Origin of the sequence: Zeaxanthinibacter sp. PT1, assembly GCF_028464225.1 — a bacterium.
GTDB lineage: Bacteria > Bacteroidota > Bacteroidia > Flavobacteriales > Flavobacteriaceae > Zeaxanthinibacter.
Genome location: NZ_JAQPCN010000007.1, coordinates 57,672 through 115,342, shown reverse-complemented (window position 1 = coordinate 115,342; position 57,671 = coordinate 57,672). Strand labels below are relative to the sequence as shown.

The 57,671-nt window shown below is 39.2% G+C and carries 42 protein-coding genes and 1 pseudogene (1 of these 43 only partly in view); 25 read left to right on the top strand and 18 right to left on the bottom strand.

Going from position 1 to position 57,671, the window contains the following annotated elements; translation table 11 throughout:
- The 6 genes and pseudogenes from PP178_RS14605 to PP178_RS14585 form a co-directional block, all read right to left on the bottom strand.
- A protein-coding gene (locus tag PP178_RS14605; RefSeq protein WP_272595098.1) for a PKD domain-containing protein crosses the window boundary here: on the bottom strand, positions 1-2,009 show its 5' portion. The gene continues 5,557 nt to the left of window position 1, outside the view; 2,009 of the gene's 7,566 nt are visible here — the first part of the coding sequence; it begins with the start codon at positions 2,007-2,009; the stop codon falls past the left edge of the window.
- Positions 2,010-2,353: 344 nt separating this feature from the next.
- A complete protein-coding gene (locus PP178_RS14600; RefSeq protein ID WP_272595097.1) occupies positions 2,354-4,732 on the bottom strand; it encodes a GumC family protein in 2,379 nt (792 codons plus the stop codon).
- 25 nt (positions 4,733-4,757) lie between these two features.
- Positions 4,758-5,087 (bottom strand): annotated as a pseudogene (locus tag PP178_RS14765) (polysaccharide biosynthesis/export family protein); the annotation flags it as partial.
- Between the two features lie 12 nt (positions 5,088-5,099).
- Positions 5,100-5,537: a polysaccharide biosynthesis/export family protein gene (locus PP178_RS14760; RefSeq protein ID WP_336298550.1), complete on the bottom strand. Its 438-nt coding sequence runs from the start codon at positions 5,535-5,537 to the stop codon at positions 5,100-5,102.
- A gap of 35 nt (positions 5,538-5,572) precedes the next feature.
- On the bottom strand, positions 5,573-7,507 hold the full coding sequence (locus PP178_RS14590) for a polysaccharide biosynthesis protein (protein WP_272595096.1): 1,935 nt from the start codon (positions 7,505-7,507) through the stop codon (positions 5,573-5,575).
- A complete protein-coding gene (locus tag PP178_RS14585; protein ID WP_272595103.1) occupies positions 7,504-8,589 on the bottom strand; it encodes a DegT/DnrJ/EryC1/StrS family aminotransferase in 1,086 nt (361 codons plus the stop codon). Before PP178_RS14585 ends, PP178_RS14590 begins: the two co-directional genes overlap by 4 nt.
- Before the next feature lie 532 nt (positions 8,590-9,121).
- On the opposite strand from PP178_RS14585, the gene PP178_RS14580 reads away from it, so the two are divergent.
- From PP178_RS14580 to PP178_RS14555, 6 genes are all read left to right on the top strand, one after another.
- A complete protein-coding gene (locus PP178_RS14580; protein WP_272595095.1) occupies positions 9,122-10,147 on the top strand; it encodes an NAD-dependent epimerase in 1,026 nt (341 codons plus the stop codon).
- 85 nt (positions 10,148-10,232) lie between these two features.
- The gene (locus PP178_RS14575) at positions 10,233-11,672 is read left to right on the top strand and encodes an MBOAT family O-acyltransferase (protein WP_272595094.1); all 1,440 of its coding nucleotides are present in this window, start codon (positions 10,233-10,235) and stop codon (positions 11,670-11,672) included.
- Position 11,673: 1 nt separating this feature from the next.
- Positions 11,674-12,570, top strand: coding sequence for a hypothetical protein (locus PP178_RS14570; protein WP_272595093.1), 897 nt, complete (start codon positions 11,674-11,676; stop codon positions 12,568-12,570).
- Positions 12,571-12,714: 144 nt separating this feature from the next.
- Positions 12,715-13,620, top strand: a complete 906-nt coding sequence (locus tag PP178_RS14565) for an alpha/beta hydrolase family protein (protein ID WP_272595092.1) — start codon at positions 12,715-12,717, stop codon at positions 13,618-13,620.
- A 154-nt stretch (positions 13,621-13,774) separates the two neighbouring features.
- Complete coding sequence (locus PP178_RS14560; RefSeq protein WP_272595091.1) at positions 13,775-14,773, top strand: SDR family oxidoreductase; 999 nt, start codon at positions 13,775-13,777, stop codon at positions 14,771-14,773.
- Between the two features lie 27 nt (positions 14,774-14,800).
- The gene (locus PP178_RS14555) at positions 14,801-16,090 is read left to right on the top strand and encodes a nucleotide sugar dehydrogenase (protein ID WP_272595090.1); all 1,290 of its coding nucleotides are present in this window, start codon (positions 14,801-14,803) and stop codon (positions 16,088-16,090) included.
- A gap of 73 nt (positions 16,091-16,163) precedes the next feature.
- On the opposite strand, the gene PP178_RS14550 is transcribed toward PP178_RS14555, so the two are convergent.
- On the bottom strand, positions 16,164-17,774 hold the full coding sequence (locus PP178_RS14550; RefSeq protein WP_272595089.1) for a hypothetical protein: 1,611 nt from the start codon (positions 17,772-17,774) through the stop codon (positions 16,164-16,166).
- A 552-nt stretch (positions 17,775-18,326) separates the two neighbouring features.
- On the opposite strand from PP178_RS14550, the gene PP178_RS14545 reads away from it, so the two are divergent.
- From PP178_RS14545 to PP178_RS14500, 10 genes are all read left to right on the top strand, one after another.
- Positions 18,327-19,853 (top strand): lipopolysaccharide biosynthesis protein, encoded by a 1,527-nt coding sequence (locus tag PP178_RS14545; RefSeq protein ID WP_272595088.1) that lies wholly within the window; start codon positions 18,327-18,329, stop codon positions 19,851-19,853.
- Complete coding sequence (locus PP178_RS14540) at positions 19,846-20,970, top strand: glycosyltransferase family 4 protein (RefSeq protein WP_272595087.1); 1,125 nt, start codon at positions 19,846-19,848, stop codon at positions 20,968-20,970. The genes PP178_RS14545 and PP178_RS14540 overlap by 8 nt, the downstream gene beginning before the upstream one ends.
- Before the next feature lie 416 nt (positions 20,971-21,386).
- Entirely contained in the window at positions 21,387-22,271 is an 885-nt protein-coding gene (locus PP178_RS14535; protein WP_272595086.1) for an O-antigen ligase family protein, read from the top strand.
- Between the two features lie 66 nt (positions 22,272-22,337).
- Positions 22,338-23,258 (top strand): ATP-grasp fold amidoligase family protein, encoded by a 921-nt coding sequence (locus PP178_RS14530; protein ID WP_272595085.1) that lies wholly within the window; start codon positions 22,338-22,340, stop codon positions 23,256-23,258.
- A gap of 125 nt (positions 23,259-23,383) precedes the next feature.
- Entirely contained in the window at positions 23,384-24,475 is a 1,092-nt protein-coding gene (locus PP178_RS14525; RefSeq protein WP_272595084.1) for a glycosyltransferase, read from the top strand.
- Positions 24,475-25,605: a glycosyltransferase gene (locus PP178_RS14520; protein ID WP_272595083.1), complete on the top strand. Its 1,131-nt coding sequence runs from the start codon at positions 24,475-24,477 to the stop codon at positions 25,603-25,605. Before PP178_RS14525 ends, PP178_RS14520 begins: the two co-directional genes overlap by 1 nt.
- A gap of 4 nt (positions 25,606-25,609) precedes the next feature.
- Positions 25,610-27,511, top strand: coding sequence for an asparagine synthase (glutamine-hydrolyzing) (asnB, locus tag PP178_RS14515; protein ID WP_272595082.1), 1,902 nt, complete (start codon positions 25,610-25,612; stop codon positions 27,509-27,511).
- A 21-nt stretch (positions 27,512-27,532) separates the two neighbouring features.
- Positions 27,533-28,672 carry a glycosyltransferase family 4 protein gene (locus tag PP178_RS14510; RefSeq protein WP_272595080.1) on the top strand — a complete coding sequence of 380 codons (1,140 nt, stop codon included), beginning with the start codon at positions 27,533-27,535 and terminating at the stop codon, positions 28,670-28,672.
- A gap of 3 nt (positions 28,673-28,675) precedes the next feature.
- On the top strand, positions 28,676-29,299 hold the full coding sequence (locus PP178_RS14505) for a sugar transferase (RefSeq protein WP_272595102.1): 624 nt from the start codon (positions 28,676-28,678) through the stop codon (positions 29,297-29,299).
- A complete protein-coding gene (locus PP178_RS14500) occupies positions 29,296-30,333 on the top strand; it encodes a glycosyltransferase (RefSeq protein ID WP_272595079.1) in 1,038 nt (345 codons plus the stop codon). Before PP178_RS14505 ends, PP178_RS14500 begins: the two co-directional genes overlap by 4 nt.
- Positions 30,334-30,411: 78 nt before the next feature.
- Here PP178_RS14500 and PP178_RS14495 read toward each other — a convergent pair whose 3' ends face one another.
- Positions 30,412-32,433, bottom strand: a complete 2,022-nt coding sequence (locus PP178_RS14495; protein WP_272595078.1) for an HAD family hydrolase — start codon at positions 32,431-32,433, stop codon at positions 30,412-30,414.
- Positions 32,434-32,686: 253 nt separating this feature from the next.
- Here PP178_RS14495 and PP178_RS14490 point away from each other — a divergent pair, with 253 nt between their 5' ends.
- Genes PP178_RS14490 through PP178_RS14470 form a run of 5 tightly spaced genes read left to right on the top strand, consistent with a single transcriptional unit; the run spans position 32,687 to position 37,755 of the window.
- The gene (locus tag PP178_RS14490; protein WP_272595077.1) at positions 32,687-33,655 is read left to right on the top strand and encodes an ATP-grasp domain-containing protein; all 969 of its coding nucleotides are present in this window, start codon (positions 32,687-32,689) and stop codon (positions 33,653-33,655) included.
- Complete coding sequence (locus tag PP178_RS14485; protein WP_272595076.1) at positions 33,639-34,295, top strand: HAD family hydrolase; 657 nt, start codon at positions 33,639-33,641, stop codon at positions 34,293-34,295. Before PP178_RS14490 ends, PP178_RS14485 begins: the two co-directional genes overlap by 17 nt.
- Positions 34,296-34,342: 47 nt before the next feature.
- Positions 34,343-35,407 carry a peptidoglycan bridge formation glycyltransferase FemA/FemB family protein gene (locus PP178_RS14480; RefSeq protein WP_272595075.1) on the top strand — a complete coding sequence of 355 codons (1,065 nt, stop codon included), beginning with the start codon at positions 34,343-34,345 and terminating at the stop codon, positions 35,405-35,407.
- A gap of 21 nt (positions 35,408-35,428) precedes the next feature.
- Positions 35,429-36,670, top strand: coding sequence for a GNAT family N-acetyltransferase (locus tag PP178_RS14475; protein WP_272595074.1), 1,242 nt, complete (start codon positions 35,429-35,431; stop codon positions 36,668-36,670).
- A gap of 53 nt (positions 36,671-36,723) precedes the next feature.
- Positions 36,724-37,755, top strand: a complete 1,032-nt coding sequence (locus PP178_RS14470) for a GNAT family N-acetyltransferase (RefSeq protein WP_272595073.1) — start codon at positions 36,724-36,726, stop codon at positions 37,753-37,755.
- 100 nt (positions 37,756-37,855) lie between these two features.
- Here PP178_RS14470 and PP178_RS14465 read toward each other — a convergent pair whose 3' ends face one another.
- Positions 37,856-39,604 carry a carbamoyltransferase family protein gene (locus tag PP178_RS14465; protein WP_272595072.1) on the bottom strand — a complete coding sequence of 583 codons (1,749 nt, stop codon included), beginning with the start codon at positions 39,602-39,604 and terminating at the stop codon, positions 37,856-37,858.
- Between the two features lie 89 nt (positions 39,605-39,693).
- Positions 39,694-40,857 carry an OmpA family protein gene (locus tag PP178_RS14460; RefSeq protein ID WP_272595071.1) on the bottom strand — a complete coding sequence of 388 codons (1,164 nt, stop codon included), beginning with the start codon at positions 40,855-40,857 and terminating at the stop codon, positions 39,694-39,696.
- Between the two features lie 182 nt (positions 40,858-41,039).
- Between PP178_RS14460 and cysQ the strand changes: the two genes are divergently transcribed.
- The 3 genes from cysQ to PP178_RS14445 all read left to right on the top strand — a co-directional run bounded on the left by cysQ (position 41,040) and on the right by PP178_RS14445 (position 44,244).
- A complete protein-coding gene (gene cysQ, locus PP178_RS14455) occupies positions 41,040-41,840 on the top strand; it encodes a 3'(2'),5'-bisphosphate nucleotidase CysQ (RefSeq protein WP_272595070.1) in 801 nt (266 codons plus the stop codon).
- A 222-nt stretch (positions 41,841-42,062) separates the two neighbouring features.
- Complete coding sequence (gene cysD / locus PP178_RS14450; RefSeq protein ID WP_272595069.1) at positions 42,063-42,968, top strand: sulfate adenylyltransferase subunit CysD; 906 nt, start codon at positions 42,063-42,065, stop codon at positions 42,966-42,968.
- Positions 42,969-42,987: 19 nt separating this feature from the next.
- Positions 42,988-44,244, top strand: coding sequence for a sulfate adenylyltransferase subunit 1 (locus tag PP178_RS14445; protein WP_272595068.1), 1,257 nt, complete (start codon positions 42,988-42,990; stop codon positions 44,242-44,244).
- A gap of 54 nt (positions 44,245-44,298) precedes the next feature.
- On the opposite strand, the gene PP178_RS14440 is transcribed toward PP178_RS14445, so the two are convergent.
- From PP178_RS14440 to PP178_RS14405, 8 genes are all read right to left on the bottom strand, one after another.
- Complete coding sequence (locus tag PP178_RS14440) at positions 44,299-44,646, bottom strand: hypothetical protein (protein ID WP_272595067.1); 348 nt, start codon at positions 44,644-44,646, stop codon at positions 44,299-44,301.
- 110 nt (positions 44,647-44,756) lie between these two features.
- Positions 44,757-45,899 carry an N-acetyl-alpha-D-glucosaminyl L-malate synthase BshA gene (gene bshA / locus PP178_RS14435; protein ID WP_272595066.1) on the bottom strand — a complete coding sequence of 381 codons (1,143 nt, stop codon included), beginning with the start codon at positions 45,897-45,899 and terminating at the stop codon, positions 44,757-44,759.
- A 68-nt stretch (positions 45,900-45,967) separates the two neighbouring features.
- Complete coding sequence (locus PP178_RS14430) at positions 45,968-48,880, bottom strand: glycoside hydrolase family 3 N-terminal domain-containing protein (RefSeq protein ID WP_272595065.1); 2,913 nt, start codon at positions 48,878-48,880, stop codon at positions 45,968-45,970.
- A gap of 99 nt (positions 48,881-48,979) precedes the next feature.
- Positions 48,980-49,465, bottom strand: coding sequence for an ABC transporter ATPase (locus tag PP178_RS14425; RefSeq protein WP_272595064.1), 486 nt, complete (start codon positions 49,463-49,465; stop codon positions 48,980-48,982).
- A gap of 83 nt (positions 49,466-49,548) precedes the next feature.
- A complete protein-coding gene (locus PP178_RS14420; RefSeq protein WP_272595063.1) occupies positions 49,549-50,340 on the bottom strand; it encodes a (Fe-S)-binding protein in 792 nt (263 codons plus the stop codon).
- Between the two features lie 9 nt (positions 50,341-50,349).
- Positions 50,350-51,678, bottom strand: a complete 1,329-nt coding sequence (locus PP178_RS14415) for a (Fe-S)-binding protein (RefSeq protein WP_272595062.1) — start codon at positions 51,676-51,678, stop codon at positions 50,350-50,352.
- 10 nt (positions 51,679-51,688) lie between these two features.
- Complete coding sequence (locus tag PP178_RS14410) at positions 51,689-52,666, bottom strand: MlaD family protein (protein ID WP_272595061.1); 978 nt, start codon at positions 52,664-52,666, stop codon at positions 51,689-51,691.
- 56 nt (positions 52,667-52,722) lie between these two features.
- Positions 52,723-53,928: an N-acetylmuramoyl-L-alanine amidase family protein gene (locus PP178_RS14405; RefSeq protein ID WP_272595060.1), complete on the bottom strand. Its 1,206-nt coding sequence runs from the start codon at positions 53,926-53,928 to the stop codon at positions 52,723-52,725.
- A gap of 125 nt (positions 53,929-54,053) precedes the next feature.
- Here PP178_RS14405 and PP178_RS14400 point away from each other — a divergent pair, with 125 nt between their 5' ends.
- On the top strand, positions 54,054-56,846 hold the full coding sequence (locus PP178_RS14400; RefSeq protein WP_272595059.1) for a putative LPS assembly protein LptD: 2,793 nt from the start codon (positions 54,054-54,056) through the stop codon (positions 56,844-56,846).
- Positions 56,847-57,671: the final 825 nt, after the last annotated feature.

The following is a 57,671-nucleotide window of genomic DNA, read 5'->3' as shown; positions in this document are numbered from 1 at the left end:
ACGGTAATATTGTCATCATCATCAAAGTGCTCAGCTTCCTTCCGTTTTGGATGTAATTGTATCTGCTCAAAAGCTTGAAGTCCACCTTGATCTGTATAATTAGCTCCTAATACATAGAAGACATCCATTTCTCCATAGGTGTTATGATTGGTAGGGTCCAAGTTCAAGTTTTGTGGACAGCCGTCGAGCCCCATATCATCATGAAAATGGTTAAGGTGTCCAAGCGAGGGAACAACGTTAACATCTGCACAATCTATACTACCATCTGCTGTTGTACCATCCTCCACATCTTCCACCAGTAAATCTAATTGTATATCATCATTCCAATTCATTAATCCACCATCGATTGGCGTAGAGAAAGTGAAAGAAGCCGCATTATTCCCGGCGTATATGGTCAGGTTTTTGGTGCTCACCCCACCGTTCCCATCATCAACCATAAGCTGTACGTTATAGGTACCGGCCACGGTGTATTGAAAAGTTGGATTTTCCTCGGTTGAATCAATGGTTCCATCGGTTTCAAAGTCCCAGGCATAGGTTAATGGATCCCCATCCGGATCAAAGGTTCCTGCACTTGAGAAGTTTACAGTCAACGGAAGAGATCCATTGTCAGGATCTGCACTTGCTTCAACCACAGGTGATGAATTAGTGACAATACCGATATAATCCATACGGACTAACTTTCCTGTTCCCGTATTGTTCGGACAACAACCTGCTCCGTATTCAAGTATATATAGATGACCGTCAGGTCCAACTTTCATGTCAATAAATCCAAAGCCTCCTCCCGGAAACGCTTGTAATAATGCTTCGGGCTCACCTAGAATATTTCCATCAGCATCCATTTGAACCGCCCAAACCCTGCTGGAATTAAAGTCAAAATAGAAAAAGATTTCATCGTATTCTATGGGTAGACGTTGCTGATCAGATAGTGACGGGTTATAATAATACCTCGGGCCTGCCATGTAGCTTTTATGGAAGAAATCTATCCAAGAAGGTCTGGCCGGCGGCAGACTTGTCGCACCGGTATTCCAGGTGGAAATATTTTGAGGATTTGCAGGATCGTTATAATAGGGCGTTGGAGCATAATCTATCAGGTAAGGCTCATTTTCCCCAGAAAAATAGGGCCATCCGTAATTCCCTGCCGTTTTTGTAAGGTTCATTTCATCCTTACCTTCTGGTCCTTCCGGACCATCAAAATTAGCATCGGGACCTACCTCACCCCAAAACAACCAATCTGTATTCTCCTTATCGACAAACATGCGATAAGGGTTTCTTGCCCCCATCACATATATTTCTGGTAACCCGCCGGTCCCATTCGGGAAAAGATTCCCGCCGGGTATGGTATATGAACCATCCGGTTGTGGGGTAATCCGTAAGATCTTCCCTCTTAAATCGTTGGTATTAGAGGAAGCTTTCTCTGCGCTATTAACCGAGTTGACTTCATCCAATGCAGCATAATCACTGTGATTAGAATTATCTCCTGTGGCTATATAAAGATTCCCGTTTGAATCAAAATCCAAATCTCCTCCTGAATGACAACAACCGTTACGTTGGGTGGGCCACTGCATCATAATCACCTCAGAGCCAAGGTCCAGAGTGTTACCATTCATGGTAAATCTAGAAACTCGATTTACAGAAACATTCAGTGGTGAATAGTGCAGGTAAATATAATTGTTGGATAAGAAACCCGGATCAAAAGCCACACCTAGTAACCCATCTTCAAAATCTTTAAAGACCTCAATGGTCCCTGCTGATACGGTTACCTGGGTATTAGGATCATAAATTAATAATTCACCATAGCGATCTACGATAAAAATTCTACCGTCTGGACTGAATTCAAAATTCACCGCATTGGTCATCTCTGTAATTAGCTCCACCTTCTGAAAATCCTGAGGTAACTGAGCTAAAACAGCTGATGTGCTTATGAGGGACAACACGAGTAGTAAAATCTTGCTTTTCAGCAAGATATAGTTCTGTAATAATGATTTTGAAGGAGTAGTTTTATATTCCACTTTCTATTCTTTAGAAGTTGATGATTATTTTTCAAATAGCAATCAGGGCAGTTTTACTGCTAATAACAAAGATAACTCTTAGTAGATGGGCATAGGAAAGCTTATTTCATAATTCGATTAACGCATAAACTTTCCCGATCAATAACGATAAGGAATAATATAATTTGAAAAACTGAATATTTGATCGAAAATATTCGCTTAATATCAGGGGAAGAATTGCGCATTTAATCTTTAATTGTGTAAAATTCGCGCAAGAAGGACATCGGCAATGACCCGAATGAATTAAAAACTGATGCATAAAAAATGCCGGTTTAAACCGGCATTTTATTATTAAAGAGTATCCACTAAAATTTCCACCACTTTTTATGGGTTTTGCCGTAGCCATAACCATAGCTACCGCCATAACCCAATTCACCAGCTTTTACATCGTTAACCACAAAGGCTAATCCATGAATTTTCCCTTCTTTCTGAAGTTTCATAGGATAGTCTACCGCCTTTTTCTCGGTCACACCCGCCCTTGTCACATAGATCAGGTGATCGGCGAATTCTGAAATCAATAGTGTATCACTCACAACCATTAATGGTGCTGTATCGACAATCACGTAGTCGTAATTCTCCGAAACAGTTTCAAATAATTCTTTCAGACGTTTATTCAGCAGCAACTCTGCCGGGTTGGGAGGTATCCTTCCAGAGTAAACCACATCTATAGTATTCTGGTGTACCAGCATTGGGTTAGTGATATCACTTACACTCAAAGTTTCATCGTAGAGATATTCTGTTAATCCAGCATCCTTATTCCGACTGGGCTTCTTAAGTTTATCAACATTGTCCCCCATGAAGAAGGTGTAAATTTTCGGATTTCTGATATCCGCGCCTATCAATAAAACTTTTTTTCCCGTACTGGCAAAGATCATAGAAAGGTTAGAAGACAAGAAAGTTTTCCCTTCCCCGGGTACACTTGATGTAACGTAGATGACATTATTCTTCCCCTTAGATTTATTAGATTTTATAATAAAATCAAGGTTTGTTCTTAATATCCTCAGGGATTCCGCTAAAATAGATCGGTCATCCTTTACAACAAGCATATTTTCTTTCTTTGAAAGCTTAGGAATCTCCCCTAAAACCGGAACATTCTTCACCACTTTCTCCAAACTGTTCATATTATGCACTTTATTATCTAGGATATCCCGTGCATAGATGACGGTAAATGGCAATAGGAATCCAAAAATTAAGGAAGTCAGATAAACTAACTGTTTTTTCGGTGAAACCGGGGTTTCACTTGGACTATAAGCACTATCTATCACCTTCGATTTCGGATTGGTCGATGCAACCGCAATCTGCGCCTCTTCTCTTTTCTGCAACAAGTACAAGTACAGGGATTCTGTGGTCTGTTGCTGCCTTGTAATATCTCTCAATGCCCTCTCGTTCCTTGGAGCAGAATAAATCTTAGAATTAATGATAGCCTGCTGCCCAGTCAAAGTATTTACCTGAAGTCCCAGGTTGTTAACCGTATTGCTTAAACTAGATTCCATACTACGTTTTAGGCCTTCTAGCTGCTGGTCCAGGTTTTGAATAATCGGGGACTTTTCCGTAGAACTTTTCAATAATCTTTTCCGTTCCTGTACGAGTTGATTATACCGTTCAGTAGTACTCGCAATGGTGGGATCATTAAGGCCAATATTTCCGGGGAGCACTTCATAGCCATCCTGGTTTTCTATGATGTCCTGCATGGAGGCAGCTATATTCAACTGCGTTTCGTAATTTGCCAATTCCTGCCGGTTAGCAGCACCCACATTGAGATTAATATTGGCTTCGGAGGCTATGTCGGTCAAACCACGACTGGTCTTAAGGTCCTCAGCGGACTGATCTACTGAAGATAAACTTCCGGATATATCTGCAATCCTTTCATTAATAAAGTTAGAAGTCCGATCAGCAATAATCTTTTTATCCTCAATAGCATTTTCATTATAAATTCTTATTAGAGCATTCAGAATATCAATGGCTTTTTCCCTGTTTGGATCTTCCAGGTAAAGACTTACAATGTTAGAAACAGCGTCAGGGCTAAAAACCTTTACCTTCTTTTGATATTTAACTGCTACTACTGTGATAGGATTTACCACTACCTGGATTTTTTTCCCTCTATATCGAGAGAGATCTACGGAATTAGGGGTAACTACAATATCGCCAATTGGAGTAGGAATGTTTTTACCAAAAGCGTAAACTTTCTCCGGCATGTCCTCGTCCTCGGTAAATCCAAAAGTGGTATTTGAAGACAGGGAAACAAAAAAACTGTAGTTGGATTTATTGATTATTGAATCCGCAGCGATAAAGTTCAGCTTTATCGGCGGATTAGAATACATTTCTGAACTGATGATGTTACCAATGGACATAATTTTGGTATTCAATCCTAACTCCTTTACCACTTCGATATAATTGGATCGGGAGTTGATCAGCTGGATCTCATCTTCAATTTCGTTTGATTTATTCGAAAAACCTTCCAGTTCGGCAAAAAGCTCTACTCCTGGGCCAGTACTCCCTTCAGGAATAATCTGAATTTTTGCCTCGGCAGCGTACTCTGGTGTGGTGTATCTAATGTATAGATATCCAAAAATCAAAAACACAACAATTGATAGAAGGAACCACTTCCACTTTTTGGTATATTTTGAAATAACTTCGTTTAGGTCAAAGTTTTGACCGGTCTGTTCATAGTCATTCAATGCCATTGGGATAATTTGTTGTAATCGTGAATTAATTGGTTCTTGTGAGGATAAGAATAGTTGACGTAATCAGTAATGATGCAATAGAAATACCAATTGAAGCCCTGTTATCTAACTGGGAAGCAGAAACCGCACTTCGGTTCGGCTCTACATACACGACATCATTCTGTGTTAAATAATAAACAGGAGAATTCAGAGCATCTTTTTCTGTCAAGTCGATTCTGGAATAAACTTTAGTTCCATCAAAATCCCGAATTACTAATACATTTTTCCGTTGCCCCTTGATGGTAAGATCCCCAGCAAGTCCGACCGCTTCTAATATAGTAATCTGTTCTCCCGTGACCAGATATGTCCCGGGACGATTAACTTCTCCTCAAACAGTGACGGAAAAGTTTTTTAATCTTATGTTAATGATTGGATCCTTAAGGTATTCTGACAATCGATCTCGAAGCAACAAGCGGACTTCTTCCGGAGAAAGTCCGGCTATTTTGATCTTTCCAATAACCGGAAAATCAATTTCTCCAGATTCATCTACTAAATAATCGACTTGTTCAGGTCGCATTCCCCCTTCTACAGCACCACGAAATAAATTAAAGGGTGCGCTTGCTTCAGAATTAAGGGTGGAGACATGAATACTCACCAGATCATCTACCTTAAACTTGGGAGTAAATTGTTTCTTATCCACAAGTGATTCAAAATCACCTGCATCCTGGAAATACACTACTTCTTTCTTCGAAGCACATGATATAAAAAATAACCCCACAAAAAGCAATAAAATTGCAGGTTTAATAAATCTATAGTAGGACCGCATAGTATTAAAATTTGTTCACAATATTAATCAAAATTTTAGGAATGATATATTTTCTTTTCTCCTTCAATTTTGGAACTTTGTATAGATGGTTTATCCGATTTACTGTGATCCGAATTATTGGAAACGTATTCGGGTACAATCTGTTTCATCAGCTTCACCGTATCACCGTTGAAGAACATGTTGGAGACGCAAAGCTCATCGATCTTTGACCTTACCTCTGCATAATTTAACTCCCTTACTTTACTAATCATTATCTTTTTGTGATATGTGGGAAGCGTATTCTCACCATTGGCTAAAAGTTCCTCGTATAATTTCTCTCCCGGTCGCAGGCCGGTAATTTCTATATCTATATCTTCCGGATAACGAAGACCAGATAACTTGATCATATTCTTAGCCAGGTCAAATATCTTTACAGATTCACCCATATCAAAGATGAATATTTCTCCCCCTTTACCCATCGCAGCTGCTTCAAGAACCAGCTGAGACGCTTCCGGTATCGTCATAAAATACCTGGTTATATCTTTATGGGTTACTGTCAGCGGCCCACCTTTTTCGATCTGTTTTTTAAACAGGGGGATCACAGAACCATTAGACCCTAACACATTCCCAAACCGTGTAGTAATGAATTTGGTCTTGTTTTCCTGATGCATACAACTGATATACATTTCTGCAATGCGTTTAGTTGCGCCCATCACATTCGTAGGATTAACAGCTTTATCCGTCGATACAAAAATGAATTTATCGACATTATGATTTATGGAAAGATCCACCAGCATTTTAGTTCCCGCCACATTTATCTTGATAGCCTCATAAGCGTTATACTCCATGAGGGGTACGTGTTTATAGGCCGCAGCATGAAATACCATATCAGGTTTATATTCCTGGAAATATGTATTCATCCTGTTCTTATCACGAATATCCGCCACTATTGGGATAAAATTGTGGAACCCATTCTGCTTAAGCTCTTGTTGCAGATCGTAAAGAGCAGATTCTGCCTGGTCTATAACTATCAGTGACTTATAGTGGTAAATAGCTATCTGCCTGACGATCTCACTTCCTATTGAACCTGCACCCCCGGTTACCATGATAACCTGGTCTTTTAATTCTTCTGAAACCTTGGATTGTTTAATATTGATAGGAACCCGGTTAAGCAAGTCTTCAATCTGTACCTGTTTTATCTGGGAAACTTTCAATTCCCCGTTAATCCAGTCTTCTACGGGAGGTACTATTTTAACCTGTACCTGGTAATCCATCAGGCTCTCTACTATCTTTCGTAAACGACTATGATGTATATTATTAATAGATACAATAATCTCAGCAATCTCAGAGCGCTGTATAAACAGGCCCGTTATTTCTTCCTTACTGTAAACGCGAACACCGTTGATTCTCTTCCCTACCTTGTTATTGTCATCATCGATATAACCGATCACTCGCGCATTACTGGCAGTATGATTCGTGAGCGCATTATAGGTAAGTATTCCCGCTTCACCTGCACCATAGATCATCACATTCTTAGTGATCTTGAATTTCTTAACCATGTTGTAATATGCGGTCTTGAACACGTACCGCGATGCAGTCATCGTAATGAATGCAATTAAGCTATGGATAATGATAATCGACAGTGGAATGGTGAAATCTTCCATAACACCTAATTGGCGATTGACGATTACCATGAAAATGGCCAGGATACTAGACAGGCAAATAGCGTTAAAAATATTATATACATCCCTTACCCCCGTGTGCCTTACCACGCCTTTATAAGATCCTGTGATGATGAATGATAAAAGAGCCAGGCCACATACAATCGGCAACTGAAGGAAAAGTCTTTCCGTATCAAAATTGAATGTCAGGTTAAACCTGATGAAGTAGGAAAGAATAAATGAAAAAAATACCAGGATGACATCAATAGCCAAAACCAGCCATTTTGAAGCATATCGATGAGCATTGTTTACTAAGTAATCTTTGATCATGACACGATTTTTAAGATATTTGATGCAACTCGCTCTAAATCTTCAGGTTGCAAATTAGAACCACTTGGCAGGCATAACCCCCTAGCGAAGAGATCTTCAGACACCCCGTTGATGTAATTCGGAAATTTTTTAAACACAGGTTGTAAGTGCATCGGTTTCCACAACGGGCGGGATTCTATATCTTCTGATAAAAGCCCATTGCGTATCGCTTCCCTGGTATCATAAGAATCGGTTAAAATACAGCTGAGCCACCTGTTAGATATAGATCCTTCTGGTTCTGGGAGAAACTCTAATCCAGTGCTTTTCAAGACACTTCTGTAATAGTCAAAATTAGCTCTACGTGACTTCACACGTTCATCCAATACTTCCATTTGACCCCGGCCGATTCCTGCAAGAACATTACTCATCCTGTAATTGTATCCAATAACCGAATGCTGGTAATGAGGAGCATCATCACGGGCCTGCGTGGCAAGATAAACCGCTTTCTCCTTGTGCTGTAAATTATGGCTAACTAGAGCCCCACCACCTGAAGTAGTTATGATCTTGTTCCCATTAAATGAAAGTATCCCAAGCTTCCCTAAGGTACTACATTTATTTTTCTTATAAATACTGCCTAATGCTTCTGCACTATCCTCGATAATAGGAATATCGTAGTTATGTGATATTTTATTTAATTCATCTGCCTTATAAGGCATCCCGTAAAGGTGCACTGCAATGATTGCCTTTGGCTTCTTCCCTAGTTCAATTCGATCCTCTATTGCTTGTTCCAATAATTCCGGGCAGATATTCCAGGTATCCCTCTCACTATCTACAAATACAGGTTTAGCACCAAGATAGCAAATAGGGTTAGCGGAAGCTGAAAACGTCAAACTCTGACAGATCACTTCGTCACCTTGGTCGACGCCAAGAATCTCTAAAGCCAGGTGAATTGCAGCCGTTCCTGAGCTCAATGCAGCTACATGTTTCTCTCCACCCAGATAGGCACTTATCGATTGCTCAAATTTATTGACATTGGGACCAAGGGGAGCCACCCAATTAGTGTCAAATGCTTCCTTTACATACGATTCTTCCGAATGCCCCATATGGGGAGAGGAAAGCCATATTTTAGTTTTTGTAATCAAAGTCTTATACTGCTTAATGTAAACTCCTGTAAAAATAGCTAAAACCGACCTATACGCCTTACTTCTATCGATCAATTCGTTTAATCCGCATTAATCTTCGGTCAAGGGGAAATCTTTTTAGCCAATTAGAAACAATCTTCCTCAAATTTAAAATAGTCAGAATATGTTTCAGTGGGCAATATTAGAGCGTAATTTTAAAACTTATGTACTCTTTAACACAAACAATCTGTTTCATCCAATATGATCATGATAATTATATAATGACACTGCAAGCCAGAAATCGGAAAAGTTAACATATCATCGATTAGAGACAATTATGCCCCAATGCAGTCCAGAAGATTTATTAGCTTTGCCGCCTTGGCACTCTTTGTAAATTCACGACCCAGTCCTTGATTTCTAACTGTAATTTGATTTGGGTTTTATTTGCAATTTGAGGTAAAGGATTATAAATCCTGCTTTGGACAAGAAAAAAAGGCATTAAAAAGCGCGTAAAATGAAAATATTAGTAACAGGGGCTGCCGGTTTTATCGGCTTCCATGTAGCACAACAACTTTTGCAACACGGCCATGAAATAACAGGTTTGGATAATATAAATGACTACTATTCCACTCAGCTTAAATTTGACCGACTTAAAGAATTAGGTATAGCCGAGGAAGATGCAACAGAGTATTTGAAAGAAAGTCGGTCTTCAACTAATGATAGATTTTCATTTGTCCGAATGAATTTAGAAGATCGTGAATCTTTGCCGAAACTATTCAGAGAAAAGAATTTTGACGTGGTTTGTCATTTAGCTGCGCAGGCAGGTGTCCGCTACAGCCTGGAGAACCCCGAGTCTTATATTGACAGTAATATTGTTGGGTACTTAAATATCCTCGAGTGTTGTAGGCATCAAAAGGTTAAACACCTTGTTTACGCCAGTAGCTCCAGTGTATACGGATTAAATAAGGAGGTGCCATTTAAGGTTTCTGATTCTGTGGATCATCCAATCAGCTTGTATGCAGCCTCTAAAAAGAGTAATGAATTAATGGCTCATACCTATAGTCATCTGTTCAAAATCCCTACTACCGGCTTACGATTTTTTACCGTTTATGGGCCATGGGGAAGACCAGATATGGCATTGTTCTTATTCACGGACGCTATAATCAAGGGAGAGCCAATCCAGGTCTTTAACCACGGTAAAATGGAAAGGGATTTTACTTATATCGATGATATTGTAAACGGGATCTCAAAAATTGTTGAAGGAGAGGTCAACTCTCGGCATGAATCGGATCAATTATACCAAGTTTATAACATTGGGAATAATAATTCGGTAAAACTAATGGACTTTATAGAGGCCATAGAAAATAGTGTGGGTAAAAAGGCAGAAAAGAAATTAATGCCCATTCAGCCTGGTGATGTGGAGCGTACCTGGGCAGACGTAGAAGATCTAATAAAAGATTATGGGTATAAACCGGATACCGATGTAAAAGTAGGTATTCAATCTTTTGTTAACTGGTATAAATCTTATTACAATATTTAAATAAGAATTGGTCCGTATGGAATAAATTATATTTAACCATTAGGTTATATAATAATTAATTATTAATTCTAGATTTACCCGATCTATGCTTTTTAATTCCTTAGATTTTGCTATATTTCTACCTATTGTATTTATCCTGTATTGGTTCGTTTTCCAAGGCAACTTAAGATTACAAAATTTACTGCTTCTGGCCGCAAGTTATATTTTTTACGGCTGGTGGGATTGGCGTTTTCTTTCATTAATAGTATTCAGCACCTTGGTCGATTTCGGCATAGGATTAGCCATAAGTTCTGAAAAATCTGATACCAGAAGAAAAACTCTGCTAGGTATAAGCATCATAGTAAACCTCGGTTTTCTTGGTTTTTTCAAATATTATAATTTCTTCCTGGAAAATTTCAGGTCGGCCTTTTCAATTGCCGGTTATGAATTAAATGCCAATAGCCTTAATATAATTTTACCAGTTGGTATAAGTTTCTATACTTTTCAAACACTTAGTTATACTATAGATATATACAGGCGCCAATTGACCCCTACTAAAAACCTAGTAGATTTTGCCGCATTCGTTTCATTTTTCCCCCAATTAGTTGCTGGGCCCATCGAAAGAGCTACCAATCTATTACCCCAATTTTATACTAAAAGAAAATTCAATTACCCGTTAGCAGTAGACGGGATGCGACAAATCCTGTGGGGATTATTTAAGAAAGTAGTAATTGCGGACAATTGCGCAGAATACGCCAACCTCATTTTTAATAATTCTGAAATATACGGGGGAAGCACACTTTTCCTGGGGGCACTATTTTTCACATTCCAGATCTATGGAGATTTTTCGGGTTATTCAGACATAGCAATCGGTACGGCAAGGCTGTTTGGATTTGACCTGATGAGAAATTTTGCATACCCATACTTCTCAAGAGATATTGCCGAATTCTGGAGAAGGTGGCACATATCTCTTTCTACCTGGTTTAGGGATTACCTGTATATCCCGTTAGGAGGTAGTCGAGGTGGTACCTGGATGAAAGTGCGTAACACCTTTATAATTTTTATAATAAGTGGCTTCTGGCATGGTGCCAACTGGACATTTATATTTTGGGGAGCTTTAAATGCCGTTTATTTTTTGCCATTGTTACTCACCAATCAGAATAGGAATCACTTAGATGCTACAGCGGAAGGCCGTCTTTTTCCTACATTCTCAGAATTTCTGAAAATTACATTAACCTTTTCTTTAACGGTATTGGCTTGGATTTTCTTCAGGGCAGAGCATCTTTCACATGCATTTCGTTATATCGGTGGATTACTCTCCGCATCCCTGGTGGAGAAACCAGCAATATTACCATGGCCTACTCTTTTACTGATTGGTTTTTTCGTTCTTTTTGAATGGTCACAAAGAAGTAAAGCTCATGCCTTAGAGTTTAATCGGCTCAGCCGAACTAACCGTAGTATCCGATGGAGTATATATATCGGAATAATCCTCTTAATTGGAACTTTCGGGGGCTCACAACAACAATTCATCTATTTCCAGTTCTAATATGAAAAGTTTTATCTCAAATTGTTTAATCTTCTCAATTGTCTTACTTGGTAGTCTAAGTTTGCTTACAATAGCAAGCAATTATATTGGTCATCTATTATTTCCTTTTGAGCTACCAAAACATACCCGCACGGTAATCTTAGGGAACTCGCACCCAGAGTGTGCCATTAATGACGATGAAATCCCAACAGTAGTAAACCTAGCACAAAGCGGCACTGCGTATTATTATGATTATCTAAAACTCAGGGAACTCACCGCACGAAATCCTCAAATTCGAAATGTTATACTGGGATACTCATATCATGACCTGGAAAAAAATATGGATGATTGGTTAGTTGGTGAATCTAAACTGAAGTACAAATTAAGAAATCACTTTTTACTATTTAATTTTCAAGATTATTTTGAATTACTACAATTCAATCCCTGGGGGGTGATTAAATTCACGCCACAGACTATCTTTTATAACATCAACGCCGTACTAAAGGGATATTCCTATTTGGGAGGATATAAACATCTGGAAAGAGTTAAACTGGAAGAAGCTATAAAATACAATAAAGGAAGACCCGCCTTAAGTGAGAACAGTTCTAAATCGGAGTATCAAAAGATATATTTGAAAAGAATTTATGAATATTGTGAACGTAATAATCTAAACCTTATATTACTTCACACCCCGATACACCCTATTGAGGCAGAATATTATAGCCCTGTAAAGGATTACTATAAAATTTTTGCAGAAAATGAATTGCCTGAGGCAATATTAATAAACCATGCTGAATTAGATTTCCCTGAAAAATTCTTTGCAGACTTAGATCATTTAAATTATAAGGGAGCTCGCAGGTATACGGAAATTATTGACAACTCCCTGCGAAGTTTAGGAGTCATCAATCCACACCTTTAGGGGAAAATCCTTGACCTCAACCTGATGAAACTCAGAAAAAGCACAAAATTTTTTGCACTATGTTCTGCACTCCTATTAATTCTGGCAGTACTCCTATTTTTTTTCCCAGGATCAATCTGTATTAAGAATATATCGAATTCTTTATTGAAGGATTCAAATAGGGATTGGCCCTCGGAGTTTAAAGAGGTAGTTATAAGTCCGCACATCGAGGGAGAATCTCAGTCTGCATATTTTTACAAGAGCACGAGTAAAAAAGCCAAGCCCTTGATTGTTAGCCTGCACTCCTGGAGTGGTGACTATACCCAGGCAGACCGTCTCGCTTTATTGAGTAAGGATAAAAATATAAATTACATTCACCCGGATTTTCAGGGACCCAATAATCATCAGGACGCTTGTTGCAGTTCTAAGGTCATTGACAACATAGAATCGGCCATTAAATTCGCCATTGCAGAAGCGCAGGTTGATACTGCCAAAATCTATGTGGTCGGAGCTAGCGGAGGGGGCTATACCGCACTTTGCATGTACATGAAATCACAATTACCTGTCGCTAAATTTTCAGCATGGGCTTCCATCACGGATTTAGAGCAATGGTATTACGAAAGCTTGGAGCGAAACAATTCCTATCATAAGGATATAATAGATTGTACCGGGCAAACCAGCAACCGATTGGACAGCCGGGCAGCAAGGTTAAGGTCGCCTCTCTTTTTTCCATCAGATACCCATACATCAAAAGCTTCAAAATTATATCTGTATGCAGGTATAGAAGACGGGACCACTGGAAGCGTACCTTATATTCACTCTATTAATTTTTACAACAAACTATTGGCCGACAGGCAGGTTACCGATTCAAGCAGGTACGTAAGAAAGCAAGAGATCACGAATTTATCAAGCAGGGAAAAGCTCCCGGCAAATTTAGGGCAAATCGGACAACGAGAGATCTTCCTGTTCAGATCACATGAAAACATTGAACTGACTATCTTTGAAGGTGGTCACGAGATCCTGTCAGAATATGCTTTGGACAAATTATTAGAATCTCCCGATTCCCCATGAACTTAGCTCGGATTTGCCCCAAAACTAAATTACTCATTGCCGAATAACCAAAAAGGATAACCATATAGCTGAAATGGTTAACAGTTTCTGTTTTTATTCCATTAATTTGCAGCGCCGAAGAGGAAATCTTTTCCGCGCTATTAAAGAACAATAAATGTATCAAATCAACAATATTCTAAATTCTTCATTCACCGTTCTCGTAACCGGCGGAGCTGGATTCATCGGGTCTAATTTATGTAAGGCCCTACTGGAGAATGGTAATTCTGTAAGATGCCTTGACAATTTCGCCACAGGCAAAAGACAGAATTTAGATGAAATTAAAGATCATCCGAAATTTACTTTAATTGAGGGAGATATCAGGGACCTGGAAACTTGTCAGAAAGCAACCCAAGGAGTCGACTATGTCCTTCACCAAGCCGCTCTAGGCTCAGTTCCACGCTCTATAAACGATCCTATTACAAGCAATGAAGTGAACGTTTCGGGCTTCCTGAATATGTTATCGGCTGCAAAAGATGCTTCGGTAAAAAGGTTTGTTTATGCGGCAAGCTCCTCCACATACGGAGACTCCACATCAATGCCAAAACGGGAAGATGTCATCGGTAGGCCGCTCTCACCCTATGCTGTAACCAAATATGTGAACGAGTTATATGCCGATGTATTTTCTAAGACTTATGGCGTTGAAACCATTGGCCTTAGGTATTTTAACGTCTTTGGAAGAAATCAGGATCCTAACGGGGCGTATGCCGCCGTCATACCTAAATTTGTTATCCAGCTGATCAATCACAACTCGCCAACCATAAATGGAGATGGGAGTTATTCCAGGGATTTTACCTACATAGACAACGTAGTAGAAGCAAATATAAAAGCCTTGATTGCGAATAAGCCCGAAGCCGTGAATACCGTTTACAATGTGGCATATGGCGAAAGAACCGATCTTAATGAACTGGTATCCCTGCTGAAAGAATATTTATCAGCGTATGATGGGGATATAAAAGATGTAGAAGTTATATATGGACCTGAGCGCCCGGGAGATGTCCCCCATTCTCTTGCCTCCATTGATAAAGCCAAAAGCAATCTTGGTTATGATCCGCAGTACAATATGCGAGAAGGCCTGAAAGAAGCTGTTGCCTGGTACTGGAAAAATTTAAATTAACGATAGATTATATAACACCTAATAAAAATGAAAGATAAAATTGGAATTATAGGCCTTGGATATGTCGGTCTTCCACTGGCTCGTTTATTTGCCACTAAATATCCTGTAATCGGTTTTGACATAAACGAGGCAAGAGTAAAAGAGCTTCAATCCGGTAAAGACAGCACCCTGGAAGTTGAAGATTCCGTACTCCAGCAAGTTCTCGTAAGCCAATTTAATGAAAACCAGACCAAAGGATTAATATGTACCAGCGATTTAGATGTCCTGGAAGGCTGCAATTACTATGTTGTGACAGTACCAACACCAGTGGACCATACAAACAGACCCATACTTACACCTTTATATAAGGCCAGCGAAACCATTGCCAAGGTCCTAAAAAAAGGAGATACCGTGATCTACGAGTCTACGGTTTATCCCGGTGTAACAGAAGATGAATGTGTACCGGTACTGGAAAAACACAGCGGATTAAAATTCAACCAGGATTTCTTTGTCGGATATTCACCAGAAAGAATCAACCCGGGAGACAAGGAACATACCGTTGAAAAGATTCTTAAGGTAACCTCAGGCTCTACCCCGGAAGTAGGAGAGAAAGTGAACCAGCTTTATGCGTCTATTATTACTGCGGGTACCCATTTGGCACCCAGCATCAAAGTGGCGGAGGCAGCAAAGGTCATAGAAAACTCACAGCGCGATATTAATATCGCCTTCGTAAATGAGCTGGCTAAAATCTTTAACCTGATGAATATTGATACCCAGGAAGTTTTAAAAGCTGCGGGTACAAAATGGAATTTCCTTCCTTTCACCCCCGGTTTGGTAGGTGGACACTGTATCGGTGTTGACCCCTATTACCTGGCACAAAAAGCACAGGAATTTGGCTATCACCCTGAAATCATCTTGGCAGGAAGAAGAATGAATGACGGGATGGGTAAATATGTAGCTGGAGAGGTTATAAAATTAATGGTTCAAAAGGACATTCGTGTCAAAGGTTCTAAAATCCTGGTCCTGGGGATCACTTTTAAAGAAAATTGTCCTGATGTCAGAAATACTAAAGCAGTAGACGTTATTCGTAACTTAATGAGTTATGGTGCAGACGTAACGATTTATGACCCATGGGCTTCTCCATCAGAAGTAGAGCATGAATATGGTCTTAAAACAACAAGAGAGGAACCTTCAACTGAATCCTATGATGCCATTGTATTGTCTGTAGCACATAAGGAATATCTAAAATTGGACCTCAAGTCTTTCCTCAAGGACCAGGGAATAATTTACGATGTAAAAGGGATACTCCCAAACAATCTGGTTAATGGAAGGCTTTAAAAAATATTCGTGATATTTAAACTGGAGATATTTAAATATCTCCAGTTTAAAACAAAAAATATATTTATGGCTTTTAAAGATCATTAATTCCATCAATCATACTTTCGAAGCCTCCTGCGTAAAACTCGGCGCACATTTCCAAATTAGTATATCCAGCATAGTTAGAAACATCATATAAGCCGAAACTCCAATTTTCATGAACATTATCCGAGTCATAAAGATTAGGATCTAAATGTTGGTGATGATTTTCAAACCAATCAGGCATGTGGTCTCCATCTGAATCTTTATATAAATTAGTGCCAGTAAAAGATGAGTAGTCCCATTCATTAGAACTTCTATATTGACTTTCAGTATTTCCCGAGGCTGCATTATATATATAATCAGCATCCTTATCATCACGAAAAAAACCAGGAGATCCATCTTCATTGATACCCCTATTATGCCCTACACTTGCTCGAACTCTTTGAGGAACTTCATATACATCCCAGATTCCATCACTAGGATCATTGAAAAAGTGTTGACGGGCGTTTTTATAATGTAGATTAAGTATTGGTTCGTTATCTTTCGCCACTACATTATCTTTATAATATACCCAAAGATCTTTTTGATTCTCTGAAGGATTTTCATTTATTCCTCCTACATAATTATTCGCCGTATATGTTCGGAAATTTGGATGATACGATGCTTTATTGATTGGAGTTGAAGAACTTTTCACTCGATTTCCCTCATCACAATAATTATTAAACCAATCGACCATAACACCGCCATTTGTTCTAGTTAATCTGGAAGACCAATTAACAATATAATTATTGTAATGTTCTACCTTCATTTCGCCACCGGATAAATTTGGAAATCTATGACTTAAATTATAACTCATATTTCTAGCAAATGTTAATGCACCGACATTAACCAATCCATTTCCAGAATCTCCGAAGATTCCGCCACTACTTCCAGTGTCGGCTGTTTCAGCCATAATATTGTATGACGCTGTAACCCTATTATCAGAATGCCGCATCCCAACATCAAAGGTCTGGTCTTTGCCATATCTGAACGAGTTATGGTCAGCATAAATACCCGCACCTGGTTTTAAATTACGAAAGCCAAACGCAGAATAACCATCAATTTTCATGTTTTGAAAAGTCATATGGCGCATTATCACATTGGATGCATTCTCTATGACAATCCTATTGTCACTAATAGTGAGCCCTCTACCAGGGGCAAATTGACCCCATATTGTAATATTATCACTTGAAGATGGGGCTAGTTGTGATTTAAGGTGAACAATTCCCTCTACCTTAATAATTATTATTCTATTACCTTCGGATAAAGCATCTCTAAATGAACCTGGGCCAGAGTCATTCAAATTGGTAACTTCATAAACTTCCTGACCTCTGCCTCCTTCCACATATTTACCAGCTCCAAAAGCGGATGGAAAAGATTTTAATTCATCCAAAATCAAATGATACTCTGGAGTAGCGCTATTACCTTGTAATTGATTATCGGTAGTACTTTCAACATTATTATTATGTTTCTCCTTTTTATCTCGATCCTCGATTGCCTTAGATGTCGGATCATTTAAGATTACTTCTTGAAGTAAATCAAGATCATTTTGACACGAGAAAATAAAGAATATTGCACAAGTAATAGATAGCAATGAAGCTATTCTAGTGGGGAAAAATTTCATAAGTAAGTAAATTATTAAATATTAAAAATTATGGGGACTTAGTAAAATTCGGAAAAATAAAAATACCTAATAAATCAATAATAAACGTTAAAAGCATCTTTTATTCGATGAAATGCATTTTTGTAAGCTTTTCCAATAATTATGTAAGGAGATCTCAAATAATTATTCTTACCGATTTATACGGTCGGACACCTATACTTGGATTACAGAGGATTTATATTTAAGATAGTTTTAACAGAAAAAGTCGATTAAATATCTTTTTTGCTTTTTTTTCGATACAAAAACATTACTGTTTTTTTTGAGACAATTAATTATGAAATACTCGCTATAAAATATAAAAGTTGTTTCCATCACTATATAAATGGAAAAATTATGATTTAAATTCTTTTAATATTATAATCTTTGCGCTTTTTTATTCCCTTCAAAATGTCTCAGTTTATTCTTAATATAAATTTTATTAAATACTCTGAAATTATCTAATAGGGATTCCATTAAGCTTAAAAATAAATGTTGGTTTAAGTGATGAATAATTTTTGAAGGTTAAAATGAAGTATGAATGATCGAAACAAAAAATCTTTAGTTAAGAGCGGTATTACCGGACTCATTTGGAACTTTGGCGGTTCATTTGTTCAAATACTGTTACAGATCATTGTTATTGGTGTTTTATCAAGATTGCTAACTCCACAAGAATTTGGAGTAGTAGCAATTATTATGATCATCGTTACATTTTCAGAACTTTTTAATCAAATGGGGATAGGCACAGCAGTTGTGCAACTTCCAGGGCTTAGTCATAGGCACATTTCGCTGGCCTATACGTTGTCATTAATTATAGGAATAATCATTGGAGCACTCTATTATCTTGCAGCACCTCATGCAGCAGATTTTTTCAATTTAAAAAATGCAGATTCCGCAATTAAATTTTTCGCCCTCTTTTTCCCTATTAGAAGTTTTAATAGCATATCGTACGCCTTGCTGACCAGAGAGATGAAATACAGTGTCCTGGTAAAAATTGGAATGAGTTCGTATACCTTTGGCACAGGATTGATTTCTATAGTTTTAGCCTACCTTAATTATGGCTATTGGTCATTAATTCTGGGACAATTTGCAAGCCTCCTGATTTCAACTATATTTTTATTAATTATTAAGCCCCCTAAAATAACATTCCGATACGATAAAGAAAAAATTTCTGAGTTGTTATTTTTTGGTACTGGTCATACACTAGGAAGTATCTTTAACTATTTCGCTGAAAATGCCGATAATATAATTGTTGGACGTATGATGAATACCGCTGCTTTAGGCTTATATTCTAAGGCGTTCCAATTACTATCAATACCTGCAAGTTTCTTTGGTGGAATATTTGATAAGGTTCTTTTTCCAATCTTGTCTAAAAGACAAGAAGATCATTTGAAACTATCCTCTTTCTATTTGTTCAGTACTTCATTATGTTTTGCAGGTCTAATACCTGTTAGTATATTGATCTTTGCAAATGCTGAATTAATTGTGGAACTATTATTAGGTGATCAGTGGGGAGCGGTTGTTCTACCGCTTAGATTACTAATACTAGGATTAGCTTTTAGATTTGGCACAAAGATTAACAAATCTTACCTTAAATCAATAGGCTTGATTTATAGAGGTGCCTATTATCAATTTATTTTCGCCGCCTTGATGATAACTCTCTGTGCAATTGGAGGATATTACTATGATATTTCTGGAGTTGCTGTAGGAGTCTTTTTGGCGACCTTACTCAATTATTTTCAAGTCAGCTTTAGATTGTACAAAAAATTAAATTTTTCTCGAAGTGAATATTTAAAAATTATAACAATTGCTGTACTGGTCAATTTACCTTTATTAATAATATCCATCATAATAAATTATGCATTCCATAATCCAATATGGATACAATTTTTACTCAGCATTTTGGTTTATATACCGCTGATGTTAATATTCCTGTTTCATAAAAAAGGAGTAATATTTACTGAAACAAATAAGAATATGATTACGCAAATTTTAAACTCCCTTCCTTCTACATTGAGCAACTATATTCTGAAATTTAAATTCTTTAGAAAATACTATGAATAATAATAGAATCTTGTTCATTGCACCCAGGTTTCATACAAATCAATACTTCCTTATAAAAAATTTGATAAAGCACGGTATTCACGTTGATTTTTTGGTTGTCTATGAAGGTGGTTCGGAGAATCACAAATATATTAAGCCTATTCATTCTATCCAATCAAGATTAATTAGATGGTTTTTGAAAAGAAAAGACCCTAAAAATTCGGATCACAGAAAAATTCTTAGTAACTATAGTTTAACCTCAATAAGGCAATTATTTAGTTTATACTCTGAGAAAAATCCAGATACTATAATAATTCGAAATTTAAAGCCACTGATATCGATACAACACTTAATTATAGGACTAATTTTGCGTAAGAAAATTTTTCTTTATACACAAAATCCACTGCATCAAGATTCCAACTTCTTGCGTAATATTTCTTTTCAAGTATTAAAGAGACTCGGCGTAAAACATTATACTCCTGTTCTAGGGAATTGTAATATACCTCAATTACCTAATACTACTTATATACCCTTTGTAATTGATCCACTTATTTCAAGCGATATAATTTCATCACGGAGAAATACTAAAGGCTTTAGAATCACGACAATAGCTAAAATGCAAAAGCGTAAAAATATTAAGGAACTAGTTCAGAGCCTATACCGCATCAGTTTTTTTGACAATCCTCATAATTCAATTAATATAATTTCCGAATGTATTTCGCCTCAGAATAAAAAATATTTAGAATCCTTACGTGAAACAATAGTTCATAATTCTGAGCAAATTGTATTTCATTTTAATATTCCTCATTCTAGCGTTCTTGATTTATTAAAGAATTCTGATTTGTATATTTTACCAAGCCACGATGAGCCAGCAGCTTTTTCTATATTGGAAGCTATGGCCTGTGGTCTACCTGTAATTTGTTCTGACCGTAATGGCACTAAATGTTATATTGATGAAAATTCAAACGGAATGATTTTTCATTACAACCCTGATTTTTCAGATTTAGATGATAAACTATTGAAAATACTTGATAAAGAACTTTTAATGAGATTCGGTGAAAGAAGTTTAGAACTTGTAAGAGAAAACCACGGCTTAGGTGAATTTATAAATAAGATTTTATGTCAGACAAAAACATAAGACTTTTATATATTTTCATTGCGATCCTGCTGGGGATTAATAATGTATTTATAAGATTCAAAATAGCTGGAATCAGTTACGATAGACTCTTAGAGTTTTTGCTATTTTTTATATTTATCAAACCTTACATTTATGAGTTAAGAACAAATAGATTTTTTAGAAAATGGAACGTTTTCATCTTCACGTTCGGCTTACTGCAATTAATAATGAACCTGAGATTAGCTATTAGTGGAGATTTTGAATTCGAGTTCGTTTATACGCTTTTTATCAAGAATATTTCATTTATTGTTTACTCTTATCTTTTTTACAAGATTGTAAAAAGTAATTTACTCTACGTCGATGTAATTCTTACTGTGCATTTGATCATATTAATGTTCGCATTCCTTCAACATCCTTTATCTCCTATATCATCACAAATGACAGATATTAAAAGGGTTTTATATGATCACGTAGATTCTGAAGGACTTGATGAAACAATCTCAATGGAAGCAACCTACGCCTCGAGTCCCAAATTTGCAGATAGATTTAGGTTAGCTGGTCCATTTTCAAGTACGATATCATTCTCCTATTTCGCATTAAGTTCTTTTTTCCTGGCTTTATATATGTACCATCGTAGGCTACAGAAACGGTACATAGTTTTTTTAGTTCTCTTATTTATTGCATCAGTTCTATCACAAACACGTTCTTTATTATTGGCTGAAGTATTTATTGTGGGGGCATATTTCTTTTTCGCACCAACCAGAAAGCATGCTTTGTACAAATTTGCTATTATAAGTTCCATAGGCGTTTTGATGGCAATCATATTAGTTAATGACAATTTTGGAAACGTAGGAAATTCTCGAGTTACCAAACTGAATGCTGAAGGACAAACGGACAGCAGGCCTTATTTGTGGGTAACTGGATTGTATACTGTAATCAAACACCCATTTGGAATAACATCAGAAGATTACCAACAGGCTCGAAAGGAAATGTTCTATTATTTCGGTCGAACCGAGGTTCTATATTTAGCAACCCATCATGGATTAATCAATATTGGCTTCCATTATACCATATTAGGGTATGTTCTATTTTATTTTTTCGTTTTCTTTCTAGTGCGAAATATTAATTTACTAAAACCAAAATATTCTTTAATATTTAAGCTATTCTTATTCAGTTACTTCATTCACATAAGTTTTCATAATGATTTCATATTTAATGCGGATTATCCAATATTAATGGTTTTGGTATTAATTTATTTACATAGATATCACGAACATGGTGAGAGTCAGATAAGTAATATAGAGAAAAAATTAAATTTTTAATATAAAATACAACTTTTAAAAATTAAATAACTAATGCTACTAGTACTTCACCATAACTAAAGCCCTATGAAAACATTATCCAATCTTTATAGGAAATCATACTTTGGGTATTACTTACTTAACCCTTTGTACCAACTTTACTTAAGTATAATTAAATATGTCCCACATGATATATATGTAAAACATCAGTTCAAAAGATTTCATGGATATCCCTTAGATCTTCAAAATCCTCGTACTTTTAATGAAAAAATAAATTGGTTAAAACTCTACGGCTTTAATCCCTTACATGAAATTACTTCTGACAAGTATAAAGTAAGAGAATATGTAAGAAGCAAAATAGGAGACAGCTATCTGATCCCTTTGATTTTTGAAACTAGAGCAGTAAACGAAATCAATCAATTTGCATTGCCTGATTACCCTGTAATAATAAAAACAAATCATAGTAGCGCAGGAGGTATAATCATACGTGATAAATCCGTTGTTGATTGGAGAAAAATAAGATTTGAATTAAACAAACAACTTCGGGAAAATTATTTCATCCGGTACCGTGAAATGCAATATAAAAACATAATACCTAGAATAATTATTGAAAAATTATTAACTGATTCGAATAATAAAATTCCTTCGGATTATAAACTGCATTGCTTTCATGGGAAAGTTAAGATGATTCAAGTTCATACAGATAGGTTTATAGATGAAAAAATTAGCTTTTTTTCCCCTGATTGGACACTATTACCTGTAAAAAGACCACATCGAGAAAATATAGCTATTAATAAACCTACTCTTCTAAATGAAATGATGCGTATAGCACAAATTCTATCTATTGACTTTACATATGTAAGAGTGGATTTATATGAAGTTAATTCCAAAGTTTATTTCGGAGAATTGACATTACATCCTGCAGCAGGTTTGAAAAAATTTGATCCAATTTCTTGGGATCTTAAGATTGGTTCATGGTTAAATCTCCCTACCACATTTACTTCATAATTCTAATGTATTTCCTGATCTAATGAGTTAATCCATGACAAATTGTTCGATTCATTGTTATTGAAGTATCAATTTGAATTGGATTAATAAGTGTATTATTATCACATTATCAAAAGACTATAGTATTGGAAAAAATTAAAATATTCTTTTTTATACCTACCCTTAAAGCGGGAGGCGCTGAACGAATAATTAGCTATGTATCTCAAAATTTAAATAAAAAAAAGTTTAATTGTAAATTAATAGTTCTAAGTTCTAGAAATAATTCTTCTTATCAAGTAAATGAACTTGATGTAATATGGCTTAATAAATCACGAGTTATCTTTTCAATTTGGAGTATTGAAAAACTAATTCGCCATAATAAGCCGGATGTAGTTGTGAGTTCAATTACTCATTTAAATATAGCAATGGGCTGGATTTCATTATTACAGCCAAAGACGCTCTTTGTTGGACGTCAAGCAACAATAAGTGCTGCCATCAGCCAGTTTTATGGAAAGAAAAAAGGGAATTTAATTTTTAATCTTGTTAATCGTATTGGCTTAAATAATTTGGACTATGTTATCTGTCAGTCAAAAGATATGGCCAAAGATTGTAATGAAATGTTCAACATAGACCGAAAACGCCTTCAAATTATAAATAATCCGATTACCAACCAGTTCCGACTAAACCCTGAACTAAGAACTTCTAAAAATGATCAAATTACTAAGTTCATTACTGTTGGCAGGTTAGTTCCGATTAAAGGACACTCACGAATATTAAAATTATTGGCTAAATGTAAATTTGATTTTAAATATACCATTATCGGTGATGGTCCTGAATTGAATAATTTATATGAATTATGTACTGCTTTAAATCTCAAAGAAAGTGTTGAATTTCTGGGAACCTCCAATGAGGTAATGAAAATTTTACATGCTAATGATTACTTCCTCCAAGGATCCTATTCAGAAGGTTTTCCAAATGCTCTTTTAGAGAGTTGCGCAGTTGGAACCCCTGTCATAGCGTTCGATTGTCCAGGTGGAACAAGGGAAATAATTGAATCTGGAGTCAATGGATATCTCGCATATGATGAAGCTGATTTCGTATCCTATTTAAACAAACTAGACAAATTTGATCCCTATGCAGTATCGCGATCAGTTTTTTCTAAATTTTCAAGTGAAAAAATTATAGCTGAATATGAGCATTTCTTCAGAAGGATAGTAAAACTTAATAAGGGTGAATAATGAAGGAAAAACAAAAATTAAGTGTTCTCAATATCACGCTCAGTAGCGGGGGTGCAGAAAAGGTCATTAGTTTACTATTAAAAGAGTTAGTAAAGGATTACGATGTAACACTATTCCTGTTTTATGATGTCGTTCACTTTCCTGTACCCGATAAAGTAAATAAGGTAATTCTTAGCAATAGTGACCCTTTTACGAATATGTCATTATCCCTTCCTCTATTTGTGTATAGGTATAACAAGGAGTTGAGAAAAAGAAATATAAAATATGCTATCTCGTTCCTGGCATACCCTAATCTGGTTAATGGATTAATTTCTATGTGGAACCCAGAGATTAAAACCATAATTAGTGAGCGAGGATTTCCGTCGGATAATACTACTTCAAAAGTATCTTTTTACACTGCTAAAATGTTTTATCCTTTGTTGTATAATCGATGTGACAAACTATTTTCGAATTCTGTGTTTATAAATCAAGACTTGAAGGAAAATTTCGGAATAAAAATTCCAATGGAAGTGATTTATAACCCCATTGAAATGCCTTTACTAATCTCTAGAGATTATAATAACTCCAATCAGGTTTTAAGGATAATTACCGCAGGGACCCTAAATACCAGGAAAAACCAAGAAATGATAATTAAAGCATTACATAGAGTAAGCTTCAATTTCTATTTTAGCATTTTGGGAGAGGGCCCTTTGAAAAACCATTTAATAGAATTGATTGATTCATTTGGCTTACAACCTAAGGTAAAACTTGAAGGAAAAGTAAAGGACGTTTACAATCACCTGGCAAACAATGATTTATTTATTTTGTCTTCCTTCACTGAAGGTTTCCCTAATGCGTTATTAGAGGCCATGAGTGCAGGTTTACCCTGTATTTCCACCAACTGCCTTTCTGGACCTTTAGAGTTGTTAAATGAAGGTTCTGAGGTAGAAATTGGAACAGGTAGTTTTTATCAAGCAAAATATGGCATTTTAATAAATAATAATGATGTGACTGCTTTAGTCTCGGCTATGAGTTTCTTGAAAGAAAATCCATCCCGACTATCTCATTATTCCAAAATGAGTTTAGCGAGAGCTCAGTCATTCGATTTAAAAACCATTTATTCTCAATTTCGAGAATTTGTAGAGAATTAATAATATGTGCGGAATTAACGGTTTTGTTAAATATTCATCAAGTTCTAAGGAACAGGTTTTAACTGATCTGGCAAAGATGAACGATCTTATCTTGCACAGAGGTCCAGATGACGATGGAAGCTTTGTAGAAATTAATAAGGATTTTGAGTTGGCTATGGGTATGAGGCGGCTGTCCATTATAGACCTAGCCTCTGGGAAACAGCCTATTACAACGGAATCCGAATTGTTTACTATAGTTTTTAATGGTGAAATATACAACTACCAGGAGTTGAGGAAAAAACTGGTAAAGGAAGGTATTAATTTTAAAACGCATAGTGACACTGAAGTCATTCTTAAACTTTATGAGCTAGAAGGCACAAAATCGTTCAGAAAGTTAGATGGAATGTTTGCATTCAGTATATATGATAAGCAAGCAAAGAAAATCGTGATTGCGCGGGACTTCTTCGGGGAGAAACCACTGTACTATTATTTTAATAACGATATTTTTCTATGGGCATCTGAACTAAAATCACTTAGTAACCAACTTAATTTTAAACCAGAATTATCAAAGATTGGATTAAATCAATTTTTCAGACTGACTTATATCCCTGCTCCCAATACGATTTATAAGGACATCTATAAGCTTGAAGCAAATCATTATATAGAATTTGACATAGTCACGAAATCCTATACTATTGAACAAATAGAGGAAGAATTTGAAATCCATCAAGATAAAGTAGATTTCGAAAGTGCAAAAGCTAATGTAAGAAAGCTTGTACAGGAAAGTGTCACGAGTAGATCTGTTGCAGATGTTCCTATTGGAACTTTTCTATCAGGGGGTGTTGATTCATCAATCACCTCTTTGTGCCTTGCACAATCTACCGATAGGCCAATTAATACGTTTTCGATTGGATTTGAAAAGAAAGATTGGGGCGAAACAGATAAATCTAGATTGGTAGCTCAACAAATAAAGAGTGATCATCATGAATTCATCATTGGAGAATCAGATCTTAAAGATCACATTCATGAAATACTTCTGAATTTTGATGAACCTTTTTCCGATACTGCCTCTTTACCCACTTTCTTGGTGGCAAAAAAAACCAGCCAGTATGTAAAAGTTGCTCTTACTGGTGATGGGGGTGATGAAATTTTCGGGGGTTATACCAAATATTATATGGGAAAGATCAATTCCCAGTATACCTCCATGGTCCCTAAAGCCTTACATAGTCAGGTGCTCAAATATATTTATCCCTTGTTAGCCGATAAACATGATAATAGGGGATTAAAGTTCAGGTTAAGGAAACTTCTGAATTCAATAGACTATGAAGGTAATCACTATTGGGATATTATTTCCTTAGCAAATAGTCAGCATAACCTGAAATCTTTTCTTAATGAAGATTGGCAGTACGATGAGATTTTCAAAAGATATCAGGAAAGATTAAGTATATGGAAACCTAACTCTTTAACTGAATATAGACTGATCGATAAAATAGTAAGTCTGGAAGGTGGAATGCTGGCTAAGGTTGACCGGACGAGTATGCTTTCTTCCATTGAATGTCGCGCTCCATTTCTGAATAAAGAACTTTGGCGATATACTAATTCGCTACCAGAGAAATTCCTTATGAAAGGCTGGAATAAGAAATATATCCTGAAAGAAGCATTTAAAGAAGATTTTCCTCCGGGATTTCTAGATAAATCAAAGAAGGGATTTGGTTCTCCTGTAGGTGATTGGCTTCGCTCCGGATTACAAGCTGAACTGGAAACATATATTTCTACACCCTTCCTCCAAAAACAGGGGATTTTTAAAATTAATAACATACAACAACTGGTTACCTCACATTTGGATGCAACTTCTGACAATACTTTCTCCGTATGGGCTTATTATTGCTTTCAAAAGTGGTATACCAACATTTACGAATCTCTGTAGTAATATAAATTAGAACTGCTTTTGAAAAAGACTAAAATTTTAATTATTTGCTCCTTCGGAGAATCCCTTATCAATTTCAGAGGAGACTTTATAAAGGCCTTAATCGAAGAGAACTTCCAGGTGTACTGTGCAGCTCCCTACATTAAGAGTAGTACAAGGAAAACCCTGGAAGACATGGGTGTACACTATGATAATTTCCCTTTACAACGCACGGGAATGAACCCAATAAACGATATCAGAAGCATCAATGCATTAGGACAATTAATGGACACACACCAGATAGATATCGTGTTTCCTTATACCATTAAGCCCGTCATCTATGGCTCTATTGCTGCGTCTAAACGAAATATCCCGGTAGTGTCCCTGATTACCGGACTGGGATTCACTTTTAGCGCAATCTCTCCCAAGGCCAAATTGTTACAAAAAGTAACCCAGGTAATGTATCGCTATGCCCTGAAATCTAACCATACGGTAGTGTTCCAGAATAAAGATGACCAGGCTCTCTTTAAAGAAAAAAAGATTATTAATGGATCATCTAAAAGTACAGTGGTAAATGGGTCCGGTATTAATCTAAAAAAATATAAATTTAGAGAGCGAATTATTGCCCCTGGCACAAAGCTCAAGTTTGTTCTGGCAGGAAGATTAATGCCGGAAAAAGGAGTCGGACTCTTTATAAAGGCCGCGGAGACACTAAAGAAGAAAAATTTAGAGGCCGAATTTCATTTATTCGGATCAGTAGCCAAACAATACGAATCCAGCCCCTTTGATAAAGAACTCAACCGGCTAGCCGCTGATCAAACAATAGTTCTTCACGGTCATATAAATGATGTAGCCTCAAAATTAGACGATATGGACGTCTTTGTGCTCCCCACCTATTACCGGGAAGGGGTTCCACGATCCATCCTTGAAGCGCTCTCCAGCGGTATGCCGATAATCACTACCGACACCCCTGGTTGCCGGGAAACGGTTATCCCGTCAGAAAATGGATTTCTGGTGCCAGCTAAAGAGCTAGATCCGTTGGTCGAGGCTATGACTTACTTTATTAATAATCCGCTCAGGGTACCGGAGATGGGTAGGAAAAGTTTTGAAATGGCGAAAGAGAAATTCGATGTTCACCTGATTAATCAGCAATTAATATCCCTGATCAAGGAATCAACATAAATGATTTACAAAGAGAAGTTTAAAAGAGTACTGGATTTTACGGCTGCATCTATAGGATTAATTGTTATTTCTCCCGTATTCATCCTTATCTATATACTATTGGCTATTGCCAATAGCGGCCATCCCTTTTTTGTACAGAAGAGACCCGGGAAAAATCGCGAGATCTTTAGCATTCTGAAATTTAAAACCATGAACGACAAAAAAGCTCCGGACGGTACTTTGCTCCCGGATGCGGAGCGTCTTACTTCGATTGGAAAAATAGTCCGGAAAACATCACTGGATGAGATTCCGCAACTTATAAATGTACTTAAAGGTAATATGAGTCTTATTGGCCCCAGGCCATTACTAATATCATATCTCCCATTATATAATGATTTTCAGAACAGGCGGCACGAAGTGAGACCGGGAATTACCGGCTGGGCACAAGTCAATGGAAGAAATTCGCTGTCATGGCCAAAAAAATTTGAACTGGACGTCTGGTACGTGGATAACGTCAGCTTTTTATTAGACTTGAAAATCTTATGGCTCACGGTTCTCAAAGTTTTGAAAAGTGACGGAATATCTTCGAATACCAGCGCTACAATGGAGGCCTTCACTGGAAACGAACCGCTAAGAAACACTCCATGAGGTTAAGTATTGTTATTCCATGTTATAATATGGAGCGCTATCTGCCTACTTGCCTTGATAGCATTCTGAGACAGGAATTGGGTAAAGGTGACTTTGAAGTAATCATTGTTAATGATGAATCCAAGGATGACACTTTGAAAATCGCCAGGAAATACGAAGAGATCCATGAAGAGATCACCGTAATTGATAAGGTGAATGCAGGTGTCGGCGCTGCGAGAAACAGTGGTTTGGATGTAGCACGGGGTACTTATGTCTACTTCCTGGATCCGGATGACTACCTGGCGAATAACATGCTTCCAGGAGTACTGGATCTGGCTGAAAGTAATGATTTAGACATTTTAACCTTTGATTCGCTCTCTGTTGGAAGCGATGAAATAATCCAGGATAGCAAGTTTAAATCTGACGGGTTATCCACTGATATCTGTGACGGAATTTCATTTATCGCGTTACGCAAATTCTCTAACGAGATTTGGTGGTATTTAATCCGCAGGGAGTTTATGTTAAGTAAGGGGCTTCGGTTTATCGAAGGAAGATGGATGGAGGATGCCATTCTTACGGCCCAACTTTTCCGTAATGCCCATAGGATTGCTCATACCAATTCTGATGTTCACAGGTATCGAATCCTGCCTACATCTGCCATGCGTAATAAAAGCAGGGAGCATTATAACAAGGTAATTTACGATAACGCAAATGCAGCACACGCATTTGTCGAGTTATTATGCTCCATTCCTCCGGATCACCCCAAATCTGAAGCATGTAAAATAAGATTGAGAACACGACAACAATCTTTTGTCTTCTTTCTATTAGTCAGATTGATGAAATCTGATATATCTACGGATAAGATTCCGGAAATGCTTCAAGATTTTGAAAAGATAGGAGCCTATCCATTGAATGCTTTCCTGGGTCAGGATTACCATGGGATAAGATATTCTATCCTGGTCACCGCTTACAACAAGAGATACATGATCAGACCATTTATCAAGATTTACAGAACTTATGACAGGATTTTTAATACCAACTCTATTCAGTACTAACTTTTACTGTTGGATAAGATTTTAATAAGTGTGTTTAATAGTAGCCATTATCAGTCTTCGCTTAAATCACATCTTGTACTAAACTAATTCTTTTCCAAAGAGTGCATTGCGCAGTCTGAAATTGAATAGTATATAGAAGTATATCACATACAATATGGGGGATAGAATATACTTATTTTTTTCATAGAGATAAGGTCCTATTTTTACGAGATAAGGAAAGGTATATTCGGGTTTTATAATAAATTTTTTGATCAATTTAATTTTGTTTACATCCCTAGCCTTATAATTCAAGCCGACTTTCCTACTTCCAATATTCTGGTAGAAACCATCAGACAATTTTGAAATTACTTCGTATTTGCGTTGTGAGGGTAACAGGCTCAGTTTTAAAAATCTTCTGACAATTATTTCAAACAGCTGTTCCTTATTATATACTTTGGCATACATCTTTTCCAACAGATCACTGTAAATGACCAACATCTGGTCTTGTAGCTGAGCAATATGGGAATCGTAAACTTCTGATTCTGTTCTTTCGTGTACCTCGTGAGTATACCCCTTTTCTTTGGTCGTATATCTTTCAATACTACCGTGGGGTGCAGCTGCCAATTGTTCATACATCTGGCGGTTAGCCATCAATATTTGGTCAGAACTGTCTGCATATGGGTAAACCGAAAACAACAGGCCCCACCTCGGAGTTTTGTTCGTAATATTATAGATATGTTTTAACCCCAAGTATAATCCCCATACCTCTTTTTCACCTTTTAATAGCTTACTAATGGATTCCTGCATGCTCCCACCCCATCCAATGTCTACCAAGACTAATGGTTCTTGTTCGAAGTCAACTCCAAATGAAGCTAAATATGTCTCAAATAGGGTTCGTTGTTCCTTCCTGTGCGATTCGTATAATTGCTGAAATTCCTTGTTTTCCTTAATTAAATCCATTTCCTCAGACTCGGTGAAATTCACAATCTCACGATCAGCCGGAATCCCTACAGATTCAGCAATGGACTCTTGATTCACTTTGTCGATGAAAAAAGACTTGAGAAAATCGGAAATTGACATGCGGTCATAATGCCTCAGGGTCTCAAACGACTCTTGGTCCAGTGGCTTTAAGGATGCATGCATAGCAGATTTCCGGGAAGCTTTTAAGTAATGCGTCTTAATTTCATTAGATCCATCCAGGTTGTGTTTCTCCTGGTATAAGTCAAAAAGCGTCTTCAGAAAAAGACCTTCTCTTGCCAGGAAAAAGAGGTTTTTAATCCCATTGACTTTTGCAAAAGCATAAAGCCTTTCCGTAAAATAATAGTACATTACTATATATTCCACGAGGGGTTCTTTCTTAACCACTTCTTGATTTAAAATCTCGGAAAGTTCCTCACTGAGCTCGCGTAGATGATCTCCAAAAAGATTTAATTTGTTTCTTACCTTATGTGATAAGTGGGGCAGGTACTGACCTTCTATCCCGTATTCCTGGGAATTTTTGAAATCGCTTCTTTTGCTATCACCAATCATTATAACGTTTGAAGCTTCTACGCCAATATCCTCAAGTACGTAAGGATATATATTCCCTCTAAGTTTGCTTAAGCCTAAGGAGCTTGAAACATACACCTTAGAAAAAAGAGAACCTATACCGTTCGTTTCCAGGAGTGCCATAATTTGCTCATCACTCAAATAGAAATCGGAAATAAGATACACCTTGTTTCCCTTATCTTTTAACTTTTGAAGTAAAGTGATCAGGTCCTCATTCGGAAATACAATAGATTGCTCTGCCCTGACATCTGCAATTTCTGAAAGCTTGTTAAACGTTTTAAAATCCGGCAAATCTTCCACACCACTATTTTTAAGTCTATGGTAGACTTCTCCAATAATGACATCACTGGAGATTTCAACGTTATTGAGGCCAGTAGTCTCAACTAATGTTTGGGTGGCTTGTTTCCTTATAAGGAATAGTTCTTCAATGTGTAAAGAACATCCCAATTCGGTTACCATGAGCTTGGACCATAATTTCAAGGAATAATGTGGATGTTCTGTTCTATGTATAAGAGTATCGAAAAGGTCACAAAAAATGACTCTATCACCTATCTTCTTTTCCAGTTTTTTCAATACCTTATATATTTGTACTTTGTTACGATCCTCTTACTTGAACAACTTGTCCATTGGCAGATTAATAGCATCGGGATAAAATATCGACTTAAAGTATGAAATTTAGGTGCAATATTTTCAAGGGATGCAAAAATAGAGAATTAGAGAATTATCTGCCAGAAATAGGGATACTATCTGACTATTATTTTTAGTTTAGCATCAAAATAAGTTAATCGAACTGTTTTACTTTGTTCCTTCAATCTAGGTATTTAACATGAATATTTTAATCACATCAGCAGGTCGCAGAGTGTCATTAGTACGGGCCTTCCAGAAAGAGCTTAAGAAGATTTTCCCGCAAGGTAAAGTCATTGCGGCAGATGCCAAGCCCATAGGTGCTGCTGCCTGCCACGTGGCCGATGCTTCCTTCTCTGTTCCTTATTTGAACGACTCGGATTATATAGATATCCTTATTAAGGAATGCCAGGAAAGAGATATTTCCCTAATTATTCCGACTATAGATACGGAACTTGCAGTACTTTCTAAACACCGTAAGCTTCTTAGATCGCATGGCATTGAATCTGTCATTGCCTCTGAAGAATTTATCTCTAAGTGTCGAGATAAGAGAATAATACACGAATTTTTCGAAGAACATAACATTGAAGTTGCGAAAGAATACAGTAAAGATGATTACCATCTCCCTTTATTTATAAAACCCTCTGATGGCAGCAGAAGTGTGGACACATATCTGATCAGGAAAAAAGAAGAGCTGAAAGATTATCACTTCACTAATGATAAATTAATGTTCCTGGAATACCTCGATCACGAACAATTCGAGGAATATACATGTGATTTGTATTACGATAAAAATCATCAACTAAAATGCGTGGTACCCAGGAAACGCATTGAAGTAAGAGATGGAGAAGTAAATAAGGGTATCACCGAGAGAGGTGTAATGGTAGATTATATAAGGAAGAACCTGTCATACATAGAAGGGGCTGTTGGATGTCTTACATCCCAATTTTTTAAACATAAACAATCACAAAAGATATACGGAATAGAAATTAATCCACGATTCGGCGGTGGATTTCCCTTAACGTATTTAGCCGGGGCCAATTATCCCAAATGGATTATAGAAGAGTATTTACAAGACAAGAGCATTGATGAAGATTTTGACTGCTGGGAAGACAACTTATTAATGCTACGTTATGATGATGAAATATTGGTCCGTGGATATCAGGGTTAATGCACGTACATTGATCGTATTTGATCTGGACGATACGCTATACAATGAGATTGATTATCTCCGCTCTGCTTATACCGCGATTGCAAAAAAAATCGCAAAGAACGATTGGAGGCTATTGTATAGTTCAATGTTTTCCCGGTATCGTTGTGGGGAAGATGTATTTGGGTGGCTGTCATCGAAATACCCTTTTAAGAAAGCTGAACTGATAGATATTTATAGAACTCATAAACCAAATATTTCTCTCTTAGAGGGTGCACATAATTTAATGGGTGAGATAAAACAGAAAGATGGATCTCTTGGAATTTTAACAGATGGCAGGTCCCATACCCAAAGAAACAAAATCAGTGCTCTCGGTATTTTAGAATTAATTGACCAGGTAGTCATTTCAGAAGAAATCGGAACCGAAAAACCGAATAGGAGAAATTTTGAATTTTTTGAGGACAATTCATCATATGATAAATATTATTATATCGCCGATAATTTTAAAAAGGATTTTATAAGTCCAAACCAATTATCATGGACGACCATTGGGTTGATAGATAACGGAAAAAATATTCATATGGATGGATTTAAGTATATGGATGGTGACCTCAGACCACAACACTTAATAGGCTCACTCAACGAAATTAAAATAATGTAATTACAATATTGACCGCCCCAGGTCTTAACGACAAGATATTTGATTGAATGATTAAGATTATTAAGGATAAAGATTCTTGGAACGAGATAATCAGTTCTTTTAAGGATGCTGATGTTTATCATACCTATGATTATCATCACGTTTCTAAGGGTAAGGATGAATTTCCTGTGCTGATACAGTACATTGACCAAGAACAAGTTATTGCTCTGCCCCTGCTAATTCGCAATATAGAAGGAACAAATTTTAAAGATGCTACTTCGGTGTATGGGTATTCGGGTCCTCTATGCAGGGATTGCGGTGTAAAAAAAGCAAATCCATCCAAATTCAAAGAGGAGCTTGACGCGCTATTCATAAAAAATAATATCGTTTCAATATTTTCCAGGCTGCATCCATTTATATCTTATCAAACTGAGCTTTTAAGTAAAATGGGGGAAATTGTCAGTCCAGGTAAAGTGGTAAGTATTAACCTGGATCTGCCTGATGAAGAGCAACAACAGTATTATAACCGACGTCTCAGAACTTACATCAATAAATGCCGCAGAACTTACGATGTAAAGGAAGTTCACACTGAAAGTGAAATCATGGCATTTATTGAAATGTATACAGAGACCATGAAGAGAGTTAATGCCAAAGAGAAATATTTCTTTGACAAAGAATACTTTTTCAACTTTATGAAAAGTGATTTTTTTGATAAAAAGTTGTTGTTAGCCTTTGATAAGGAATCCAATGAAATTGCTGCTGGGGCCCTTTTCATTATGAAGAACCAAATGGTTAATTATCACCTTTCTGGATTAAAAGAAGATTATTTAAAACTGAATCCCATAAAACTACTCTTAGAAGTGGTCCGGGAGGAATCCACTCGCGACGGATATTCGTTCTTCAATCTCGGTGGTGGTGTAGGAAATAAGGAAGACTCTTTATTCCGATTTAAAGCAGGTTACTCAAAAGATGTAAAAGACTTTAATCTTTGGCGATACGTAGTTAACCAGGAAATTTATGATGAACTTGCTGTTAATCATCTTAAGAACACTAATGCTGAACAAGCGACTCATTACAGGGAATTTTTCCCATTATACCGTGTTGAGCTGGCGCAAACAGAAGATGATCGTTAAATAAAATATTTTCAAAATTATATGAACCTTAACCCGTTCACTTCACCAACTTTTCTGAATATTTGGCGAAAACATTTTTGTAAAGATGGAGATCTACCCATTACCGGTCCTTTTCATAACATCCGTTTTCATAAGAATGATAAGCTTCCCATATACATCAATGACGGAGCCAACCTAACCAAAGGGGTTGATTTTCAACTAGACGAAAGCAACTTATCTGCCTGGAAAGGAAAAACGTTCTTAGTCTATGACGTACCGCAGTATTTCAACATACCTACACAACCTGAAAATAAGACTTTAGGCCATTATAAGGTATCTCAATACCCGGGTTATCTTATCGATCTTTCACCCTATAAGAACCTGGGCGACTTTATGAGCAAGCGCTTCAGTAAAAGCAGCCGGTATAAGCTCAATAAATATAAGAGAAGGCTTGAAGAGAGTTTCGATATTCGTTATAAAATGTTTCGCGGTGATATAGATCGTTCAGAATACGATTATATTTTTAAAAATTTTCGTGAACTCCTGGAGAAGCGTTTTGATGATAAAGAAGTATACAATAACAATCTTGATCCGGCAGAATGGAATTTCTATCACGAAGTAACCTATTCGATGATCTTAGAAAAATCGGCAGGCTTATATGTGATCTATCATGAAGATAAACCCATCGGAGTTACATTAAACTTCTTTTCCGAAGACATACTGTTCGATGCCATTACTGTATTTGATATTGATTTTTTCAAATTTCACCTCGGTTCGGTGACGATAATGAAACTGATTGAATGGAGCCTGGAAAATGATATAAAAACCTTCGATTTTTCCAAGGGGTACTTTGATTATAAAACTCGTTGGGCAAGTAAGGAATATCCATTTGATTACCACATATATTACGATACCAATTCTTTAAAAGCCAGCCTGATAGCGAGGTCTCTCAAATTCTACCTGCAATTGAAACAATCACTGCGAGATAAGGGTTTTAATGAAAAATTACATAAAATAACCTATAAACTAAGAGCCAAGAAACAGGAGGTTAAAACTAATACTACCTATGAATTCACTGATGTCGAGCAAAAGCCGATTGAAGAATCATTAGAAAAAATACGCTTGACTGAAGAGGAAAATGCTTGGCTACGCCCGATTATATTCGAATTTCTTTATCTGACAACGGAACATTATATAGACATTGAGGTTTTTCGATCAAAAGACGAAGATGGATTATACTTTATTTCAGGGAAGGAAACCACTAAATTTCTTCAGCTAAACTAAACATTTTTCACTATTACAAAATCGTTATCTTGGTCCTTGGTTATTACTATTAAATGAAGGAACCTTTTATTGATTTATGGGAGAATAAGAATAAACCCGGGTGGCATAAACGACTCCTCGGAGTCCCTTCTTATAATTTCTATTTTGATATCTTCTTCAACCAGCGCACAGCTCCCGTATTTCAAAATGAGGTCAGTAATGAGTTAACGGGTAACTTGTTTAATGTAATGCATTATCCGATGGGAGGGTTCCATAATCATAGAATTTTCAAAGTATGGGACATCCCAGAATTTTTTAACTTAACTAATACCGAGCTAACGGAACAGTATCATGTAAAAACGATCAGGCAATACCCTGGTTTCCTGGTAAATCTCGATAAATTCAATTCCGTTGATCTATACCTAGAACAGCAACTAAGCAGCCGTAACCGTAAAAATTTACGTTCAAAACTCAGAAAACTTGAGGCAGAGCACAAGATCTCCTATCAATTCTTCTTCGGTAAAATAGGCAGGGAAGAATATGACCGCTTATTTGATGATTTTTATAAGCTGCTGAGCGCCCGATTCGAGGAAAAATCCATGTACAATCGGAACCTGCTGCATTGGAAGTATTATTACGACCTAGCCTATCCCTTAATCAACGAAAAAAAAGCAGTTCTATTCGTTATTTACGACGAAAAGAAACCAATCACCCTAACACTTAATTTTCTTCAACACCGCCATCTGTTCAGTTTTATTCAGACTTACGATATCGACTATTCTAATTACAACCTGGGAGACATCAGCATGCTGAAACATTTGCAATGGTGCCTTGATCAGAATATTCAGGTATTTGACCTTGCTAAAGGTGAAAACGATTATAAGATTAAGTGGTGTAACCAATCCTACGATTATTACTTTAAACTGTATTACAAAAAGAATTCAGTACAAGCTGCAATAGCATCTTTTATCCACACTAAAAAACTGGAATTAAGCCAATATTTAAGAGATAAAGGGATACTGGGTAAGTTGTTCCAATACGACAAGTTCTTCTACAAGGAGCAAGCTAAAAAGCTGGATGATTTTGATTGGAAATCGAGCGATTAAAATCGCGTAAATAACCGTTCAATATTATCCAGCTTTAATCTTTTAACTAAGCTAATCTCTGAAAGAATCAGTTTAGGAACTATATCAAAAGTGAGTTGATTTACTGATCAACCAGTATACTATCCGTATTAGAATTGTACACGCTTATTTTTTCCTGGGTTACTTCTTTCTCCAGTATGTAACTGCCGATACACAAAGCGTCTAGCCCAGTTGAATAAAAACATCGGATGGCATCATGTGGTGATTCCACCACAGGTTCTCCTTGAATATTAAAGCTCGTATTCAAGATAACCGGAACTCCTGTGATCTCTCCGAGCTCACTGATTACACCGTGGTACAGCGGATGAATATTCTTGTCAACTGTCTGTAGCCTGGCACTACCGTCTACGTGAGTCACAGCCGGAATGATCTCTTTTTTATCCTCTTTCACCTGGCAAACTTTCAACATGAATGGGGCTTCAACCTCTAGTTCAAAATATTCTTTATAGCTCTCCTTAAGTGCGGACGGGGCAAAGGGTCTGTAGGCCTCCCTGAATTTAACTTCCGAATTGATCTTATCCTTCATTTGAGGAAATGCAGGGTTAGCCAGGATACTGCGACTTCCCAAAGCCCTGGGACCAATTTCCATCTTCCCCTGGAACCAGCCAATTATTTTGCCGGTTGCCAATAACTTCGCTGCTTCTTTAGTTATATTTTCAACTTTGCGAAATTGTAATTTTGCACCATTGATTACTTTTTCAATCTCCTCATCTGAATAAGATGTTCCGACATATGGATTATCATGAACAAAAGTCCGTGGCTTATTTAATATACCATTATAAAGATAATACGCAGCCCCTAAGGCAGTACCATTATCCCCGGCTGCCGGCATGACATAAACATCCTTGAAAGGAGTTTCCCTGACAATACGACCATTCATTACACTATTCAAGGAAACGCCGCCGGATATTACCAGGTAATCGGCATTGGTCTTCTTATGTAACAGCTGGCATAATTCTAACACTCTTTCCTCTAAGACTTTTTGGAAAGCAGCAGCCAGGTCCAGGTGATGTTTCTTGAACTCCCCCTTAGGTGCTCGGGGTTCACCAAATATTTTTATAAATTTTTCTGAGTAGGTTTTTTTAATAAGATGCTGGAAATTAAAATAACTGAGGTCTACTTTGACCTCGCCTTTCTCCGTAACCCAGATCATTTTCTTAACTTCATCCTCAAAGACAGAGGGATCACCCATAGGGGCTAGTCCCATCGTCTTACCTTCATCATAATTTGGTATAAATCCACAAAATTGAGTGACAGTTTCATAAAATGAACCAAAGGAATTCGGAAAAAAACTCTGACCATAGTTTTCTATGGCATTATCTTTTCCATAACCCAGCCATGTGGTAGCCCATTCGCCAGAACCATCTATACCTAATAAAGCAGCTTCCTTATAAGGTGAAACAAAAAAAGTACCGGCCACATGGGTAAGGTGGTGCTCTATGAAATGTACCTTAGGTTTTTTACCAGAAGTAAAGTTATTGCTGTACCAAATTTTAAACCTACGCTGTTTGGCATAGGCATTTACCACGTGGTGGCCGAAAAAGGGCATGAAACTTCTAAGGTTTTTCAGGACATATAATGATTTTTTAAACCAATGTGCCGTAGGTTTAATGGAAACTGCAATATGGTCAATATCCTTGAATGTAATTCCTGCAGTATCCAGACATCTTTGTATTGCTTTTTCAGGAAAAGCCCCGGTATGCTTAACACGAGACAGCCGTTCCTCTTCAATGGCTGCTATGAGTTTACCGTCCTTTATAACACACGCTGTGGAATCGTGAAAATAGTAATTCAGTCCAAGGATAATCATATATAATCAGGGGATATAATATTCATTAAACAAATAAAAACGTCGAAAGTAAAAAACGTATTGTCTTTGTTCGAAAAGTTAACAGAACATTACAATTCGAGAACAATAAATTCTGATCTCCTGTTTGCCCTGTGTTCTGCAGCTGAACACGGAACTCCATCGGTACAATTATTAACCGGCTGGGATTCACCAAATCCATTTGCTTCCATTCGATCATCTGCTATTCCTTTAGAAAGCAGATAACTTACCGTATTTTCCGCTCGTTTCTGCGATAAGACCTGGTTATATGTCTCTGGCCCCCTGCTATCCGTATGGGCATTCACTTGTAGCTTTATCCCGTTGTTTTCATTCATAAGGTTTGCAAGCTGATCCAGTGTAGCTTTGGATTCCTGGTTCAGGCTGCTCGAATTAAATGCGAAGTAAATCTTGCCCAGACCTTTGATCTGGTTTTCTAGCTGCGTCTTCCTGGCCTGTTCGGCTTCTTCCGCTGCTCGCCTGGCCGCTTCCTCTTTCTCACGAGCCATTCGCTCAGCAAGTGCCTGTGCCTCTGCTTCTGCTTGCCGCGCAGCAGCAATGGAATCCTGTTCGCGTTGTTGCTCCTCCTCCAGCTGTTGTATCAATGCCAGTTTCTCTTCGCCTTTCTTAGATAGTCCTTTTTCTATACCAAACTGGTAGACCACTGCTGCGCCATGCTGTATATGATTGGTGGCTTCGTTTCCTATAGACCATTTACCGGAACTATTTAAATCCAGGCCCCAACGGTCAGAAAACCAGGTTCGGAATCCTATGGTGGCATTGTATGTCCCCCTCCCTATGTCATTTGCTTCGGTATAGCCGATTCCTCCGCCCAAATAAGGATCAAACCAGCCAGTCTGACCAAAAATCCTATTCAGGTCATAGCTAAGTCGCGCATCAATCGCATAATAATCTTTGTCCTCAGGATTTACTACTCCGTCAATGATATTTCCCTCCTTATATACATTGTAAGTCCCTATCGCCTCTAATCCAAGCCCGCTTTTAAAATATCGTCCAATGGAAATGCGCGAAGGAAAAGGTACTATGTTCCATTGATCCTTAGTCGTAGTAAAATCTTCAAAAGCATCGCCAGAGTCATCGACGATGTTTACCCCGAGACCAAAAATCCAGGAGCTTTTTATAATACTGTCCTTAGCTGTTAGTTCAGGGATATCCTGTGAATAAGAAAAGGTGGTGAATAATAAGATGAGCGCAAGTGCGCAGCCGTAAGTTCTCATGTCGTACAAATTTGGGACTAATTTTCCCACAAAGATAGGTGCAGCGGGACTTGCCCCCAAGCAATTGACGATAAAACGGGCAAATATTCGATATGATACTGTTTTCAGGTAAATCAGCTAAAATATTCTCATAGGGCAGGAAAAATAAGGATCTTACCCTAATTTTATATCAAAGAGTACTCATGAACGCCTTATTGCATAAAGCTATTTTCGCATCAATAGAAGCCGGTAAAAAGATCATGGAAATCTATAGCCATGGTTTCAAGGTTCAGCGGAAAGAAGATGATTCCCCAGTGACCCAGGCCGACATTGCTGCAGAAAAAATAATTCTCGAACACCTGTCAAAAACGAGAATCCCTATCATCAGCGAAGAAAGCGTCAAATCACCCTATTCTGAACGGCAACATTGGAAACATTGCTGGCTGGTAGACCCATTAGACGGCACAAAGGAATTTATTAAGCAGAATGGCGAATTCACCGTAAATATTGCCTATTGCGAACGCGGTCAAGCTGTGCTCGGAGTTATTTATGTGCCTGTCAGTGGGGAGCTATACTGGGGTAACACTAAAGAAAACCTCGCTTTTAAAGCGACAATCCCGGTTCATACTCCTTCAGCCGAGATTTCTATGGAACATGCTACCCAATTGACAGGAACGGATAAAGATCCAACAATACTCCGGGTGGCACGCAGTCGTTCGCATTTAAACACATCGACCTCGGAATACATTAAGTCCGTCAGCCTTACATACGAGCAGATAGAAATGGTGGTCAAAGGGAGCTCTTTGAAATTTGGGCTTCTAGCCGAAGGTGAGGCCGACCTGTATCCTCGCTTCTCCCCTACGATGGAATGGGATACCGCGGCCGGTCATGCTATATGCAAGGCGGTAGGATTCGAAGTCATTAAAGCTGGCGAACAAAGCGAACTACACTACAACAAAGAAGATCTTACCAACCCGAATTTCATAGTAAGGCGAAAGGGTTAACTCTATTCTACCAATGGTAAAAACTAACCGTTCCTTTAATATGCGCAGAATTATTCTCAGAGGATCCCATGATCCCAAAGAATACTTCTAATATCTATCACCAAATATTATAAAATTCATAATTATTCCATTTACCCTATATAACCGATAGGATAATTAATATATTTGTCCCGTAGGCCGAAAGCAACCTTGCTTTTATACAGCCTGGTAAAACCGTTTTAAATGAGTTCACATTCCCTTAATTACCTCGACGAACTGGAAGCCGAAGCCATTTATGTGCTCAGAGAGGTACACGCACAATTCCAGAATCCAGTAATCCTATTTTCCGGCGGTAAGGATTCTATCCTCGTTACCCATCTCGCAAAGAAAGCATTTTATCCCTGTAAAATTCCCTTTGCCTTTATGCACGTGGATACAGGACACAATTTCCCGGAAACCATAGCATTCCGGGACCAGTTGATAGCCGAACTGGATGCCGAATTGATCGTCGGTTCGGTACAGGAATCCATAGATCAGGGCAGGGTTTCCGAAGAGAAGGGTAAACATGCCACCAGGAATGCCCTACAGATCACTACCCTGCTGGATGCCATTGAAGAGAACCGGATCGATTGCGCCATAGGCGGTGGGCGCCGTGATGAGGAAAAGGCCCGGGCCAAGGAGCGATTCTTTTCCCATAGGGATGATTTCGGACAATGGGATCCTAAAAACCAACGTCCTGAACTTTGGCACATATTCAACGGGCAGCATTTTGAAGGAGAACATTTCAGAGTATTCCCGATTAGTAACTGGACCGAAATGGATGTATGGAATTACATAAAACGCGAAAATATTGCTATCCCCTCCTTATACCTTGCGCATGAAAGAGAAGTCGTCTGGCGTAATGACTCCTGGATTCCGGCATCTGAATTTCTGAAACTGGATGAGAACGAGACCATCGAACAACGAAAGATCCGTTTCCGTACCCTGGGTGATATTACTATTACCGGGGGAATTGAATCCGATTCAGATACCCTGGAAAAAGTGGTAGCAGAAGTTTCTGTGATGCGCCATACCGAACGGGGCAACCGCTCAGATGATAAACGTTCGGAGACTGCCATGGAAGATCGAAAGAAACAGGGATATTTTTAAGAAACAGCACTTCAACATCATGGAAATACATCAAAATCAATTATTACGGTTTACCACTGCAGGTAGTGTAGACGATGGTAAAAGCACCCTTATCGGGAGACTGCTATACGATTCCAAATCCATCTTTGAAGACCAGATGGAGGCCGTTGAGAACAGCAGTAAGAAAAAAGGGCATAATGGTATAGACCTGGCCTTATTCACAGACGGGCTCAGGGATGAAAGAGAACAAGGGATCACTATAGATGTTGCATATCGCTACTTTACTACTCCAAAACGTAAATTTATCATCGCTGACACTCCAGGTCATATACAATACACCAGGAATATGGTTACCGGGGCTTCTACGGCCAATGCGGCGATCGTTTTGATCGATGCCCGGCACGGGGTCATTGAACAAACCAAAAGGCATGCATTTATAGCCAATTTACTGAAGATCCCACACCTGATCGTATGCGTCAATAAGATGGATCTTGTCAATTTTGATGAAACTGCATTTACTGAAATTGTGTCCCAATTCAGGTCCTTTTCTTCCAAATTAGAGGTTACTGATACCCATTTTATCCCAATCAGTGCGCTTTTAGGAGATAACGTAGTCAACCCATCTGAACATATGCCGTGGTACGATGGAGGAACTTTATTACATATCCTGGAAACCCTGGAAATCAGTAATGACGTTTCTCAAGATGACGCCCGATTCCCGGTTCAGACCGTTTTGCGCCCACAAAGGGAAGGATACCTGGATTACCGCGGCTATGCAGGCAGGATATCCAGTGGAAGCTTTCGTGTTGGGGACCTGGTCACAGTTCTCCCCTCCGGATTAAGCTCGACCATTGCAAGCATCACAGGGCCCGGTGGTGAGATTGAAGAAGCTTTCGCACCAATGTCTGTAGCCTTGACCTTAAAAGATGATATTGATATCAGCAGGGGTGATATGATTGCCAGGACTACCAATCCTCCTGTGCCTTCCCAGGAGTTGGAAGTGATGTTATGCTGGTTAAACAAAGATGCCGCTAAGCCACGGTCCAAATATACTATCAAGCACACTTCTAATGACCAGAAGGCTATGATCAAGGAGGTTCTTTACAAAATAGACATCAATAAGCTGGAGAAGAAAGAAGACGATCACAGCCTACAGATGAATGACATCAGCAAAGTGAGGATCAAAACAACCAGGCCCCTGATGGTAGACCCCTATGTAAAAAATCGTTTAACAGGTAGTATTATCCTTATCGATGATGCCACCAACGAAACGGTAGCCGCAGGAATGATTGTATAACATAAACCTAAAATACATAAAAAGATAAAGCCTCCTGAATGGAGGCTTTCATATTTACTGCTTCTGAAGGAGTACTTTTTTATCGGTTTTCGCCATGGTGTATAATCCGAACGGCTCTAAAACTGCAGTGTTGGTACTACTTTCTTTTAGTGCTTCCCGTTCACTGACTGAAATTAGGAGCTGTTCATCCTTGAGTTCCTCCACAGACAATAGCGGTAATTCTTCCTGGGTCGTCTGCCCACTAAAATAAATGATTACCATGTCCTTCTCAAAATCGACCTCGGGAACCTGCAAGCCCGGTTTCCTGGTCCGATTCACCTTGGCAAAAAACGCTTTTAAAGCCTTTTGGTTCTCAATAAGCAGAATTTCCTGCTGCTCCCCTCCCCCATAAGGATCGGTCATAAGCAATGTTAGTTGCGGTGTCTGCTGATCCGAATTTGACTGGGACTTACCCTTATAGCAATTACAGCTCATAAATAGAATAATAAGAAGACAGGGTAAGAACTTCATGATCAGATAGAATTCTTATAGTTAGCCTTATACGCCTTCTCGTAAACGGCTTCGTATAAAGGTAATATATGTTTAATATCAAATTTGGAGGCTTCCTTGAAGGCATTCTGTTTAAATTCCTCTAACACCTTCTCATCACGAAGAATATGCAGTGCATTGGCAACCATTTCATCGATGTTGCCGACATCGCTCAAGTATCCGCTTACTCCTTGTTTATTAACTTCAGGAATACCCCCGGTATTACTGGATATAACCGCAACACGATTGATCATAGCCTCCAGGGCCGCCAACCCGAAGCTTTCCGTTTCTGAAGGCAAGAGGAAAAGGTCTGAGAAACAAAGAATACGGTCTATCTCATTACTATTTCCCAAAAAGATCACCCTGTCCTTAATTCCGAGTTGAGCACAGAGCCTTTCTGCATCCTCCTTTTCAGGACCTTCACCGACCATGATAAGTCTTGCCGGAATTTCCTTGCTAATACCATGGAAGATCCTGATCACATCCGGAATCCGTTTAACTTTCCTGAAATTACTGATATGCGTGATAATCCGCTCATCTTCTTCAGCCATTAATGACCGCTGGCAATCCGTGAATTCTGTATCATAATTGGTGATATCTATAAAATTGGGGATTACCTCAATCTCATTTTCTATATCAAATATCCGGTGAGTGTCTTCCTTTAACGCTGCCGACACCGAGGTGACCACATCAGATTTGTTGATACTGAAGGTAACTGCGGGTTTATAAAAGGGGTGTTTCCCTACCAGGGTTATATCCGTTCCGTGCAATGTGGTGATCATCGGGATATAGATACCGTCCTCCTCCAGCATTTTCTTTGCCATATACCCCGCATAGGCATGGGGTATGGCATAATGCACATGCAGTAATTCTATTCCGTAAAGTTTAACCGTATCTACCAATTTACTGGAGAGGGCCAGCTCGTATGGTTGGTAATGGAAGAGAGGATATTCCGGCACATGAACTTCGTGGAAGTGAATTCGGCTGTTCAGTAATTCAAGCCTAACCGGCTGCTTATAAGTGATAAAGTGAACCTCGTGCCCTCTCGAAGCCAAAGCAATTCCTAGTTCTGTGGCAACTACCCCACTCCCTCCAAAAGTCGGGTAACAAACTATGGCTATTTTCATCCGTGAATCTTTATTAACAGGGCCGATATGTTCGGGCCTTTCAACAAAACTACGGTTAAATTTTTTTCTTAATTGATAAGGGAATCATAAATAGCCTGCTGAATCCGGGTTCTCAAGGCTGATTTTACCAGTAGCATATTGGTCGCAGAAGGGTAAGTACGATTGGAGAGAAAGACATAAACAAGTTCCTGTTCCGGGTCTGCCCAGGTGTAAGTCCCTGTAAACCCGCTGTGTCCGAAACTCTTACGGGATACACATCCGCAGGTAGGTCCTTTTTCGTCTAATTGTGGTTTATCAAATCCTACTCCTCTCCTGACTTTCTTGTCACAGAAATAACATTTATTGAATTTTTCAACGGTTCGGTCCTCCAGGAAACGCTCTCCCCCGTAATATCCACCCTGTAAGTACATTTGCATGATCTTCGCCACGTCATTGGCGTTGCTGAAGAGGCCGGCATGTCCGCCAACACCTCCTTGCATCGCAGCTCCCATGTCATGTACAAACCCCTGCACTACCTGGTACCGGTAATAATTGTCCACTTCGCTAGGTACAATATCCTTCATAGGGTAGCGGTCCAGAGGATTAAACCCTGTCCTGTTTGCTCCAAGGCGTTTGTATAAGAATTGGTCGGCAAGCGAATCCAGGCGGGAGCCATTTGCTTGTTCTATATATTTCTTTAAAATATAATAGGAGATATCACTGTAGCGATATCGGTTCGATTTTAATTCTTGCCGCTCTATCCTGTTATAGATAGAATCCGTATAGGCATCACTAAGGTACATTTGGTCTGTAACGCGGATAGAAAAGCCGTCGGCCCGATGGTTCCTGTAAAATTCAGGAGAGGGCCTCCTGTTTTTATTCAGGGTATCCACGTAAAAAGCGATCCAGGCAGGTAAACGACCATAATGGGACAGTGCCTTCAGGACAGTCACGTCTTTCAGATCAGAATCCTCAAATTCGGGTAGCAATTCCTGGAAAGTGTTATTCAAGGCCAAGACACCCTCTTCTTCCATCTTCATGAGCTGTGGTAGTGTAGCCAGAATCTTGGTAAGTGAAGCCAGGTCGTAAATACTATTTGTGGTCACAGAGTCCTTACTGTCATAGGTCGGTTTTCCGAAAGCCTTGTTATAGATAACCTTACCTTTCCGGGCCACCAGTACTTGTGCTCCCGGGAACATCATGGAGTCAATACCATTCTGAACCAGGGTATCAATTCTTGCCAGCCCTATCCTGCTCATACCCACTCGCTCCGGTACATCGTACCCCAAACGCAATAGAGCATCAAATTTAATCCCGGAATTTACAGGGAAGTCACGATGCGCAGATACCGGTAAGCTGCCTTTGGCCGGAAGAGCCCCAAAAATGATCTGCGCGGTCTTCTGCTGGCTGATCCGGCTATTTTGGTAAGCCTGTATCACACCATCGATATCTTGAAAGGTGGCTATGTCTGATAGTGCATAAGGGTTTGCAAAAGATGCAAGAATCGTATTGGATTGAGGCATACGCGCTATTTCGTGCAACCAGAACCTCTCTTTTTCCGAGAACTTATAGGGTTTCCAGGGACTACTGTTATCTTTATGAAACCCTACGATTACCAGGTTATATTCTCGCAGTTTCTCTGTGATCGTAGCAATGTCCTTCCCATTCACTTGGATGACATCTGTATAATTTTGCATGGTTTCCAGGAATGGATCACTATCTGCATCCCCTAATTTTACGTAGGCAATCTTCTTGTTTTCCAATCGCTTAATCGGAAGAATATCTACACGGTTTTGCAAGACTGTTATAGCATTCTCCATAGCCTCGGCGTAGAGAAGGTCATTACTCTCACTATTCAGGTCCTCGTATAATTCATCAATTATAACAGGGCTGTAATCGTGTAGACCAGCTTTATATTTGGCCATCAGTATCCTTTTAACCGATTCGGCCAGGCGGTCCTCCTTGAGTTTCCCGCGATCGTAAGCTTTTACTAACGCCTCTTTCGCCAAGAGGGCATCCTGCGGCATCAGGAGCATATCGTTACCGGCTTTAAAAGCCTCCAGCGCTGTTTCCCCACCGGGAGCGAAATTGGTAACTCCTTTCATATTAAGGGCATCGGTGAATATCAATCCCCGATATCCCATTTCCTCTCGCAGCAGGTCTGTGATGATTTCTTTGGAAAGGGAAGAAGGTCTGCCTTTATCCCTTTCCAGTTCCGGTATATGTAGATGGCCTACCATAATGCTGGCTACCCCTTCATCTATCAGTTTTCTATAGGGTAGCAGTTCAACACTGTCTAACCTTGCCCTGTCATGTTCTATCAGGGGAAGCGATTTATGAGAATCTACGGCAGTATCGCCATGACCCGGAAAATGTTTGGCAGAAGCCAATATACCTGCCCTTTGCATGCCCCTGGTGAAGGCCAATCCTTTTTCGCTTACGTTGTCAGGGTCTTCTCCAAAAGACCGATTCCCTATGATGGGATTCCTTGGGTTTGTATTGATATCCACATCCGGTGCAAAATTAATATGCACGCCTAATCTTTTGGCCTGGCACCCAATCTGGTGTCCAACCTGTGCTACCAAGGTAGAATCTTCTATAGCGCCAAGGGTCATATTCCAAGGGAAGGCATAGGTGGAATCCAGGCGCATGGCCAGGCCCCATTCTGCATCCAAACCGATCATTAAAGGTGTTTTGGCCAAAGACTGGTAATGATTAGTTTGTTCAGCTTGTGATAGCGGTCCACCTTTGGAAAAGATAATTCCTCCAATATGGTGATCCGTAATTAACTTCTCGGTTTTTGCCATTCCCGCCTTATCTGTGGCTGGGGGAGCCATCACCATTAGTAACTGACCAATCCTTTCTTCAGGGGTCATCGACTCGTATTTAGCATTCACCCAGAGGGCCTGCTCCAATGAATCCTTAGCAATCAAAGGGTGTTCCTGGGCCGGGAGAAAGTGAATTAAAAGTAAAAAGAAAGCTAAAATGAGGAATCTTGGCATAAATAAGTTTCTATGATACTAACTAAAAAGCGTTCAGAATATTGCATTTCATCGGATACCTACCAGCTGCTCTGGCCTGAGTGGGTCAATAGATCGGGATCATTTTATGAACCTTGAATGCCAGCTATCCTCGGCCGGCACCTCCCAATGATTAAGGTATTCGTGTTTATTGGTCACCAGGTTATTGAATACAATGGTGTTTTTGGAGATCGAACGCTGTGAAGCCATTTTCTTAAAATCTTTCAATGACTTATAGGAGACATAAGGTCCTTGCTTAAAGGTCACGTTCATTTTATCCAATAATTCTACATCGTACTGTTTTTCCAGTTCCTGAATAAACCGAACGGAGGCATCTATAGAGCATCCAGATGCCGATGCCACGGATTGGTCCAGCGCCACGACAAGGAACCGACGGTACTTGATCTCGTATCCGGCCTGTAGCTGACTGCCATGAGCCGTCCATTCCTTTAAAAAGGCATCCATTTTCGGTCTGATCTCTTCAAGTTCCTCCTCTGTAAAAGGCCTATTGGCCTGGTAAATCCATATACGCGAAGTGTCGGGTAGTTCTTCAAATGAAACCAACATAACAATTTGATTTAATGGCCCGCATAGCGCGGGCAATAACATAAAATATCTTAATTATACCTGCCATTGCAGGCAAGAGAAGATCACAAGTCTGCGGCTTGTGCAATAAGTTCCGCTACATCCAGCACAGCAACATCATCTTCTTTTTCCTTGTTCTTTACACCGTCTGTCATCATGGTGTTACAGAATGGGCAGGCAGCTGCAATGATATCAGGACGAGTTTCCAATGCCTGCTCTGTCCTTTCTATATTTACATCTTTATCGCCTTTCTCAGGTTCCTTGAACATCTGCCCGCCACCGGCGCCACAACACATTCCGCGCTGTTTGCAGTTCTTCATTTCTACCAGGGCAATATCCAGTTTCTCTATTAGTTCCCGTGGAGCTTCGTAAACCTGGTTGGCCCTGCCCAGGTAACAGGGATCGTGGTATGTAATACGTTTACCCTTAAATTTTCCTCCCTGTAATGATATTCGTCCCTCTTTTAGCAAATCATTCAGGAATTGGGTATGATGTACAACATCGTAATCTCCGCCCAATCCCGGATACTCGTTTTTCAAGGTATTGAAACAGTGGGGGCATGCCGTTACGATCTTTTTTACTCCATACCCGTTCAGAACTTCAATGTTGGTTACTGCCTGCATCTGGAAAAGGAATTCGTTTCCCGCCCTTTTTGCAGGATCGCCTGTACAACTTTCTTCGGTACCCAGCACTGCAAAATCGATCTCGGCCTGGTTCAATATCTGAACAAATGCTTTTGTAATCTTTTTCGCCCTGTCATCGAAACTTCCCGCGCAGCCTACCCAGAAAAGAACTTCTGGTTTCTTCCCGGCGGCTACAGCCTCTGCCATTGTTGGTACCTTTAATTCCTTACTCATCAATTATCTTTATTTTGATTCTTTGGCCCAGTTTAATCGGTCCATTTGGTTGAAAGGCCACGGGGCCCCATTGTTTTCTATATTACCCATCATATTATTGAGTTCTGACGGAGCTGCTGATTTTTCCATGACCAGGTACTGCCTCAGGTCCATTATTATGGATAAAGGATCAATACTTACCGGGCAGGCTTGCACACAGGCATTACATGATGTACATGCCCATAATTCTTCAGCAGTGATATAATCGTTTAAAAGTTGTTTGCCGTCGTCAACAAATTTTCCTTTGTTGACATCCAGGATCTTCCCTACTTCTTCCATCCTGTCCCGGGTATCCATCATGATCTTCCGGGGAGAAAGTTTCTTTCCGGTCTGGTTGGCAGGACACTCGTCCGTACAACGCCCACACTCTGTACAGGTATATGCATTGAGCAACTGTACCCGATTCAAGTCCATAACATCCGAAGCTCCAAATTTTGCCGGGGGCTCTGCATCTTCGGCAGGTGCTGCAAAAGGATCGGCAGATGGATCCATCATCAGTTTCACTTCTTTGGTTACTGCATCCAGGTTAGGAAACTTCCCTTGTGGTGTCACCCTACCATAATACGTATTAGGAAAAGCAAGAAGGATATGCAGATGCTTAGAGTAATACAGGTAATTTAAAAATGCAAGTATCCCCAGGATATGTAACCACCAAGCGGTTCTTTCCAACAAAATCAGTGAAGATTCGGACAACCCGCTCATCAGCTCACCCAGGTACTGGCTTACAGGGAATGATCCGGCCTGTGTATAATGATCGGCCCCCATCTGCTGCAACTGTAGGTCTGCTGCATTCATGGTAAGAAACAGCACCATAAGCACGAACTCTATGTAAAGAATAAGGTTACCGTCTTTGGAAGGCCATCCTTGCATCTCTCGCTTTTTAAATCGTGAGAGTTTAGCGACATTCCGCCTAAGCCAGAAAACAACAACGGCAACAATCACCAATAAAGCGAGTATTTCAAATGAAGCGATCAACACATCATAGACGGCTCCCAGAGGGGCAAATATCCTGTGAGTTCCGAACAATCCATCGATGATAATCTCCAGAACTTCAATGTTAATAATAATAAAACCGATGTATACGATCAAATGCATTAACCCTGCAACCGGCCTAATTACCATCTTGGACTGGCCAAAAGCGATCTTCAGCATATTCTGAAGTCTTTGAGCAGGTGCATGTACCAGGTCTGCCGGCCGACCTAAATTTATATTCCTTCTAAGCTTATTGATATTCCGGGCAAAAAAACCGATCCCGGCCAATAAGGCCAGTAAAAAGATAATATTGGGTAGGTATTGCATTATCAGGTATCTAGTTATTCTCTGATTCTTTCAAAGGTTCTGCCGGGTCGTTTTCAGGTAGTGTATACTCCTTTTGTTTTTTCCCAAAAACCGAGACATTCACATATCGTTTTGGGTTCAGGCGAAAATCCTGCAGTAATAATTCCAATTCCTGCGAGGCACTACTTAAGTTATTGTAAAGTACTTTATCATTGACCAGCTTCCCCAGAGATCCGTCACCCTGTTCTATTTTGGCAAGTACCTTATCCAGGTTGGCTACGGTGGTCTCTAATTTGGCAATGGTTGCACCCAAGTCTGCTTCGGCCAAAGTACCGGACACCTCGGCAAGGTTCGTGGTCATGGTATTAAAATTAGTGATAGAACTGTCCAGTCCGGATTTGTTTTCCTCCAGAATGTTATTCAGGGTATTGGCACTCTGCTGAAAACTGCCAACTACCGCATTAAGGCCGCGTATGGTCTCCCTGAGATTTTTTTTAGTATCCGCATCCAGAACTTCGTTTACATTAGCCAGCAGAGAATCGGCATTACTGACTGCACCCTCTACCTTCATCTGTAAAGGAGAAAGTTTTTGCTGCACTAAATCGGTAAGCCCCGGGCGGGTATTGGACGGTAGGGTATCTCCTGACTTTGCCATAGGGGCTCCGTCAAAGACCGGGTGAATCTGAATTCCTTTTCCTCCGATGATCCCGGTATCATAAAGCTCAGCAGTACTGTTTTGAGAAAACTCGAACTTATTGTCCACCGAGAAGGTAACCACGAGGTTCCCGGTAGCATCCTTGAATTTTATCCCATTCACTGTCCCTACTGTGAAGCCGTTAATACTTACCTGAGTTCCAGGCTGCAATCCCCCTACATTTTTGTAGACTGCGTAAAAGGTTTTGCTATTATCAAATAGAGGGCTTGACTTAAGATAGCTGAAACCTAACATGAACAACAGGATTCCGCCGATAACGATTATTCCTGTTTTAATTTCCCTGGATAATTTCAAGCGATTTTTTTTTGGGTTCCTAACAAAATTAGAAATAATTTTTCGAAGACCTCCTATTATTCAGAGAGGTATTCCAGCGCTTTGGTCACCGAAATTCTTTTTCCGTCCTTATAAGCCACAATGAAAGAAGTGTTAAATCCCTTCTGGTCGGCGTTGGCTTTAAGCAATTTAGCTTCGTCATAGGAATTAGTGTTACCGTAAAAGTACCTGAAAAGATCCTGAAATGGCTCTTTTGACAATTTTCCTAACCCATTAAATTCTCCTGGTTCTAAGGGTATATTCTTACTACTCGCAAGTAATTGTACTTTAAAAGATACCGACTGCTTTGCTTTGGTCTTTTCTTCTCTGTTTTTCTTAGTTTCCTCCTTTGACGGTGTCGTTGCAGCTTTTGTCTGCACAGGTTTTTCCTCCTTGATCTGCGTTTTGGCTACGGTTGTTGAAGCATTTTGAGGTTGGCTACTTGGGGTCTGCTTTTTCTCAACCGCAACGGTTTCCTGCTGTTCTTTCGCGACTTCTGCAGATTCCGGGTCCGGTACAGAAGTAATGACAGGAGCGTTATCCGGGAACGCACGAACATTGCTCTTATATTTTATGATAGCATCCGCTATAGCCTTCCCCATTTCGGACTGGCCTTTATTAGAATTCAGGTAGCTACCTTCAGATCTGTTGGTAAGAAAGCCGGTCTCCACGAGAACACTTGGCATAAAAGTTTGATGCAGCACTATAAACCCGGCCTGCTTTACCTTACGGTCATTTCGTTTTAAACTTTGCGAAAAATTCTCCTGCATCAACTTAGCCAGTAAGATACTCTGATCAAGGAATTCTTCCTGCATGATCGTCAGACCAATAATAGATTCGGGTGAATTTATATCGTATTCAGAATACCTGGCCTCGTAGTTATCCTCGAGGTAGATAACGGAGTTTTCCTTTTTGGCGATCTCGAAATTCTGTTCATTGGCATGCAATCCCAAAACAAAAGTTCCTGCACCATGAGCATCTGAAGAATGGGAGTCGCAATGAATAGATACGAAAAGATCGGCTTTTGCTTTATTGGCGATCTCACCTCGCTTATAAAGGTCCACGAAAGTATCGTCATCCCTCGTATAGATTACTTTAACACCGGACTGTTTTGACAGATAGTCACCGGCCTTTAATGCTATATTGAGGGCAATATTCTTCTCCATATAGCCATTTCCGAGGTTCCCCGGATCGTGCCCCCCATGCCCGGCATCTAGCACCACTATAAAGGGGTCATCGTTCATAATCAAATCAGGAACCCTGTCAAATGACAACAGGAGTAGGGTGACTACTAGAAATGGTATGAAAAAAAACCTTTTAATTTGCATAGTAATTTGGTTATTTCTGGCCTTATCCCCAGGTTAAAATTATGTTGTCTGCGCCCGGCAGAATAAAAAATATATGTAAGTTTGAGCCCCGAGAATCAAGCCGAATCAGTACAAAAATAGGATTTAAAGCATTGCAATCAAATAAACATTTTCTACTGCTCCTATGGCTGATTTTAGTTAGCACCTCCTCCTTATGGTCACAGGAAGACAGAATTAAGTCTCTTCCTATTAAAGCTGAGCGGGATTCGATTAGTGCCCCTGTGCTTCCTGCAAACATCGTAAAGGACAGTATCCCTGTTGATTCTGTTCAATCGGACACCTTACCGCCTGATCCCAATGCCCTACTGGGTAAGATCAAATATAAGGCCAAAGATTATGTGAAGCTAAGTCAGAAAGAACAGAAGATCTATCTATATAACGAAGCCGAGATATATTACCAGGATACCGAATTAAAGGCAGGCATTATCGTCATGGATTACGCCAAGAACGAAGTTTATGCCGGTAGAATCAAGGATTCACTGGGTAATTATACCCAGCTTCCTTACTTTAAGCAAGGTGAGAACGTGGTAATCCCGGATTCAATCCGGTTTAACTTTGATACAGAGAAGGCCCTGATCTTTAATTCGCGTTCAGAGCAACAAGCCGGTCTAGGTGCCTTAGGCAGCGACGCCATGAAGGTTTATGCACAGATCACCAAAAAAGAAAATGATTCGGTCTATTTCCTGAGTGAGGGTAAACTAACCACCTCCAAAGACACCATAGATCCCGATTATTACATCAGGATCAGGAAGGCTAAATTTGTTCCAAAAAAGAAAGTCATTGCCGGGTTCAGTAATTTATATATCGTTGATGTCCCCACCCCTATTGCCCTGCCCTTTGCATACTTCCCTTTGACAGTAGGAAGAACGGCCGGGGTGATGATGCCAACTTTCGGAAATGATCCCAACAGGGGCTACTTTCTGCAGAATGGGGGCTACTACCTTCCCATTAATGACTATGTGGATCTGACGCTCACAGGAGACCTATACACCAATGGAAGCTATGGTTTAAGGGGACAGTCTGTCTACGCCAAACGATATGCCTATAGAGGGAATATCAATTTCCGCTATGAGAACCAAGTCACCAGTCAGCGAGGATTTGACGATTACAGTCGTGGTACCATATATAACATCCAGATCAGCCATTCACAAGACCCGAAGGCCAATCCTAATTCCAGGCTTTCGGCATCGGTTAACCTGGGAAGCAGTCAATATTATCGGAACTCGCTCCTGCAACAGAATTTACCTAATACCCAGGTAAATAACCTATCGTCCTCAATTTCGTATTCAAAGACTTTCCCGGAATATCCGTCGGTAAACATGAGTCTAACAGCCACTCATAACCAGAACACCAACACCAATGTAGTTGATCTTACACTCCCCACCCTGCAGGCCAGTATGGAGCGTATCTTCCCTTTGGCGAAACGAGGAAATATAAAGAAGGGAGCCCTGGAAAACATCAACTTTCAATATGATCTCAATGCCAGGAATAGTATCCGCACAACGGATGAGGATTTCCTCAGTGCCCGGATGTTTGATAACGCAAAAATTGGGGCCCGGCATCGAATTCCTATAGCGACCAATTTTAAGGTGGCTAAACATCTAAGCGTTACCCTGGGAGGTTCTTATGAAGACATCTGGACCCTGCAAACCTTTGAACAATCGTTTGACAGCGGGACAGGCACCGTGGTCACCGATACGATTAATGGTTTTGACAGGTACAACCAATACAATTTAAGCGCCAGTATGGGTACTACACTATACGGTACCTTCAATTTTGGAGAGGATAAGAAGTTACAGGCTATAAGACACGTGGTCAGACCCAGCGTCAGCTATGGATACGCCCCTTCCTTTGATCAGTTCTACGATGAATACATCAATGATGCCACCGGTCTACCCGTGCAGTACAGCCGGTTTCAAAACACATTATACGGTGCACCCAGATTAGGAAAATCCAATTCACTCAGCTTTTCGTTGGCCAACTCGCTAGAAGCCAAAGTAAGAGATAAGGACAGTACTGTAACCGAACCTAAAAAGGTGATGTTACTCAATAGTTTCAACCTTTCTACTAGCTACAACCTGGAAGCTGATTCTCTTAAGTTAAGTCCTATAAGCCTTACAGGGGGGACCACCTTGTTTAAGAACAAGATGAATGTAAACTTCGGGGCCAACCTGGACCCATACGCGATTGATAATAACGGGCGAAGGATCAACACATTTAACGTAAATAATGGCGGCGGATTATTGAGGCTTACTTCGGCAAGGGCCAACATCGGGTATTCCATCAGCAGCGCCGATTTTAAGCGCGATGATCAACCGGTAAGTGAAGACCCTTATGACGGGGAAAATTATGTTGCTGCCAGTGGGGGAAGAACGGACGATCTTTTTGGTAAGGCCAACGATTTTAACGAGAGTGCTTTTAAGGACCGGGATGAGGACGATATTGAGAACCCGGTATACGGCACCAAAATTCCCTGGGATCTCAGGCTTCAGTACGCCGTAACCTACAGCAATAGCAACCGGCAGAACGAATTCACCAACCATTCGATCATGTTCTCGGGGAACATAACTCCGGCGCCAAGATGGTCTGTTGGCGTATCGTCTGGTTATGATATAAAGAGAAAGGGGTTTTCGGTAACCCAGTTACGTTTTGAACGGGACCTTAAGAGTTTCCGGCTGAATTTTGACTGGACTCCCTTCGGGCAATACGAACGCTGGTATTTCTTTATTGGAATTAAGAGCTCTCTCCTGAGCGACCTGAAATGGGAGAATCGCAGTCAGCCGCCAAGAAGATAAACTTAAACTGCTTTAAACCACAACCCTGGGTTGCAGTATGATGATTGGAGTTTGGAGTTTGGGGTTTACTGCTAATCAATTAGTAGTTGATACTCATGGGTAGACCAGTTATGATACTTTCCACCCTCAGTCACTCTGTCCCTATGTCCCTATGTACCTTTGTACCTTTGTAACTTTGTCCCCTTGTAACCCTGTAACTAAAAATATCCCACTGCAGGCTTTCTGCATTGAAAACAATTAACTTATGACCGGGGCGGGGTTAAGAACCCCGGGGTTGCAGTATGGTGATTGGAGTTTGGAGTTTGGAGTTTGGAGTTTGGTGTATACTGCTAATCAATTAGTAGTTGCTACTCATGGGTAGACCAGTTGTGATACTTTCTACCCTCAGTCATTCTTTACCTCTGTCCCTATTTCCCTATGTACCTATGTACCTCTGTAACTTTGTCCCCCTGTAACCCTGTAACCCTGTAACTAAAAATATCCCACTGCATGCTTTCTGCATTTAAAACAATTAACTTATGACCGGGGCGGGGTTAAGAACCCCGGGGTTGCAGTATGGTGATTGGAGTTTGGAGTTTGGAGTTTGGAGTTTGGTGTATACTGCTAATCAATTAGTAGTTGCTACTCATGGGTAGACCAGTTGTGATACTTTCTACCCTCAGTCATTCTTTACCTCTGTCCCTATGTCCCTATGAACCTATGTACCTTTGTAACTTTGTCCCCTTGTAACCCTATAACCCTGTAACTAAAGATATCCCACTGCAGGCTTTCTGCATTGAAAACAATTAACTTATGACCGGGGCGGGGTTAAGAACCCCAAGGAGA

Bases quoted from the DNA above. Each gene is read 5' to 3' on its own strand.
- PP178_RS14600 (WP_272595097.1), bottom strand. From the start codon at position 4,732: ATGGCATTGAATGACTATGAACAGACCGGTCAAAACTTTGACCTAAAC.
- PP178_RS14760 (WP_336298550.1), bottom strand. From the start codon at position 5,537: ATGCGGTCCTACTATAGATTTATTAAACCTGCAATTTTATTGCTTTTT.
- PP178_RS14590 (WP_272595096.1), bottom strand. From the start codon at position 7,507: ATGATCAAAGATTACTTAGTAAACAATGCTCATCGATATGCTTCAAAA.
- PP178_RS14585 (WP_272595103.1), bottom strand. From the start codon at position 8,589: ATGGGGCATTCGGAAGAATCGTATGTAAAGGAAGCATTTGACACTAAT.
- PP178_RS14580 (WP_272595095.1), top strand. From the start codon at position 9,122: ATGAAAATATTAGTAACAGGGGCTGCCGGTTTTATCGGCTTCCATGTA.
- PP178_RS14575 (WP_272595094.1), top strand. From the start codon at position 10,233: ATGCTTTTTAATTCCTTAGATTTTGCTATATTTCTACCTATTGTATTT.
- PP178_RS14570 (WP_272595093.1), top strand. From the start codon at position 11,674: ATGAAAAGTTTTATCTCAAATTGTTTAATCTTCTCAATTGTCTTACTT.
- PP178_RS14560 (WP_272595091.1), top strand. From the start codon at position 13,775: ATGTATCAAATCAACAATATTCTAAATTCTTCATTCACCGTTCTCGTA.
- PP178_RS14555 (WP_272595090.1), top strand. From the start codon at position 14,801: ATGAAAGATAAAATTGGAATTATAGGCCTTGGATATGTCGGTCTTCCA.
- PP178_RS14550 (WP_272595089.1), bottom strand. From the start codon at position 17,774: ATGAAATTTTTCCCCACTAGAATAGCTTCATTGCTATCTATTACTTGT.
- PP178_RS14545 (WP_272595088.1), top strand. From the start codon at position 18,327: ATGAATGATCGAAACAAAAAATCTTTAGTTAAGAGCGGTATTACCGGA.
- PP178_RS14540 (WP_272595087.1), top strand. From the start codon at position 19,846: ATGAATAATAATAGAATCTTGTTCATTGCACCCAGGTTTCATACAAAT.
- PP178_RS14535 (WP_272595086.1), top strand. From the start codon at position 21,387: ATGACAGATATTAAAAGGGTTTTATATGATCACGTAGATTCTGAAGGA.
- PP178_RS14530 (WP_272595085.1), top strand. From the start codon at position 22,338: ATGAAAACATTATCCAATCTTTATAGGAAATCATACTTTGGGTATTAC.
- PP178_RS14520 (WP_272595083.1), top strand. From the start codon at position 24,475: ATGAAGGAAAAACAAAAATTAAGTGTTCTCAATATCACGCTCAGTAGC.
- asnB (WP_272595082.1), top strand. From the start codon at position 25,610: ATGTGCGGAATTAACGGTTTTGTTAAATATTCATCAAGTTCTAAGGAA.
- PP178_RS14500 (WP_272595079.1), top strand. From the start codon at position 29,296: ATGAGGTTAAGTATTGTTATTCCATGTTATAATATGGAGCGCTATCTG.
- PP178_RS14490 (WP_272595077.1), top strand. From the start codon at position 32,687: ATGAATATTTTAATCACATCAGCAGGTCGCAGAGTGTCATTAGTACGG.
- PP178_RS14480 (WP_272595075.1), top strand. From the start codon at position 34,343: ATGATTAAGATTATTAAGGATAAAGATTCTTGGAACGAGATAATCAGT.
- PP178_RS14475 (WP_272595074.1), top strand. From the start codon at position 35,429: ATGAACCTTAACCCGTTCACTTCACCAACTTTTCTGAATATTTGGCGA.
- PP178_RS14470 (WP_272595073.1), top strand. From the start codon at position 36,724: ATGAAGGAACCTTTTATTGATTTATGGGAGAATAAGAATAAACCCGGG.
- PP178_RS14465 (WP_272595072.1), bottom strand. From the start codon at position 39,604: ATGATTATCCTTGGACTGAATTACTATTTTCACGATTCCACAGCGTGT.
- PP178_RS14460 (WP_272595071.1), bottom strand. From the start codon at position 40,857: ATGAGAACTTACGGCTGCGCACTTGCGCTCATCTTATTATTCACCACC.
- cysQ (WP_272595070.1), top strand. From the start codon at position 41,040: ATGAACGCCTTATTGCATAAAGCTATTTTCGCATCAATAGAAGCCGGT.
- cysD (WP_272595069.1), top strand. From the start codon at position 42,063: ATGAGTTCACATTCCCTTAATTACCTCGACGAACTGGAAGCCGAAGCC.
- PP178_RS14445 (WP_272595068.1), top strand. From the start codon at position 42,988: ATGGAAATACATCAAAATCAATTATTACGGTTTACCACTGCAGGTAGT.
- PP178_RS14440 (WP_272595067.1), bottom strand. From the start codon at position 44,646: ATGACCGATCCTTATGGGGGAGGGGAGCAGCAGGAAATTCTGCTTATT.
- bshA (WP_272595066.1), bottom strand. From the start codon at position 45,899: ATGAAAATAGCCATAGTTTGTTACCCGACTTTTGGAGGGAGTGGGGTA.
- PP178_RS14430 (WP_272595065.1), bottom strand. From the start codon at position 48,880: ATGCCAAGATTCCTCATTTTAGCTTTCTTTTTACTTTTAATTCACTTT.
- PP178_RS14425 (WP_272595064.1), bottom strand. From the start codon at position 49,465: ATGTTGGTTTCATTTGAAGAACTACCCGACACTTCGCGTATATGGATT.
- PP178_RS14420 (WP_272595063.1), bottom strand. From the start codon at position 50,340: ATGAGTAAGGAATTAAAGGTACCAACAATGGCAGAGGCTGTAGCCGCC.
- PP178_RS14415 (WP_272595062.1), bottom strand. From the start codon at position 51,678: ATGCAATACCTACCCAATATTATCTTTTTACTGGCCTTATTGGCCGGG.
- PP178_RS14405 (WP_272595060.1), bottom strand. From the start codon at position 53,928: ATGAACGATGACCCCTTTATAGTGGTGCTAGATGCCGGGCATGGGGGG.
- PP178_RS14400 (WP_272595059.1), top strand. From the start codon at position 54,054: ATGTTGTCTGCGCCCGGCAGAATAAAAAATATATGTAAGTTTGAGCCC.